A 55,759-nucleotide genomic window follows, 5' to 3' on the forward strand; every position below is an offset into this window, starting at 1 on the left:
ATATCGCGAGAACGCTGGGCGAGGCCGCCCGCGCGGTACGCGGCGACGTGACCTCGGCGGCCGACATGCAGGCGGCGGTGGACGCCGCCGTCGCCCTGGGGGGCGATGCGGGTCTGGCCGGGGTGGTGCACTGCGCCGGGGTGGTCAGCGTGGCCAAGCTGGTCGACCGCGAAGGCAACCCGGCCGACCTCGACGCCTACGCGCGCACGGTGCAGATCAACCTGGTTGGCACCTTCAACGTCATGCGTCTGGCCGCCGCCGCCATGGCGAAAAATGCACCGAGCGAGGACGGCGAGCGCGGGGTGATCGTCAACACGGCCTCCATCGCCGCCTTCGACGGCCAGGTGGGGCAGTGCGCCTACAGCGCCTCCAAGGCCGGGGTGGTGGGCATGAGCCTGCCGGCGGCACGCGAGCTGTCGCGTCATGGCATCCGCGTGATGGCCATTGCCCCCGGGGTGTTCCAGACGCCGATGATGAGCGAGATTCCCGACGAGGCCGCCAAGGCGCTGGCCGCCTCGGTGCCGTTCCCCAAGCGCCTGGGCCATCCCGACGAGTTCGCCCGCCTGGCCGAGCAGATCATCACCAACGCCATGCTCAACGGGGAAGTGATCCGTCTCGACGGCGGCATTCGCATGCAGTGAGCGTTGGTAGCGTTGCCTTGGCAGGCCACTTGCCGGCGCGTTAGCGTAGGTGCACGACAAGCCGTAACAGGAACGCCTGCCATGCCCAGCCAGGAGATCGGCACTGACCTCGAACTCGAGAGTCAGCTCTGTTTCACGCTGTACTCCACTTCGCTGTTGATGACCAAGTTCTACAAGCCTCTGCTCAAGGGGCTTGGCCTCACCTATCCGCAATATCTCGTTCTCCTCACCCTGTGGCAGCAGGATGGCCAGAGCGCCGGAGCCATAAGCCGGCGCCTGATGACCGATACCGGATCGCTGACCCCCGTGTTCAAGCGGCTTGAAGCCGAGGGCCTGCTGCGGCGGGTGCGCAACCGGCGCGATGAACGGGTCGTCGAACTGTTTCTCACCGAGCGGGGCAGGGCGTTACAGGCGCAGGCGCAGGAGATCCCCGGCTGCGTGGTCATGGCCAGCGGTCAGCCCCAGGAAGAGCTGGAGGAGCTGAAGGCACGGCTCGAGGCGCTGCGAGACAGGCTTTACGACGCCATGCCATGAGCCGGGCCTGAATGCCGGCCAAGGTAGAGCGGTCCCCATTCTTGGGGAATTCCTGCCTTTTGTATGGCGCACAAGATATTGGTGCCAATTATTTTTGTGCAATTATTGATGGCGTGGTTGTGAAAGCCCTGAGCTCGTCGCCTGCCACCGTGTCATGCGCCTGGTGCGAGCCGCTGGGAGCCCCATACGCCGCTCATCCCGCGTCATGTCTGAGCGAGTAATAAGAGTGGGAAGAGAAATGGAAGAAAAGATTAAAACGAGCGCTTGACTCGTCGTCTAGAGCGAGCTAGTTTCAAACACATGTTTGAAAGCGGTCGATGCCGTTTTCCCACGCCCGGCTTCAGGCGACCTTTCGTCGACCTTTCTGGAGAGTAGAGATGCCCGATTATCAGGCCCCCCTGCGTGACCTTCGTTTCGTGATGGACGAAATGCTGGACTATCCCGCTCATTACGCTCGTCTGCCGGGCGGTGAAGAGGCCACGCCTGATGTCGTGGCCGCCATTCTCGAAGAGGGCGCTCGCTTCGCCCGCGAGGTGCTGCTGCCGCTGAACCAGAGCGGTGATCAGGAGGGCTGTCTGCTCGAGGGCGGTGAGGTCAAGGCGCCGAAGGGCTTCAAGGAGGCCTATCAGCAGTATGTCGAAGGCGGCTGGCCGAGCCTGGCGGCGGAGCCCGCCCATGGCGGCCAGGGCTTGCCGCACTCGCTGGCCATGGTGCTCTCCGAGATGATCTGCGCCACCAACCTGGCCTGGGGCATGTATCCCGGCCTGTCTCACGGTGCTGCCGACGCGCTGCGCCATCATGGTACCGAGGAGCAGCAGGCCACCTACCTCACCAAGCTGGTGGAGGGCGTGTGGACCGGCACCATGTGTCTGACCGAGCCGCACTGCGGCACCGACCTGGGCCTGATCAAGACCCGCGCCGTGCCCACTGCCGACGGCGCCTACGAGATCACCGGTACCAAGATCTTCATCTCCGCCGGTGAGCACGACCTGGCCGAGAATATCGTCCATCTGGTGCTGGCCAAGCTGCCGGATGCCCCCGAGGGCTCCAAGGGCATCTCGCTGTTCGTGGTGCCCAAGTTCATGCCCGACGCCGGAGGCAATCCCGGCGAGCGCAACGGCGTGGCCTGTGGCTCGCTGGAGCACAAGATGGGTATCCACGGCAACGCCACCTGCGTGATGAACTTCGACGCCGCTCGTGGCTTCCTCGTCGGCCCGCCCAACAAGGGGCTGGCCTGCATGTTCACCATGATGAACGCTGCCCGCCTGGGCGTGGGCATCCAGGGCCTGGGCCTGACCGAGGCGAGCTTCCAGAACGCGCTGGCCTATGCCCGCGACCGTTTGCAGATGCGCGCACTCTCCGGTCCGCAGGCGCCCGAGAAGCCCGCCGACCCGATCATCGTGCATCCCGACGTGCGGCGCATGCTGCTGACTCAGAAGGCCTTCGCCGAAGGCGGCCGGATGCTGGTGCTCTACACCGCGCAGATGCTGGATGTCGTCGAGCACGGCCAGGACGCCGCCGAGCGCGAGCGCGCCGAGACCCTGCTCAGCCTGCTGACGCCGATCGTCAAGGCGTTCCTCACCGAGGTGGGCTTCGAAGCCACCAACGAGGGCGTGCAGGTCTTCGGCGGTCACGGTTTCATCCAGGAGTGGGGCATGGAGCAGCTGGTGCGCGACTCCCGCATCACGCGCCTCTATGAAGGCACCACCGGCATCCAGGCCCTCGACCTACTGGGTCGCAAGGTGCTGATGAGCCAGGGCGAGAGCCTCAAGGTCTTCACCAAGGAGATTCACAAGTTCTGCAAAGGCGAAGAGGGCAACGCCGACATGGCCGAGTTCGTCGCGCCGCTGGCCAAGCTCAACGCCGAGTGGGGCGAGCTGACCATGGGCATCGGCATGAAAGCGATGAACGACCGTGAGGAAGTCGGTGCGGCCAGCGTCGACTACCTGATGTACTCCGGCTACGTGACGCTTGCCTACCTCTTCGCCCGTGCCGCCAAGCAGGCTCAGCAAGCCATGGCGGGAGGCAGCGACGAAGCGGCCTTCTACCAGGCCAAGGTCAAGACCGCGCGCTTCTACTTCCAGCGCCTGTTGCCGCGCACCCGCGCCCACGCCCAGTGCATTCAGGCCGGCGCCGAGCCGCTGATGGCACTGTCGGCGGAGGAGTTCGGTCTCGGCTTCGAGATCTGATCGTTACCAGGCATCTCTCTCGGTCAGTGCGACTGATCGGTGTTTCGCGGCGGGCCTTGCCCGCCGCTTTTTTATTGTCGGCCCGACAAACTATCGATCGCACAGCGTGGCCAGCGGTATCTCGCGAGCGACTTCGAGCCCCGAGGGAAGCTCGGCGGTGGGGTCATGAAGCCAGGCTGCGATATCTCGCTCGGTGCGCTGGCGCTGGCTGTAACGGGTGAGCATATGGTAGCCACCGGGATAGAACGCCAGGCGTATCGCCTCATCCTGCGGCAAGCGCTCCAGCAGGGCGCAGTAGGCTTCGGTAGGAATAACCTGATCCTCGTCGCCGTAGAGGATCAGAGCCGGTGAGGGCAGCTTGCTCGACGCTTCGAGAGCCAGCCCCATGGTATTGGTCAGGCCTGCCAGGGTGTCGACTCGTGCGCTGCGCAGAATCAAGGGGTCGCCGGCGAGCTGGCGCTTGATCTCGTCGTCGTCGGTGGGCTCGATGCCCAGGCGCCGGGTGGTGCGGATCGAAAAAGTGGTTTGGGGCATCAGACGCACGCCGAGCCAGAGCCCGGCGCGCTGGTACCAGGGCATGGTTTCCGTACCCCACACGGCGGGGGCGATCAGTACGCTGCCGTCCACGGGCGGCGGTGTATCGGCGGTCATGGCAAGCAACGTGATTGCGGCCCCCATGCTCTTGCCGATCACATAGAGCGGGGTTTCGGGATGGCGCTCACGTAGCAGCTTCGTCAGCATGATGACGTCGTCGCGCAGGCGCTCGTGACCGGCCCAAATGCGGCGCTGATCGGTAGTGCCGAAGCCACGCTGGTCGTGGGCATAGACCTCGATGCCGTGCGGGGCCAGAGCCTGAGCCATGACGTCGAAGCTGCCGGCGTGATCGTTGAAACCGTGTACTGCCAGCACGACCACCTCGGTTTCGTCCTCGGCCGGCCAGTGGCGCAGCGGCAAGCGGTAGCCGTCGTCGGCAGTCACCTGGTAGGAGGTCAATTGGGGCACGCTGGCGGCCGGTCCCGGTGTTTGCAGTACCGGCCCGGCGCAGCCGGCCAGCAGGGCGATCAGAGCCAGCAATCCACCGATATTCCAGCCGTGCCTGTTCATGTCGGCTCAGGCCCGTGACATTTCGGGATAGCTCAGGGTGGTACGCAGCCGCTCGGCGTTGTTCCTCACCCAGGCTGGGTCGATAGGTCCCCAGTCGACGATTTCGTAGCCACCGCTATTGTGACGTTCGCCCGGTGTCGGCCGGAATTCGCAGCGGATGTCCAGCTCCTCCAGGGCCTTGAGGGTGTCTTGGGCGGTGCGGCGGGGCATGCCGGTGGCATTGACGATGGCCGGTATGCTGCTGATGCCGCACTCGATCAAGTGGGCCAGGTACAGGCGGCGATAGAAGCTGGATTGGGTCTTGCTGAGGGTCATGGTTACCTGCGGATGAAGAGGTGGGTCTGGCAATATCTACTCGCCCTAGCATAGCGCCGGGACACGAGATTCCACCAGCCGGCTGCGGGATGTCATCCTCTGCTTCATCTCCTACATTGAAAGGCATGAAATGCTTTCGCCGCAGCTTGGAGCGGCGTATGACCAGGGAGGAACGTGATGACAGTCCAACAGGTAAGCGAGGCGGAGCTGTTGTCCCAGGTGGGACGCTGCATGTTCGGTGAACGAGTGGTAGTCGAGCGCGAGGGCAAACGTTTTTCAGCGCGGATTCAGCATGTGGGCGCCACCGGGGTCAAGGTGGTGCCTGAGACCACGCTGATGGAGCACGATGGGGCACCGGGTGACATCAACGGCGTTACCGTCGCCTATGCCGACATCCAGGAGGTCGAAGTCGACGGCATTACCTATCGATTGTCATGAAGAAGCTGTCGCTAGGGCGACTCGTCACCGTGCTTGGCATGGGAGGCGAGTCGCTCGAGGGCTCGCTTGAGGCGCGGGTCCTCCACGTCGGCAGCGCAGGCGGAGATCTCGTCGGCAGCCGGGGCGGGCAGCTGCCTGACCTGGCGCGGCGGTACCTTGAGCGGCCTTACGGGGCGTACCTTGAGACTGAAGCCCGTGACGGCGGCAAACTCCGGCAAGCGGTGCAGCAGCTCGAGCAGGCGTGCTTGTTCGTAGCGCAGCCAGGTCAGCCATACGGCGCGGTCGGTCAGTAGCGTGAGCTTGCCGTCGCGATAGCCGCCGACGAAGACGTGCTCGCGCACCTCTTCCGGCAAGTTTTCACGTAGGTGCTGCTGGGCCTTGCCGATTAGGCGTGCCGTGCGCATCAGCGGTGCCAACTCGCCGTTACCACCGAGCAGGCGCGACATGGGCTGTGCTCGTGAGCGCTTAACCTTTATACTCATGTGCTTGTTTCTCATCGTACCAACACGGCAAGCCTAGCACGCTCGGAGATCAGCGACAGCATGACCGCCGCCCAGCCACAGGATCGTAGCGTCGCCAGCCTATCGGCTGCGACGACACGCTGTCGACAGCGTTCGCGCTGGTGGCTTGCCGGCCTGCTGGTCAGCTGTCTGTTGCCGGCCGGCTTGACCCAGGCGGAAACCCTGCGCCTGGCCGAGCGGGTCGTGCAGACCTGCATTCTCGCACCGACGCTGATGCGCGCCCGCTGCCGCTATGTGGCGCGTCGGCGTGCGCTGCCGCACTGGCCGCGGCGCCGGCCGGTGGTGCAGGTCAGGAAGGCCGTCGCACCACCAAGGGCGCTGCCGCAGCGCCGCTGGGCGGCCGACCACGACGTGCTCACGCGGCGTGGCCCACCTCTTGCGTATCGCATTCACCAAGCCAACTCTTCCTGCCGCTGACCGCAGTCCCTCGATGGGTGCTCGGGTCATCGGCTGAACGCGACACGCAGATTGGACATTCCATGATCAATACTCTTTTACGCAAGGTCGTCGGCTCCAAGAACGACCGTGAAGTCAAGCGCATGCAGCGCCAGGTCCAGCAGGTCAACGCCCTGGAGCCGCAGTACGAAGCCCTCGACGATGCCGCGCTCCAGGCGCGTACCGAGGAGTTCCGCGCCCGCCTGGCCAACGGCGAGAGCCTCGACACCCTGCTGCCTGAAGCCTTCGCCACCGTACGCGAGGCCAGTAAGCGGGTGATGAACATGCGTCACTTCGACGTGCAGATGGTCGGCGGCATGACCCTGCACCGCGGCCGCATCGCCGAGATGAAGACCGGCGAGGGCAAGACGCTGGTGGCCACCCTGGCGGTCTATCTCAACGCCCTGCCGGGCGAGGGCGTGCACGTGGTGACCGTCAACGACTACCTGGCGCGTCGCGACGCCGAGTGGATGCGCCCGCTGTACGAATTCCTGGGCCTCTCGGTGGGCATCATCTTCGCCGGACAGACCTCCGAGGAGAAGCGCGCCGCCTACGCCTGCGACATCACCTACGGCACCAACAACGAGTACGGCTTCGATTACCTGCGCGACAACATGGCCTTCTCGCTGGAGGACAAGGTCCAGCGCGGGCTGAGCTTCGCCATCATCGACGAGGTCGACTCCATCCTCATCGACGAGGCGCGTACGCCGCTGATCATCTCCGGCGCCGTGGACGAGAACACCGAGCTCTACAAGGTGGTCGACCGCCTGGCGGCCCAGTTGGAGAGGGGCGAGGTCTCCGAAGATGCCGACGCCCCCATCGAAGGCGACTTCGTGCTCGAGGAGAAGCAGAAGCAGGTCGAGATCACCGAGGCGGGGCACAACAAGGTGGAAGAGCTGATGCGCGCCGAGGGGCTGCTGGGCGCCGACGATTCGCTCTACGCCGCCCAGAACCTCAACCTGCTGCATCACATGCATTCGGCGCTGCGTGCGCGCCATCTCTATCACCGTGACGTCGACTACATCGTCGCCAACAACCAGGTGGTGATCGTCGACGAGCACACCGGCCGTACCATGCCCGGTCGCCGCTGGTCCGAGGGTCTGCATCAGGCGGTGGAGGCCAAGGAAGGGGTGCCGGTGCAGCGCGAGAGCCAGACCCTGGCCTCGACCACCTTCCAGAACTACTTCCGCCTTTACGACAAACTGGCCGGCATGACCGGTACCGCCGATACCGAGGCCTTCGAGTTCCGCCAGATCTACGGCCTGGACGTCATCGTGATCCCGACCAACCGCCCGCTGGTGCGTCGCGATCTCAACGATCTCGTCTACCTCACGGGTGAAGAGAAGTACGAGGCGATCATCAACGACGTCAAGGCCGAGACCGAGGCCGGGCGCCCGGTGCTGGTGGGTACCGCCTCCATCGAGACCTCCGAGTACCTCGCCGGGCTGATGAAACAGGCCGGACTCAACTTCAACGTGCTCAACGCCAAGCAGCACCAGAGCGAAGCCGAGATCATCGCCCAGGCGGGGCGTCCGGGTGCCATTACCATCGCCACCAACATGGCCGGTCGCGGTACCGATATCGTGCTGGGCGGTAACTGGGAGGCCGAGGCAGCCAAGCTCGAGAATCCCAGCGAGGAGCAGATCGCGCAGCTGCGCGAGGAGTGGCGGGTGCGCCACCAGGCGGTGCTGGAGGCCGGCGGCCTGCACGTGATCGGCTCCGAGCGTCACGAGTCGCGGCGTATCGACAACCAGCTGCGCGGCCGTGCCGGCCGTCAGGGCGACCCAGGTTCGACGCGTTTCTTCCTCTCCATGGAAGACAGCCTGATGCGTCTGTTCGGCTCCGACCGCGTACAGCGCATGATGAAGGCGCTGGGGCTGGAGCGCGGCGAGGCCATCGAGCACAAGATGGTCACCAACGCCGTGGAGCGGGCCCAGAAGAAGGTCGAGAGCCGCAACTTCGACATCCGCAAGCAACTGCTCGAGTACGACGACGTGGCCAACGATCAGCGCCGCGTGATCTACGAGCAGCGCAACGAGATCCTGGCCGCCGAGGATGTCTCTCAGAACGTGCTGGGCATCCGTGACGAAGTGCTGGATCTGGCCGTCAGCGAGTTCGTGCCGCCCCAGAGCCTGCCGGAGCAGTGGGACCTGGCCGGGCTCCAAGAGCATCTGAAGACCGAGTTCAATCTCGAGGCACCGGTGGTCGAGTGGTCCGCAGCCGATGAGCGCTTCCACGAGGAGCAGCTGCGCGAGCGTCTGCACGAGATGCACCGCAAGGCCTATCAGGAGAAGATCGACATCGCCGGCGAGGAGCTCATCCGTCGCTTCGAGAAGCAGATCATGCTGCAGGTGCTCGACACGCGCTGGAAGGAACATCTGCAGTCGATGGACCATCTGCGTCGCGGTATCCATCTGCGCGGCTATGCTCAGAAGAATCCCAAGCAGGAGTACAAGCGCGAGTCGTTCGAGCTGTTCCAGACCCTGCTGACCAACATCAAGTCTGATATCACACGTATCACCAGCCACGTGCAGGTGCGCCGGCCGGAAGAAGTCGACGAACTCGAGCGTCAGCGGCGTGAGGCGCTGGAGCGGGAGAAGGCCGCTGCTGCCAGCCGTCACGATGCCCCCGAACTCGACGGCGAGGAGCAGGCGGGTGCCGCGACCGCTCCGGCGGGCGATGGACGTCCGGTACGCCGCGAGGGGCCCAAGGTGGGGCGTAACGACCCCTGTCCCTGTGGCTCGGGCAAGAAGTACAAGCAGTGCTGCGGCCAGTTGAGCTGATTGCGGAGCCCGCGCGCGCAGCGTATGCCGTAACTGCTCCAACCAACTGAGGAGTCACCATTTCATGGCAGTGGGTGAGACACGTTTTCCGGCCATGCCGGTCATTGAAGGGCTGCGCCTGGGTACCGCCATGGCTGGTATCAAGAAGCCTGGGCGGCGTGACCTGGTGGTGATCGAGATTCCCGAGGGCGCCAAGGTGGCGGGCAGTTTCACCCTCAATGCCTTCTGTGCCGCCCCGGTGACGGTGGCCAAGCAGCACCTGGCCGAGTGCCAGGCCCGCGGCGAGGGGGCACGTCTGCTGGTGATCAATACCGGCAATGCCAATGCCGGTACCGGCGAGACCGGCTTGCGCGATGCCAGGACGACCTGCGCCGAGCTCGCCCGGCTCGCCGGGGTGCCGGCCGAGAGCGTGCTGCCGTTCTCCACCGGGGTGATCGGCGAGCCGCTGCCCATGGAGCGGCTGCTGGCCGGCTTGCCCCAGGCGCTGGAGTCGCTGAGTGCGGATGCCGGGGCCTGGCAGCAGGCCGGTGAAGGTATCCTGACCACCGATACGCGAGCCAAGGGCGCCAGCGTGACCCTGGAGATGGGCGAGCGCACGGTCACCATCAACGGCATCAGCAAGGGCTCGGGCATGATCAAGCCCAACATGGCGACCATGCTGGCCTTCGTGGCGACCGATGCGAACATCGAGCAGCCCCTGCTCGATACGCTGCTGCGCGAGACGGTGGACCGCTCGTTCAACTGCATCAGCGTGGATGGCGATACCTCCACCAACGATGCCTGCATGCTGATCGCCACAGGGCGCGGCGCCGCGGTGGCCAGCGACGAACAGGTAGCGATCTTCCGCAACGGCCTGCAGCGGGTCATGACCGAGTTGGCACAGGCCATCGTCCGCGATGGCGAGGGCGCGACCAAGTTCGTCACCCTGCAGGTGCAGGAGGCGGCTACGCGTGAAGAGGCGCTGGACGTGGCCTTCACCGTGGCGCACTCGCCGCTGGTGAAGACGGCACTGTTCGCCTCGGACGCCAACTGGGGGCGTATCCTGGCGGCAGTGGGGCGGGCGCCGCTGCACGATTTCGACGTCGGCCGGGTGACCATCGACCTCGGCGACGTGCGCCTGGTGGAGCAGGGCGGGCGTGCCGCCGGCTACACCGAGGAGGACGGCAGCCGGGTGATGGGCGAAGAGGAAATCGTGATTCGCATTGCGTTGGGGCGGGGCGATGAGGGAGCCACCGTGTGGACCACCGACCTGTCTCACGACTACGTCAGTATCAACGCCGACTATCGCAGCTAGACCAGTCTGTGGCGAGGCAAGAACGATACCCGCGCCGAACGTTCGGTGCGGGACAAGCGGGTAGGAGTCAATGAACGTAATGGTGAAGAGAAGGGTGCACGTGGCGGCTGCCGCCATCATCAGCAGCGATGGTGAGAAGGCGCTCATCGCTCGTCGCCCCTCCAACGTCGATCACGGCGGGTTGTGGGAATTCCCTGGGGGCAAGCTGGCGCCTTACGAGACCGGCCTGGAGGGGCTCAAACGCGAACTCCACGAGGAGCTCGGGGTGGAAATCAAGCGTGCCCAGCCGCTGATTCGCATCCACCACGAGTATCCGGACAAGCACATCCTGCTCGACGTCTGGCAGGTACACGAGTTCAGCGGTGAGCCGTTCGGTCGTGAAGGCCAGGCGATACGCTGGGTGCCGCTCGATGAGCTGGTCAACTATCCGTTTCCGGCGGCCAACCTGCCGATCCTGCAGGCGGTGATGCTGCCCACCGAGTACCTGATCACCGCCGAGGAGGCCGATGAGACGCTCTTCGATGCCTGTCTCGAGCGTGCCTTGGTGGAGGATGGCGTACGGTTGGTGCAACTGCGCGCCAAGACGCTGGACGAAGCGGCTTATCTGGCTCGCGCCGAGCGTGCCCTGGCGCTGTGCCGTCGCCACGGCGCTCGCCTGCTGCTCAATGCCGATCCGGCTCTGCTGGACAGGGTGGAAGCCGACGGCGTGCATCTCACCAGCGAGCGGCTGATGAATCTCGAGCGTCGTCCCATCGCCGAGGACAAGTGGCTGGCGGCCTCTACCCACGATCGCAAGCAGCTCGGCCAGGCGGCCCGTATCGGCTGCGACTTCGTCACGCTTTCGCCGCTGCGTACCACGCCGTCGCATCCTGAGGTGGCGCCGATGGGCTGGCACGACTTCCAGCAGATGGTGGAGCGTGCCGCCATGCCGGTGTTCGCTCTGGGCGGGATGACCCGCTTCGATGCCAACCACGCCCGCGCCGTGGGTGCCCAGGGCATCGCCTCGATCCGCGACTTCTGGAAAGCGCCGGACGCCTGAACCCGGCGGTAAACGAAAAACCCACCGCATGCTTTGGCAGCGGTGGGTTTTTCTTTATCAGTCGTACCTGATAAGCCTCTGTGGGCTTTACTCGCGGCTGATCTGGGGGCAAGCAACACACCTCTTCTCCGGCTTACCCCCAGAGCCGCTTATGCTGGTACGTGGCTCACGGCTCCCTTCAATCCCGGTAGCGCCGAGTCAGGTCGCCATAGGCGTCGATGCGGCGGTCGCGCAGGTAGGGCCAGATGCGCCGCACGTCCTCTCCGCGGCTCATGTCGAGCGTGACCAGCATACGCTCGGCCTTGGTGCCGGCGTGGGCCAGCAGCTCGCCCTGAGGGCCGGCGACGAAGCTGCCGCCCCAGAAGTCGATGCCTTCGCCCACGCCGGAGTGGTCCGGTTCGTGGCCGACGCGGTTGGCGACCACCACCGGCAAACCGTTGGCCACCGCGTGGCTACGCTGGATCAGCGTCCAGGCCTCCTTCTGGCGTGCCTTCTCGCCGTCGTCGTCGGAGGGGCTCCAGCCGATCGCGGTGGGGTAGAGCAGCACTTCCGCGCCGGCCAGGGCCATCAGGCGCGCCGCCTCCGGGTACCACTGATCCCAGCACACCAGCAAGCCCAGGCGGCCCACCGAGGTGTCGATGGGCTGGAAGCCCTGCTTGCGGCTGTCGTCCTGATCGCCCGGGGCGAAGTAGAACTTCTCGTAGAAGCCCGGATCGTCGGGGATATGCATCTTGCGGTACACGCCGACTCGACCGCGGTCGCCGTCGTAGACCACGGCGGTGTTGTGGTAGAGGCCCGGGGCGCGACGCTCGAACAGCGAGCCCACCAGCACGATGCCGAGCTCTGCCGCCAGTGCTGCCAGGCGCTGGCCGGTGGGGCCGTCCAGCGGCTCGGCCAGGTCGAACAGCTCGGTGGCCTCATACTGGCAGAAATAGTGTGTGGCATGCAGCTCCTGCAGCAGCACCAGCTCGGCGCCAGCGGCAGCCAGCTCGCGCACGCCGGCCTCGCTCTCGGCCAGGCTCTTGCTCTTGTCGGACCAGGCGGGTTGCTGGACCAGGCCGACCTTGAGGGTGCGGGTCATGATGTCTCTCCTTGCTGAGTTGCGACGTTCAGGCTGCCCCGGGGGAGCTGCATGGTCAGGCAGTGCAGGCTGCCGTGCTGACGGATCACGCTCAGGCAGTCGATCGGCACGATGTCGCGGTCGGGGAAGGCGGAGGCCAGGGCGACGAGCGCCCGGCTGTCGGCGGCGTCACCATAGACAGGTACCAGTACCGCGGAGTTCACGATCAGGAAGTTGGCGTAGGTGGCCGGTAGCCGGTGGCCGTCCACCGGGTCGAAGCAGGGGCGTGGCCACGGCAGCGGCACCAGGCGATAGGGCTCGCCATCGCTGCGGCGCAGCGCCTGAAGCTCGGCTTCCATGGCGGCCAGGGCCGGGTAGTGCGGATCGGACTCGTCGTCGCAGCGGACGTAGGCGATGGTGGCCGGGTCGCAGAAACGCGCCAGGGTGTCCACGTGGCTGTCGGTGTCGTCGCCTTCCAGGTGGCCATGCGCCAGCCACAGCACGCGCTCGACGCCGAAATCTGCCATGAGCAGGGCTTCCACCGCCTCGCGGTCGAGCTGCGGATTGCGGTTGGGGTTGAGCAGGCAGGCCTCGGTGGTGAGCAGGGTGCCTTCGCCGTCGGTTTCGATGGCACCGCCTTCGAGCACCACGTCACGGCTTTCCACCGAGCAGGCGTAAGCGCCGAGCTCGGCCAGTTTCCTGGTCAATTGATTGTCGCGTCCGGCCTCGAACTTGCCGCCCCAGCCGGTGAAGACGTAGTCGAGCAATACCGTGCTGCCGTCGCGCTCAATGGCGATGGGGCCGTGGTCCCGCGCCCAGGTGTCGTCGGCCTCGGCCACCGCAAGGTGCAGGCGCGTGGCGTCGACTCCCAGATGGGTGAAGCGCTGGGTCAGGTGAGCGCGGGTGGCGGCATCGGGTACCGCGATCAGCGCGTGCTGATAACGCGTGATAGCGACCACCATGGCTTCCATGGTGGCCTCGATGCGCTCGAGCAGGGGCGCCCAGTCGCTGGTCGGAGTGGGCCAGGTGAGCTGAACGGCATCCTGGGGGTGCCATTCGGGGAGCAGGTGATTGGCCATGAACGAAGCCTCTTGAGTCGCGTCTTAGGGAAGCGCTGCACAAATGCCTACGCGAGCGAATCACTGCGTTGCGCGGTGCGCGGAATCCTCACATATACCCCATATGCTCCGGTTCCTGTGCTCCGTGCGCCTTGTGCTTCATCTCGCTCGTCGATTTGTTCAGTGCTTCCTTAGAACGGGGCCGGATAGCGAGTCGGCGCAATGTAGGCCGGCACCGCCAATGATGCAAGCTTCGGGGAATGATTGCGCAGCCGATGCAGCGCGGCGCAAAAAACCGTACCATGGCCACCTCTGACAAGGAACGCGATGATGCTCGACCGCCTGCCACTGCTGATCGGGTTGCGATATGTGCGCGCCAAGCGCCGCAACCACTTCATATCCTTCATTTCCCTTACCTCCATGCTGGGCCTGATGCTGGGCGTGGCGGTATTGATCCTGGTGCTCTCGGTGATGAACGGCTTCGATCACGAGCTGCGCACCCGTATTCTCGGCATGGTGCCGCACACCAAGATCGAGTCGCGCAGCGGCCTGGTCGAGTGGGAAGCCATGGCCGAACGGCTGATGCAGCGCGAGCGGGTGATCGGTGCCGCACCCTACGTGCAGCAGCAGGGCATGTTCTCGGTGAGTGGGCGCAACGAGGGGGCCATGGTCAACGGTATCCATCCCGAGTGGGAGGATCGCGTCTCGATCATCGGCCGCCACATGCAACGAGGCAGTCTCGACGACCTGCAGCCGGGTGAGTGGAACATCGTGCTCGGCTCATTGCTGGCGCGACACCTCGGTGTCGGCGTGGGCGACCGGGTCACGCTGCTGGTACCGGAGGCCTCGATCACCCCGGCCGGGGTCTTCCCCCGCCTCAAGCGCTTCACCGTGAGCGGAATCTTCAGTGTGGGTGCCGATCTCGACGCCAACCTGGCCTATGCCAACATCGAGGACATGCAGACCCTGGCGCGTCTCGGCGACGCCGTGGGCGGGTTGCGTCTGGAATTGGACGACCTGTTCGTCGCCGCCAGCGAGACCCGTGCCATCATCAATGAGCTGGGCACCGGCTACCGCGGCATCGACTGGACCTTCTCCCACGGCAACCTGTTCCAGGCCATCCAGATGGAGAAGCGCATGATCGCGCTGCTGCTGACAGTGATCATCGCGGTGGCCGCCTTCAACATCGTCTCGACCCTGGTCATGGTGGTGACCGACAAGCACGCGGACATTGCCATCCTGCGTACCATCGGCGCCACGCCACGCTCGATCATGGGGATCTTCGTGGTGCAGGGCATGGCCATCGGCGTGATCGGCATCGCCATCGGCGTGGCGCTCGGGATCCTGCTGGCGCTGACCATCTCCGACCTGATCGGCTGGGTGGAGTCGGCGCTCGGCATCCAGTTCCTCGATGCCGGGGTCTACTTCATCAGCGATCTACCGTCACGTCTGCACTGGGACGACGTACGCAATATCGTGGCCGCCGCCTTCGGCTTGACCTTCCTGTCCACGCTCTATCCGGCATGGCGCGCGTCGCGCGTGCAACCCGCGGAGGTACTGCGCTATGAGTGATTCAGCCATCGTGAACAAAGACGAACTGATCCAGCGCACGGCCAGCGGCAAGGTGATGCTGGCCTGCCGCGACCTGACCCGGATCTACCACGAGGGGCCGCAGGACGTCACCGTGCTCGACTCCCTGTCGCTGGAAGTGCGCGCAGGGGAGCGTGTCGCCGTGGTGGGTAGCTCCGGCTCGGGCAAGACCACGTTGCTCAACCTGTTGGGTGGGCTCGACCGTCCCACCCGCGGCGAGGTGGCCATTGCCGGTGAGTCGCTGCTGGACCTGGGCGAAGCGGCGCTGGGCAAGTTCCGCAATCGCCACATCGGTTTCGTCTACCAGTTCCACCATCTGCTGGCCGAGTTCACTGCCCTGGAAAACGCCGCGCTGCCGCTGATCGTGCGGGGTATGCGCAAGAAGGCGGCCGAGGCACAGGCCCGTGAGCTGCTGGTCAAGGTTGGCATCGAGCACCGTGCCGATCACAAGCCGGGCGAGCTCTCCGGGGGCGAACGTCAGCGGGTGGCCATTGCCCGGGCGCTGGTCACCGACCCAAGCCTGGTGTTGATGGACGAGCCCACCGGCAACCTGGATCAGGCCACGGCGGCCAGCATCCTGGCGTTGATGGACGAGCTGGCGCGGACCACCGAATGCGCTTTCGTCGTGGTGACCCACGATACGTCGCTTGCTGCCCATCAGGACCGCGTCATGAAGCTCGACGGCGGGCGTCTGACCGAGCAGCACTGAGCGCTACCGATTCTGCCGGCAGCCCTTTCGAGCCCCCGTTCAACGGGGGCTCAGTCCTCCATTTCCATACGCCGCAGGCGGCGACGCATGGCACGCTGCTTCCAACTGCGCGAGATGTGCCAGCGCCAAACCAGGCGCACCAGCAGGTTACCCAGAATCGCGAACACGATGGCCGATACCACCGAGCCGAGCGCCAGGGCGGGCAGGATGTCGGCCATGCGTGAGGCGATCCAGTGGGTCGACAGGCGGGCAGGGGCTTCGCGCACGGGGGTATCCATCAGCCAGGCGCCGATACGGTAGTTGCCGTAGAAGATCAGCGGCATGGTCAGGGGGTTGGTGATCCAGACCAGGCCGACCGAGAGAGGCAGATTGCAGCGCAGCACCCAGGCGCCGAAGGCGGCCACCACCATCTGGAAGGGGATCGGCAGCATGGCGCTGAACAGCCCGACCGAGAAGGCATTGGCCACGGTACGGCGCGACAGCACCCAAAGCCCGGGGTCGCCGATCATGCGGCTCATGAAGCGCAGCGAGCGCTGGCGCCTGAGCGTGTCGGGGTTGGGCATGTAGCGCTGCAGGAATCGGCGCGGCATGTCGGGTTGGCTCGCTGCTTCGGGACCCGGGTATTATCCATGGATGGGGCGTGGCCCGCCATGCTGGGCGCAACAATAAGATGATGCCGGGCGATGAGCCGGGTCAGGGATCGGGGGAGACAAGGAGCGTGCGAATTGGCATGGCGATGCCGCTGGCGCTGGCGGCACTGGTGGGGGTCGGTCTGGGAAACCTGGCGCCGCCCGGGCTGTTCGAGGCCTGGGCGTTGTGCCTGCTGTGGCTGGCGGGGCGTGGACACTGGCGCACCGTGATGCTGGGCGGGCTCGTTGCCGTCACGGCCAGTCAGATTCTGCTGGCCAGGGGCGCCGTGCTGCCGGATGGATTGCTGCGTGAAGACCTGCTGGTGGAAGGGCGCATCGAGGCGGTGGAGGATGAAGGTCGACTCAGCCGTTTGATGGTGCGTGTCGACGCCTGCCGCCCGTTGGACCCCGCCCGGCTGCCTTGCGATGCGCTGAAGCGGATACGACTCAGCTTCTATGGAGCGCCGGAAATACACGCCGGGGAGCGTTGGGCGCTGACGGTGCGCCTGAGGCCGCCGGCCGGTTTCGCCAATCCCGGCACCTTCGATTACGGCGCCTGGCTATGGCGTGAGGGCATTCAGGCGACCGGCTATGTGCGCAGCGAGCCTGCCGCTCAGCGTTTGAGGCCGGCACCTGCCTCGCTGCGAGCGCGCGCGCTCGACCATCTCGACGCCCAGGATCTGTCGCCTCAGGCCCGCCGCTGGCTGGCCGCGCTGACGCTGGGAGCCGGCGAGCGGCTCGAGCGTGACGATTGGGATCTGCTCAATGCCAGTGGCACGACCCACCTGGTGGTCATCTCCGGTCTGCATGTGGGATTAGTGGCCGCTTTCGTGCTGCTGGTCGGACGTGGTGTGGCGCGCGTGGTGACGCCCCGCCTTTGGCGCATGGCGGTGTGGCCGTGGTGGCTGGCCGGGGCGGCGGCGGTTGGCTATGCCTGGCTGGCGGGCCTGCAGCCCCCTGCCATGCGCGCCATGATCATGACTCTGCTTGGACTGTGGGTGGCCAGTGGGCGTCATGCGCCGGGGCCCTGGCAGGCCTGGTGGCTGGCATTGGGTGTGATCGTCATGCTGGACCCATTGTCGGTGTGGCGACCGGGGCTGTGGCTCTCCTTCGTTGCCGTGGCGCTGCTGATCCTGATCTGGCAAGGCCGACCGCGACTGCGCGGAATTCGCGGCTGGAGCTGGGCACTGGTACGCACGCAGATGCTCTTGGCGCCGTTGATGGCGGCTGCCGTGCTGATGGCCTTCGCGCGCCTGGCGCCGGCGGCTCCGCTGATCAATCTGGTGGCGGTGCCACTGGTCAGTACGGTGCTGGTGCCGCTAGGACTGTTGGGCTGGCTGCTCGCTCCGGTGCCGCTGCTCGCTACACTGTGCTGGCGTCTTTTCGAATTCACCACGCAAGTGCTGGTGCATGTACTCGAACTGTCGGTGGCGGTGCTTCCACTGTGGTGGCCGCTGGCGGAGTTCGTCTGGCCGCTGGCGCTGATGCTTGGACTGGTGGCACTGCTGTGGGCACTTCCGGGGTTGGCTAACGCGCTGCGTCTGGGGGCGACGCTACTGCTGGTGCCGGCCATGCTGGGGCTCGAGGCGTCAGGGCCCGAGCCCGGCACGCTGCGGGTGAGGGTGCAGGATGTCGGCCAGGGCCAACTGGTCGAACTGCGCAGCGCCAATTACCGTCTGCTGTATGATACCGGGCCGCGCTTCGCTTCGGGCTTCGCACCGCTGAGCGCGCTATGGCCGGCGGGGCAGCGTTTCGACGAGGTAATGGTCAGTCATGACGACCTCGACCATGCCGGTGGCGTTACGGTACTGGCCGAGCAGCATACGGTGGGACGCTTTCTGGCGCCGCCCGGCGAATCGATAGGCGTGCCTTTCGACAGCTGCCTGCGCGGGCAGGCGTGGCAGAGAGACGGCGTCTCCTATCGCGTGCTGTGGCCGCCCGAAGAGACCGCCGAGCTGTCGAGCAACGACCGCTCCTGCGTGCTCGAGGTGACGGCCGGCGAGGACCGTCTGTTGATCACCGGCGATGTGGGCCGCGACGTCGAGCGTCGCTTCCTGCTCGATGTCACGCTTCCGGTCACCCTGCTGGTGGCGGGGCATCATGGCAGTCGCACCAGCTCGGGGCCGCAGTTGGTACAGATGCTCGAACCCGACCACGTCGTCTACAGTGCCGGGCGTCGCAATGCCTTCGGTCACCCCCACGATGAGGTGGTGCGCCGCTTTCGTCGCGCCGGCAGCTGTCAGTGGAGCACGGCACTGGATGGGGCCGTGACCTTCTGGTTGGGCCAACAGCAGGCAGCATCGCCCATCGCCGCCCGTCCATCGCCCTGGCGCCGTGGCGGTGTCGAAGGCAAGTGCCATGCGGTAGAATCGCGCCAATGATCGCGACGCTGGTTGCGTGAAGAGGGGATAACCATGGACATGATGGATGCGCTCATCGCCGGCGGCTGGTTGATGATTCCCCTGCTGGGGTGCTCGCTGCTGGCGACGGTGATCATCATCGAGCGGCTGTGGACACTGCGGGCCAAGCGCATCGCGCCCTATGGCCTGGGCCAGGAGGTCTGCTCGCTGGTGGCACGCGGGCAGGTCAACCTGTACTGGCTGGAAGGCCACTCCCCCCTGGGTGGCGTGCTGGCCGCCGGGCTGCGCAATGCCCGGCTGGGCCACGAGCAGGTCAGGGCGCGGCTGCAGGAAGCGGCAACGGCCGTGATCCATGACATGGAGCGCTTTCTCAGCCCACTGGGTACCATTGCCGCCATCACGCCGCTGATCGGGCTGCTGGGCACCGTGGTGGGCATGATCGAGGTCTTTGCCGTGATCGTCTCTGCCGACGGCGTGGGGCGTACCGCCGAGCTTGCCGGCGGCATCTCGCGGGCCCTGGTAACCACGGCCGCCGGGCTCACCGTGGCGATCCCGGCGCTGATGTTCCACCGCTACTTCCAGCGCCGGGTCGAGGAGATCACCGTACGCATGGAGGAGCAGGCCAGCCAGGTGGTCGAGTTTCTCGCTCACTATCGCGGCGAGATCGGCTTCAACGAGCAGCGTGAAGGCGAGCGCCCTGGCGCGGAGGCTCGGCCCTCGTGAAGTTCGCTCGCAGGCGCCATGATCCGGTGGAGGTCAACCTCACGCCGCTCATCGACGTGGTCTTCCTGCTGCTGATCTTCTTCATGGTGTCGACCACCTTCGAGACGCGTCAGGCCCTCGAACTCACCCTGCCGGAAAGCGTTTCCGGGGTGGATCTCGAGGTATCGCCGGTCACCCTGGTGGTGACCGAACAGGGGCGCTATCGTCTGGGCGAGCGAGAGCTCGACGCCGCTGAACTGAGCCGGGCGCTGGCTGACGAGGCCGAGCAGGCCAGGCAGCATGGGCTGGTGGTCGAAGCCGACGCCAGAGCGGTACATGCCGATGTGGTGCGCGCCCTGGATCAGGCCGGCGTGCACGGCATTCGCCAGGTGCGCATCGCCACGCGCGAAACACAGGCAACATCCACGCAAGCGGAGACACCGTGAATCAAGACCGGACCCAACACTCGGGCTGGGCCCTCTACAAGCAGCTGCTGGCTTATGTGAAGCCTCACTGGATCTCCTTTTCCCTGGCGATCGTCGGCTATGCCATCTATGCGGCCTCCAGCACGGCCCTGGCCGAGATGATGAAGCGCCTGATCGACGGCATCCAGAACCCGGATGCCGCCTTTCGCCTGTTCCTGCCGCTGTTCGTGGTGCTGATGTTCGCCGCCAGGGGGCTGGGCACCTTCCTCGGCACCTACTTCATGAGCAACGTGGCACGCAACGTGGTCCATGCGCTGCGCTGCAACGTGTTCAACCACATGCTGCACCTGCCCGGTCGCTTCTTCGATTCGCACTCCAGCGGTCATCTGATCTCGCGGGTTACCTACCATGTCGAGCAGGTCACCGGGGCGGCGACCAACGCCATCACCATACTGCTGCGCGAGGGGCTGTTCGTGGTGGGTCTGCTGTCCTACCTGCTCTGGACCAACTGGATGCTGACCCTGCTGTTCGTGGCGGTGACCCCGCTGATCGGCGGTGTGGTGAGCTATGCCAGCAAGCGCTTTCGGCGTATCTCTCTGCGCATTCAGGACTCCATGGGTGACGTGACCCATGTCGCTTCCGAGGCGCTGACGGGGTACCGGGTGGTGCGTACCCATGGTGCCGAAGCGTACGAGAAGGAGCGCTTTGCCCGGGCCAGCGACTACAACCGTCAGCAGAAGATGAAGGAAGCCCTGACCAAGGCCATCAGCACGCCGGTGATCCAGCTGCTGATTGCCGTGTCGCTGGCCGTGCTGGTATGGCTGGCCATGTCGCCGGCGCTGCTGGCCGACATGACGCCTGGCGAGTTCGTTGCCTTCATCACCGCCGCCTCGCTGATGGCCAAGCCTGTGCGTCAGTTAACCGAGATCAACAGCGAGATCCAGAAGGGCATTGCCGCCGCCAGCGAGCTGTTCGGCCTGATGCAGGTGCCGCTCGAGCCCGATGAGGGCTCTCGCGAGCCCGAGCGCTTGCGGGGCCGGGTCGAACTGCGTGGGGTCCACTTCCGCTATGGCGACGATCAGCCCGACGTGCTCAAGGGCATCGATGTGGTGATCGAACCTGGCGAGATGGTCGCGATCGTCGGACGCTCGGGCAGTGGCAAGTCGACCCTGGCCGGGCTGCTGCCGCGCTTCTACCGTCCTACCGCCGGGGAAGTGCTGATCGATGACGTGCCCATCGATGAGTATCGCCTGGCACCGCTGCGCCGACAGATCGCCCTGGTGTCGCAGCAGGTCACGCTGTTCAACGCCAGCGTGGCCGACAATATCGCCTACGGCATGCCGGAAGCGGATCGGCGCGCCATCGAGAGCGCCGCGAAGGCGGCCTATGCTCATGAGTTCATCGAGCGCCTGCCCGGTGGTTACGACACTATCGTCGGTGACAACGGCGTCATGCTCTCCGGCGGCCAGCGCCAACGGCTCGCCATCGCCCGGGCGATCTTCAAGGATTCTCCGCTGCTGGTGCTCGACGAAGCGACATCGGCGCTGGACACCGAGTCGGAGCGTTACATCCAGCAGGCGCTGGAGGTGGTGTGTCGTGGCCGTACTACCCTGGTGATTGCACACCGGCTCTCCACCATCGAGCGGGCCGACCGCATTCTGGTGATGGAGCAGGGACGGATCGTCGAGCAGGGCAGTCACGCCGAACTGCTGGCACGCGAAGGCGCCTATGCGGCGTTGCATCGATTACAGTTCCAGGAAACCTCGGTGTCATGAGCCTGGGGGAGCGCTGGTTGCAGGCCGCCTATCAGGGCAGTGCCTGGCTCAGGCTGCTCAAGCCGCTCGAGGCACTGTATCGCCTGGTGGTGGCGCGGCGTGCCGACGCCTACCGCGACGGCCGGCGTGACGTGTGGCGTGCCGAGGTGCCGGTGATCGTGGTGGGTAACGTGACCCTGGGTGGCACCGGCAAGTCTCCTCTGGTGGCCTGGCTGGCGCGCCATCTCAGCGAACGGGGCTGGCGACCGGGGATCGTCTCGCGGGGATATGGAGGCAAGGCGGCGCGTGAAACGGATCATCCGCTGCGTGTCACGCTGCAAACCCCCATCGAGCAGAGTGGAGACGAGCCGCGCATGCTGGCGCGCCAGACCGGCGTGCCGGTGGTGGTGGACCCCGACCGGCCGCGTGGCGCCAAGGCCCTGTGCGAGCTGGGCTGCGATATCCTGCTCAGCGATGACGGCCTGCAGCACTTGGCGCTGGGACGCGATATCGAGCTGGTGGTCGTCGACGGCCGTCGCGGCTTCGGCAACGGACACTGTCTTCCGGCCGGCCCGCTGCGCGAGCCACTGTCGCGCCTGGACGAGGTTGATGCGGTGCTGATCAACGGCGAGCCGGCCTTCACCCCACCTCAGGGCGCCTGGATTTTCCGCCTGGTGCCGGCGCGCTGGCGTTCGCTGAGCGATGGCGTGGCAAGGCCCCTGACACCGCTGCCTTTCGGCGGGCCGGTTCACGGCGTGGCGGGTATCGGCAATCCACAGCGCTTCTTCGCCACGCTGGAGGCGCTGGGCGTACGGGCCGTGCCACATGCCTTTCCCGATCACCATCGGTTCACGGCCCAGGATCTGACCTTCGGCGACGGCCTGCCGGTGGTGATGACGGCCAAGGATGCCGAGAAGTGCGACTTGCTGGCGCTCGGGGAGGTCTGGGTGCTGGAGGTCGAAGCCGAACCTTCGCTGGACTTCGTGGCCTGGCTGGACAGACGCCTTGCAAGCCTGCGATAACCGAATGGCCAGGTGAGCGAGAGCATGATACTCGTGGATATAGAGGTGAAACGATGGACAAGGAACTGCTGGCCATGTTGGTCTGCCCGCTGTGCAAGGGCAAGCTAAAGTACGACCGCGAGGCTCAGGAATTGGTATGCCTTTACGATGGCCTGGCCTATCCGATACGTGACGGTATCCCGGTGATGCTGCCTGAAGAAGCGCGGCAACTGGACGTGGACGAGAAGCTGCCGGCTTCGCCCGGACGCACCGGGGAAGCATGATGGCGCAGGATCGAACCTTCATTGCGGTGGTTCCGGCGCGCTTCGGCTCATCGCGCCTGCCGGGCAAGCCGCTGCTTGATATTGGCGGCGAGCCCATGGTGGCCCATGTCTGGCGACGGGCCTCGGCGAGTTCCGCCAGTCGAGTCGTCGTCGCCACCGACGATGATCGCATCCGCGACGCCCTGACCCCGCTGGGTGCCGAGGTGGTCATGACCCGCGCCGACCATCCGTCCGGTACCGACCGGCTGGCCGAGGTCGCTGAGCTGCTGGCGCTCGATGACGACGCCGTGCTGGTCAACGTACAGGGAGACGAGCCGCTGATTCCGCCGCGGCTGATCGATCAGGTGGCCATGCGCCTGCACGACGATGCCGAGGCATCCATCGCCACCCTCGCCGAATCCATCGCCGACGTCGAGTCGCTGTTCAATCCCAACGTGGTCAAGGTGGTACGCTCGCTTTCCGGGCGGGCGCTCTATTTTTCCCGCGCCCCCATTCCTTGGGATCGCGAGGCCTTTGCCGCGCGCCCCGAATGGCTCGAAACCGATGCGTGGCTGCGCCATATCGGCATCTATGCCTATCGCGCCGGCTTCCTCGCGGCCTATCGCGACTGGACCCCTTCGGCACTCGAACGGCTGGAGCAACTGGAGCAGCTGCGCGCGCTGCACTACGGGCATGTCATCCAGGTGGCGCTGGCCGCCGAGCCCAATCCACCCGGCGTCGACACGCCCGAAGATCTGGAGCGCGTCAGGGCACTGCTGAGCGCGAACCGATAAGGAGTAGAGCATGCGCGTTCTTTTCGTCTGCCTCGGCAACATCTGTCGCTCGCCCACCGCCGAGGGCGTCTTCCGGCGCGAGCTGGAGAAGGCGGGGTTGGCACATCGGGTGGAAGTCGACTCCTGCGGCATTGCCCACTGGCACGTGGGCAAGGGGCCCGACCCGCGCACTACGGCGGCGGCGCGCCAGCGTGGCGTCGACCTGAGCGAACTGCGTGCGCGCCAGCTGGCAGCCGAGGACTTCTCGCGCTTCGATTACCTGCTGGCGATGGACCACGACAACCTGGCGGCCATCCGTGCGCAGTGCCCCGAGGGGTGTGGCGCCCATATCGGCCTGTTTCTCGACTTCGCCGGTCACGTCGACCGCCCGGTGCCCGATCCCTACTACGGCGGTGAGCAGGGCTTCGAAGAGGTGCTGGACCTGGTCGAAGCCGCCTCGCGCGGCCTGCTCGAGGAGATCGCCCGTCGGCTCGAAGGGCACCGGGTTTGAACGATATCGTCCGTCACGATCATGATCTGACGCGGAGCAACACGCTGGGCTTGCCATGCCGGGCCGAGCGTTTTGCCGCTCCGGAAACGGTGGATCAGCTGCGCCGGCTGCTGCAACGGGCTGCCGCACAGGGCTGGCCTGTTACCCTGCTTGGCGGTGGCAGCAACCTGATCCTGCCGCAGCGTCTGAGTGGCCTGGTGGTCAGGCCGGCGCTGAATCATTGGTGGCTGGAGCGGCAGGGCAGCGCCGTGAAGCTACATGTCGGTGCCGGCGTCGAGTGGCATCCGCTGGTCATGACATTGGCGGCGCGTGGCCTGTGGGGCACGGAAAACCTGGCCCTGATACCCGGCCACTGCGGCGCCGCACCGATCCAGAACATCGGTGCCTACGGGGTCGAGCTGTGCGAGCTGGTCGAGGCGGTGCAGGTCGTATTCATGGAAGATGGGCGAAGCGCCGTGCTTACGGTGGAGGAGTGCGCCTTCGGCTACCGAGACAGCATCTTCAAGGGCGAGCTCGAGGGCAGGGTGGTCATTACCGGCATGACGCTTCGGCTTGACCGTGAGGCCGCGCCTCGCCTGACCTACGGCGATCTGGCCCAGCGGGTAGGTCCTGGGCCGACTCCGCTCGAGGTGGCCGAGGCGGTATGCGCCATTCGCCGCGAGAAACTTCCCGATCCGGCTGAGCTGGGCAATGCCGGCAGCTTCTTCAAGAATCCCATCGTGGAGCGGGAGGTAGCCGAGCTCTTGCTGGCGACATGGCCCGACATGCCGCGCTTCGAGCTGGCCGATGGGCGGGTGAAGCTGGCTGCCGGCTGGCTGATCGACCGCTGCGGCCTCAAGGGGTGGCGCAGCGGGCACTTCGGCGTGCACGAACGTCAGGCCCTGGTGCTGGTGCACTTCGGCGGCGGCAATGCCGAAGAGCTGCTGGCCGTCGCCGACGCCGTGGCTGAACGGGTCCGAGAGCGTTTTGGCGTGGTACTGGAGCGGGAGCCCCGGCTGGCCTGAGCCTTGTTCTGAATCCTGTCCGGCCTAAACCCTGCTCGTACCGAGAGCTGACCAACGAAAATGGCCCGCACATAGTGTGCGGGCCATTTCATTGCGGTGCGAGCCGTTCAGCCCTGGCTGCCTTTCTGCCCCTCTTGCTCGCGTTTGCGGATCTCACGCGGGTCGTTGTGGGCGCGGCGACGGCGGCGCTGAGCGGCCTGAGGCTGCTCGCTTTCGGCCTGCTGCGGAGCGTCTGCTTTCGGCTCCTCGGCTTTGGCTTCCGGCTTTGGCTCCTGTGCTTCTGGCGCTTTGGCTTCAGGTGCTGTGGCCTTCACCGGTTCGGCAGGTTTCTCCGCCGGCTTGTCGGTCGTCTTGGGTGCCTTGGCTTCAGATGCCTGGGCCTTCACCGCCTCGGCGGGCTTCTCCGCTGGCTGGTCGGTCGGCTTGGGCGCATCCGCCTGGGGCGCTTCTGCCTTGGGCGCCTGGGCTTTCTGCTCCTGGGTGTCAGGGGCTTTGGCTTCAGGCGCCTGGGCCTTCACCGCCTCGGCGGGTTTCTCCGCCGGCTGGTCGCTCGGCTTGGGCGCATCCGCCTTGGGGGCTTCTGCCTTGGGCGCCTGGGCTTTCTGCTCCTGGATTTCAGGTGCCTTGGCTTCAGGCGCCTGGGCCTTCACCGCCTCGGCGGGTTTCTCCGCCGGCTGGTCGCTCGGCTTGGGTGCATCCGCCTTGGGGGCTTCTGCCTTGGTCGCCTGGGCTTTCTGCTCCTGGATTTCAGGTGCTTTGGCGTCAGGCGCTTTGGTTTCAGATGCCTGGGCCTTCACCGCCTCGGCGGGTTTCTCCGCCGGCTTGTCGCTCGGCTTGGGCGCCTGGGCTTTCTGCTCCTGGGTGTCAGGTGCCTTGGCTTCAGGCGCCTGGGCCTTCACCGCCTCGGCGGGTTTCTCCGCCGGCTGCTCGCTCGGCTTGGGCACATCCGCCTTGGGTGCTTCTGCCTTGGGGGCCTGGGCTTTCTGCTCCTGGGTATCAGGTGCCTTGGTTTCAGGGGCCTTGGTTTCAGGGGCCTGGGCCTTCACCGTCTCGGTGGGCTTCTCCGCCGGCTTGGGCGCATCCGCCTTGGCCTGCTCCGCACCGGCTTCATCCTTCTGCTCGGGCGCTTCGGCCTGCAGACGCTTCTGCTCGGCTTCGGCCTGAGGATTGATGGCGTGCTGGCGCGAGCGGTTGCGCGGATTGTTGCGCGTGCGCTTGGGCTTGCCGTCGTCGACCGGCTCTGCAGCCTGCTCGGCCGGCTTCTCCTGGGGCTCCCCCTTTTCTGCCTTCTGCCTCCGGGTGGCGTCGTCACGACCGCGCGGTTTGCCTTGGCGTGCTTCGTCGGTCTGCGGCTTGTCGCTGCGCGCCTGTCCGCGGCCGCGTCCGCCACGGCCTTCTCCACGACCTTCGCCTCGGCCTTCTCCACGACCGGCAGCGCTGTCCTGGCGAGCTTCCTGACGGCCCTCGGAGCGGGCGCTCTCACCACCGCCGGCCTGCTGGCGGGACTGCCCGCGCTGGCCGCGAGGCTCATCCTGTCCTTCACTGCGTGAACGGCGACGCTGACGACCATTGCGCTCGCCACGCTCGTCATCGCCGCTGCGGGCAGGGGCCGGCGGCGGTGTGGCCGGCTTGCGCGACTCGGTTGCTGTGGTGGTGTCGCTCTCGGCTCCGCCGAGCAGCTTGGTCACACCCTTGAGCAGGCGGCCGAGCACACCGGCAGCGGGAGCGGCAGCAGGGGCGACAGACGGCTTCGCAGCCGGCTCCTGCTGCAGCGAAGCCGGCGCCGGCTCGTTGTGGATCACCGTCTTGACGGCCGCCTCGGAGCGGGCAACCGGCTTGGCGATGCTCATGTCCGGCTCCTTGCCGATGTCCGTCTCGACGGACAGCTCGAAGCTGGACTTGTCGTGATCGCCTTCCTCTTCGACATGGTCGTCACGCAGACGCTGCACGTCGTAGTGCGGGGTGTCCATATCGGGGTTGGGCAGTACCAGCACACGGACGCCTTGGCGCTTCTCGATGTCCGAGAGGACTGCACGCTTCTCGTTGAGCAGATAGGTGGCGACCGGTACCGGCAGAATGGCGCGAATCTGGGCGCTGCGCTCCTTCATCGCTTCTTCCTCGATCAGGCGCATGATCGAGAGCGACAGTGAGCGCACGTCGCGAATGGTGCCCTGGCCGTTGCAGCGTGGGCAGACTACGCCGCTGGTTTCGCCCAGCGAAGGCCGCAGGCGCTGGCGTGACATCTCCATCAGGCCGAAGCGCGAGATGCGACCGATCTGCACCCGGGCACGGTCGAGCTTGAGCGCGTCGCGCATGCGGTTCTCGACCTCGCGCTGGTTGCGCGCCGGGCTCATGTCGATGAAGTCGATGACCACCAGGCCGCCGATATCGCGCAGGCGCAGCTGGCGGGCGATCTCGTCGGCCGCTTCCAGGTTGGTCTGCAGCGCGGTTTCCTCGATGTCGCTGCCACGGGTGGCGCGCGCCGAGTTGATGTCGATGGAGACCAGCGCTTCGGTATGGTCAATGACGATGGAGCCACCGGAGGGCAGCTTCACTTCGCGCTCGTAGGCGGTCTCGATCTGCGATTCGATCTGAAAGCGCGAGAACAGCGGCACTTCATCGGCGTAGAGCTTGATCTTCTGCTGGTAGGAAGGCATGACCTGACGGATGAAGGTCAGCGCCTCCTGATGCACTTCGGGACTGTCGATCAGCACCTCGCCGATGTCCTGGCGCAGGTAGTCGCGCATGGCGCGGATGATGACGTTCGACTCGCGGTAGATCAGGAAGGGGGCGGGGCGTTTGCCGGCCTCCTCGGTGATCGACTCCCACACCTGGACCAGATAGTCGAGATCCCACTGCAGCTCCTCGGAGCTGCGGCCGATGCCGGCGGTGCGCACGATCACGCCCATCTTTTCCGGCACGGTGAGCAGGCCCATGGCCTCCTTGAGCTGGGTGCGCTCGTCGCCTTCGATGCGACGCGAAATGCCGCCGGCGCGGGGGTTGTTGGGCATCAGAACGAGGAAGCGGCCGGCGAGGCTGATGAAGGTGGTCAGCGCCGCCCCCTTGTTGCCGCGCTCCTCCTTGTCGACCTGGACGATGACTTCCTGGCCTTCCTTGAGAACTTCCTTGATGCTGGGGCGCCCCGAGGCTTCCTTCAGGAAGTACTCGCGGGAAATTTCCTTGAGAGGGAGAAAACCGTGGCGATCGGCGCCGAAGTCGACGAAGGCGGCTTCGAGGGAGGGTTCTACGCGGGTGATCTTGCCGCGGTAGATGTTGGCTTTCTTTTGCTCCCGGGCACCGGACTCGATGTCCAGGTCGTACAGGCGTTGTCCATCGACCAGCGCAACACGCAGCTCTTCCGGCTGGGTTGCATTGATGAGCATCCGTTTCATGTTGTCTCGCAATCTGGACGCGCCGGGGGGCATCGAAGAAGGCGAACCTCTGGGTGCTGCGTGCTTGTGCTCAGCGCATGTCGCGGATGCACAGTGGCGCCCGATCGTACCGGCACCGTGAGGGCCCAGCACGACATGATCATGTTGAGTACGCGGCGGAGGCAGGACATGTCTCGGTGGGTCTTCTCCCATCCGGCCCTGCGGTCACCGCCAGACACCTGGCATTCATCGATTCGCCAACGCCGGCCACCGGCACGATGTTGAACGATTCCCGTGGCCACCGCTCGCCTGTGACTGATGCGAGCCGGGATCCGGGCGTGGCGTCATTACTTGTATTGCTGCAAATTCATGCGTCTATCACTCGTCGGCGGCGGGATCCATGTACAGGGATCGTCGCGGCCCGATTTCGTCGCTCCGGCCTGCGTGTCTGTCGTGCAGGCGCCATGGGACCGAAGGGATCCATCCGAGCGAGCTGGCAATATAGCAGTAATGGCAATTCGCAGCAATTGGCGCAGCGCATCGCCGAGTACGTTAGAATGCTGGCTCACAACGGATTTTCAGCAGGAGTGTCATGACCGAAGGTCGCGACGTACAGTGGGTGGAAGTGGGCGAAGGGCAGTCGGGCCAGCGGGTCGACAACTTTCTGATAACGCGCCTGAAAGGCGTGCCGCGAACCTTGGTCTACCGCATCGTGCGCAAGGGCGAGGTGCGGGTCAACAAGAAGCGGGTCAAGGCCGATTACCGCCTGCAGCCTGGCGACGTGGTGCGTATCCCGCCGCTGAAGCTGGCCCCGCGCGAGGCGGTCAAGCAGGTCAGCGAAGGGTTGCGCAACCTGCTGGCCGGCAGCGTGCTGGTGGAAGGTCCGGGCTGGCTGGTACTCAACAAGCCGGCCGGTTTGCCCGTGCACGGCGGCAGCGGCGTCAAGATCGGCCTGATCGAGGCCCTGCGCCAGGTGCGCGAGGATCTCGACTTTCTCGAGCTGGTGCACCGGCTCGATCGCGACACCTCCGGCTGCTTGCTGTTGGCCAAGTCGCGTCCGGCGCTGCTCGCCCTCAACGAGGCGCTCAAGGGTCACAAGATGGACAAGCGCTACCTGGCGCTGGTGGCGGGTCGCTGGCCCGCCCGGCGCGAGTTCGTCAGCGCCCGGCTCGACCGCTACGATGCCGGCAACGGCGAGCGCCGAGTACGGGTGGATGCGGCGGGCAAGGTCGCGCGCACCCGCTTTGCCGTGCGCGAGACGTTTCCCAAGGCGACCCTGATCGAAGCCGAGCCGGTCACCGGGCGTACCCATCAGATTCGCGTGCATGCCGCGCATGCAGGCTTTCCGCTGCTGGGTGACGACAAGTACGGCTCGCGTGAGGGTGCGGTGCTGGCGCGGCAGTTGGGCCTGTCGCGCCTGTTTCTGCATGCCGAGTCGCTGACCTTCCCCGAGCCGAGCAGTGGACGACCGGTGCAGATTCGTGCACCCCTGCCGGAAGAGCTCGAGGCGGTGCTGTCGCGCGCTCGCGAGTCCCATTGAGCACTGCCTCATCGATATCTGACGCGGAGTTGTCATGCGCTACCGACTGGTGATCTTCGACTGGGATGGAACCCTGATGGATTCCGCTGCCCGAATCGTTTCCAGCATGCAGGCGGCGGCGCGCGATGCCGGCTGGGGCCATCTCGAGGCGGCGGCGGTTCGCGACATCATCGGTCTGGGGCTTCCCGAGGCCATCGATCGCCTGTGCCCGGGGATCGATGCCGAGCGCTTCGAGCTGCTGCGTAGCCGTTATGTGCACTATTTCGTCGAGGCCGATGGCACGCCGATGACCTTCTTCGACGGCGTCGAATCCGGCATTGCCACGCTGCGCGAGCGGCACGAACGGCGGCTGGCCGTGGCCACCGGCAAGAGCCGGCGAGGGCTCGACCGGGTCTTTCGCGAAAGCGACAGCGGTCGTTGGTTCCACGCCAGTCGCACGGCGGACGAAACCCGCTCCAAGCCACACCCACAGATGCTCGAGGAGCTGCTGGTGGAGCTGGGCACGCCGGTGGAGGAGGCGGTGATGGTTGGGGACACCGAGTATGACCTGGAGATGGCGCGCGCCCTGGGCATGGATCGGGTCGCCGTCACCTGGGGGGTGCATGAGCCGGGACGGCTGGCGGCGAGTCGCCCTGTCTATACTGCCGGGACGGTAGGCGAACTGTTCGAATGGCTGAATCGCGAGTGATGAAAAGGAAGACGAGTCAATGAGCGACGACAAGCGGCAAGACGACGACAAGCGCCCGGAGCGCGAAGATCGCTGGACCGATGGGCCGCAGCTGACCCCCGAGCAGGCGCGCGAGGTGCGTCAGGCCAAGATCGAGAAGCCGGCGCCGCCTGCCGAAAGTGCCGAGGTGCTGCGTGAGCGGCAGCGTCTGGCGCAGCAGGAGATGCTCGATCGCTGGATCGGCGGCGTGCTGACGGAGCAGCGTCGTTCGCGGCGCTGGAAACTGTTCTTTCGCTTCTTCTTCGCCGCGCTGATCCTGGCCTCGTTGGCCACCAGCTTCTATAGCCTGTTCGGCGATGGTGCCCGCGAGCCCGAGCGACAGCATCTGGGCGTGGTAACCGTGCGTGGTGTGATCGATGGCGAATCCCCGGCCAGCGCCGAGCGCATCATCGAAGGGCTCAACCGTGCCTGGGATGCCGACAATGCCGCTGCCGTGGTGCTGCACATCGACAGTCCGGGAGGCAGTCCGGTGCAGTCCCAGCGGGTCTACCAGGAGATCATGCGGCTGCGTGAAGAGGGCGGCAAGCCGATCATCGCGGTAATCGAGGACGTCGGCGCCAGCGGTGCCTACTACATGGCGGCGGCCGCCGATGAGATCATCGCCGCGCCGGCAAGTCTGGTGGGGTCGATCGGGGTCATCTTCGCCAGCTTCGGCTTCGAGGAGGCGATCGACAATCTCGGGATCGAGCGGCGTATTTATGTCAGCGGCGAGAACAAGGGCTTCCTCGATCCATTCTCGCCGGTGCGGCCGGAGGAGCGCGAGTTCTGGCAGACGGTGATGGATACCACCCATGGCCAGTTCATCGAGGCGGTGCGGCTGGGCCGGGGCGATCGTCTGGTGGAGGATGAGCGCCTCTTCAGCGGTCTGATCTGGAGCGGTCAGCAGGCGTATGAGCTGGGTCTCATCGATGGGATCGGCAGCCTCGACGCCCTGAGTCGCGAGCTGTTTGGCGAGGTGCGCCTGCACGACTACACGCCGCGGCTGGATCCCTTCGAGCGGCTGACCCGTCAGTTTGGCCGGGTCGCCGCCGAGTGGATGGGCGTGCCCTCCAGTCGTTCGCCGGTGCGCTACCAGCTGCCCTGATCGCCCAGTGGGTCGAGGCCCGCTTCGCGCAGCAGGGCGCACAGGCGAATCAGTGGCAGACCGATGAGAGTGTTGGGGTCGTCGCCCTCGAGTTTTTCGAACAGGGCGACGCCCAGCCCTTCCATGCGAAAGCTGCCGGCGCTGTCCAGCGGTCGCTCGCGCTCCACGTAGCGAGCGATCTCGTCATCACTGAGGCGCCTGAACACCACGTCGTAACGCTCGTGACAGACCCGGTGGCTCGCCTGGCGGGTGTCGACCAGGGCCAGGCCGGTGAGAAAGGTGACCCGCTGACCGGAAAAGCGTGCGAGCTGAGCGCGGGCCGTGGCTTCGTCGCCAGGCTTGCCGAGAATCTCGCCGCCGAACACGGCGACCTGGTCAGAGCCGATGATGAGATGGTCGGGATACTGCTCGGCCACACGGCTGGCCTTGGCCAGAGCCAGGCGGTGCACCAGTGCTTGCGGCGTTTCGCCGGGACGTGGTGTTTCGTCGATATCGGGGCTGAGCCAGGCGTAGGGCAGGCCCAGGCGGTCGAGGAGTTGGCGGCGCCAGGGGGAGCCTGAGGCGAGAACGAGTCGTGGCATGGTGTGCTCCTGTGCTGGGTGATGCGAGCCGTTGGCGGGTTCGAAGAGAGAGGTATTGTAACTTGCTGACATGGCGTCTTTGACAGGGGCATGGGGAGTGCCTATCATTGCGCGCCTATGTTGACCTCACGACTTCCCAACAAGGTCGAGCCCTATCGGCTCGCCGCTCGTGCCGAAAGCCTCTCGGGGCTGATGGCGCTCGACCAGTTCGAGCGCCTTGCCGCCCAGGTGGGCGAGCAGACGGGCGACTGCCAGGTGTGGCTCGACTTCGGCATCGATGCCCAGGGGCGCCGTGAGATTCGCGGCCGTCTCGAGGCCGAGCTGCAGCTGCCCTGTCGGCGCTGCCTCGAGCCGCTGTCTCAGCGCGTCGAGAGCGAGTTCCTGCTGGGAATGGTCTCGAGCGATGCGCTGGCGGCGGAGCTGCCGAGCACCCACGAGCCGGTGCTGGTGGAAAACGAACAGCTGAACCTGCTGGAGGTGGTGGAGGATGAATTGATCCTCAGTCTGCCCCAGGTGGTTTACCACGACGAGGCGCATTGCCGTGTCTCGCGCGACCAGCTGAGCAGCGGCGAGGAGTTCGTGGAGAACGAGCCTGCTCCCGCGAGTCCTTTCGAGGTGCTGCGCCGCCTCAAGGACAAATCCTGATTGTTTATCGTCTCACTTCGGAGTGACACCCATGGCAGTTCAACAGAATCGTAAGACTCGTTCCAAGCGCGGCATGCGTCGTAGCCATGACGCCCTGAGCGCGCCGACCCTGTCTCAGGACAAGGAAACCGGCACCACTCACCTGCGTCACCACGTCTCCCCCGACGGTTTCTACCGCGGTCGCAAGGTCGTCGACGTCTAAGTCGACCCGCCTCGATGACCATCGGCACCTGAACGTGCGGATTGCCATCGATACGATGGGCGGAGATGCAGGCCCTGCCGCTGCCGTACAGGGGGCGGCTGCTGCCGTGCTGGCAAGGCCTGAATTGCAGGCCGATCTGTTCGGACCGGGCGATCGACTGTCAGACGAGCTCAAGAACCTGCCGCGGCACCTTGCCGCGGCCGGTTCGCATCTGTCCGTTCATCATGCACCGAGCCTGATTCGACAGGACCAGCGTCCCACCGACGCGCTTCGGCGCGGCGGCGATACGAGCATGGCGATGATGCTGAAGCATGTGGCCACTCAGGGCGCCGTTGCCGGTGTCAGTGCCGGTAACACCGGTGCGCTGATGGCGCTGGCCAGGCGCGAGCTGGGCACCGTGGCGGACATTCCACGTCCGGCCATCTGCACTGCCATACCCACTCGCGGCGATGGGCGCTGCTATCTGCTGGACCTGGGAGCCAACGTCGACGTCTCTGCGGAGCGGCTGGTTGACTTCGCACGCATGGGCGAAGTGATGGCGCGTCACGTGGACGGTATCGCCGCCCCGCGGGTGGCGCTACTCAACGTCGGCAGCGAGGGGACCAAGGGTAGCAACGCGGTGCGCGAAGCGGATGCGCTGCTGGCCGAAGTCGGTGCGTTGAACTATATCGGCTTTGTCGAGGGCGACGGTATCTTCGCCGGCTCGGCCGATGTGGTGGTATGCGATGGTTTCGTCGGCAATGCGGTGCTCAAGGCCAGCGAAGGCCTGGCGCGCATGCTGATCGAACGAGTACAGGCGACCTTCGACTCGCACTGGAGCAGTCGCCTGGTCGGAATGTTGGCGAGGCCGGCGTTGCGTCGGCTGAAGAGCGAGCTGGATCCGGTGCGTTACAATGGCGCCAGCCTGCTGGGCCTCGATGGCATTGTGATCAAGAGCCATGGCAGTGCCGATGCCACCGGCTTTTCCTATGCTGTGCTGCGGGCCGCGCAGGAGGTCAGTCGAGACCTGCCCGCCCGACTCGCTCTCGAGTTGGGCGGTCGCAACTGACAGCACTCAACAAATGGTGAACGACATGACTCAACCCCTTGCCCTCGTCTTTCCCGGGCAAGGCTCCCAGCAGGTAGGCATGCTGCGGGAGCTGGCCGAACGCTACAGCGTGGTGCGGACGACCTTCGAGGAGGCCGCCGATGCGCTGGGCTATGACCTGTGGAAGGTGGTCCAGGAGGGACCGGATGAGGCGCTCAATACCACCGCCTGCACCCAGCCCGCACTGCTGACGGCCAGCGTTGCCATCTGGCGTGTCTGGCAGGAGCTCGAGGGGCCTCGGCCCGGTGCCATGGCCGGCCATAGTCTGGGTGAGTACAGTGCCATGGTCTGCGCCGGCGTGATGAGCTTCGCCGACGGTGTGCGTCTGGTACGTCTGCGCGGCGAAGCGATGCAGGAGGCGGTGCCGGCCGGGAGGGGGGCGATGGCCGCCATTCTCGGCCTCGACGATGCCATCGTTGAAACCGCCTGTGCCGAAGCGGCGCAAAATGAGGTGGTGGCGGCCGTGAACTACAATTCCCCGGGGCAGGTGGTGATCGCCGGTGACAAGGCGGCCGTCGAACGTGCCATCGCCCTGTGTCAGGAGGCGGGCGCCAAGCGTGCCATGCCGCTGCCGGTTTCCGTACCTTCGCACTGCGATCTTATGCGCCCGGCGGCGGACCGCCTCAAGGCGGCCATGGCCGACCTCGACATGCGTGCGCCGCGCTACACCGTGTATCAGAACGTCGATGCCCAGGCGCATGCCGATGTCGAGACCCTGCGCACGCGTCTTGTCGAGCAGCTCTATCAGCCGGTGCGCTGGACGTCCTGCGTCGAGGCAATGGTGGCGGGTGGAGCCGAGGTCTTCATCGAGTGCGGTCCGGGCAAGGTGCTGACCGGGTTGGGCAAGCGTATCGCCAAGAGCAGCAAGGGCCTGGCGGTTAACGACCCCGACAGCCTCGAGGCGGCACTCGGCTTGGCGCGCGAGACGCTCGGGCAGTAAAGGCTGCGCGAACCGAAGGCCGGCGCAGAAGCGGCCTGAACGACAAGCAGGGGCAGGAGCCCCAGGATCCAACAGCATTCGGAGCGGGAACAGGTTATGACCAGCGAACGCAGAATCGCCCTGGTGACCGGCGCCAGTCGTGGCATCGGTCGGGCCATTGCCCATGAGCTCGGCCGTCAGGGGCGCGTGGTGATCGGAACGGCAACCACCGAGTCCGGCGCTGCCAAGATCGACGAAGATCTGCGCGCCCATGGTATCGAGGGGGCCGGCAGAGCCCTGGACGTCACCGATCAGGCCAGTGTCGATGCGCTGGTGAAGGCGATTACCGAGGAGTTCGGTGCGCCCACCATTCTGATCAACAACGCCGGCATCACCCGCGACAATCTGCTGATGCGGATGAAGGAAGAGGAGTGGGATTCGGTTCTCGATACCAATCTCAAGTCGGTCTACCGCGTCACCAAGGCATGCCTGCGCGGCATGACCAAGGCCCGTTTCGGCCGTATCGTCAGCATCAGCTCGGTGGTGGCGACCATGGGCAATCTCGGCCAGACCAACTATGCTGCCGCCAAGGCGGGCATGGAGGGGTTCACCCGTGCGCTGGCGCGGGAAGTGGCGTCGCGGGCGATCACCGTCAATGCGGTGGCGCCGGGCTTCATCGCCACTGACATGACAAGCGCCCTGCCCGAAGAGCAGCATCAGGCGTTGATGACGCAGATCCCTCTGGCCCGCCTGGGCGAGCCCGAGGAAATTGCCGCTGCCGTCGGCTTTCTGACCAGCGAAGGCGCCGGCTACATTACCGGTGAAACGCTGCAGGTCAACGGCGGTATGAACATGCGTTGAAGCTCCTGCCTGTCGGCGGTTGCGCCGACAGGGGGGGGTCTATAAACTACCCGCAGCTTGAGTTTGCGGACCAATGGCTGGTCATCTGAACGGCTAACTTGAACGACTGGAGTACGTATAAAATGAGCACCATCGAAGAGCGCGTGAAGAAGGTTGTGGCCGAGCGCCTGAACGTCAAGGAAGAGGATATCCAGAACAGCTCCTCCTTCACCGAGGACCTTGGCGCTGATTCCCTGGATACCGTCGAGCTGGTCATGGCGCTCGAAGAGGAATTCGATACCGAAATTCCCGATGAGGAAGCCGAGAAGATCACCACCGTTCAGGAAGCCATCGATTACGTCAACGCCCATCAGTAAGAGGGCGCTAGTCGCCGCTTGCTGAGGTGTAGGGCCCCGTTCGCAAGGCCCTGAAAAGCCGTCCTGAGTCCCAGGACGGCTTTTTGCTTTACGTAAAGGCCGCGCTGCCCAAGCAGGGAGCATGTCCGGTATAATGCGCGCAAAGACGACCTGGGGAAGGGTCGTGTCATCAAGGTTGTCTGGAGGAATACTGATGGCTCGTAGAGTTGTGGTGACCGGGCTGGGGCTGGTCACGCCGGTGGGCAATACGGTCAAGGAGAGCTGGGAAAACATCCTGGCCAGCAAGAGCGGCATCGCTCCCATCCAGCATTTCGATGCTACCGGCTTCAACACCCGCTTCGGTGGCTCGGTCAAGAACTTCGACATCAGCCCGTACCTGAATCCCAAGGATGCGCGCAAGATGGACCTGTTCATCCAGTACGGGGTGGCGGCGGGCGCTCAGGCCATCAGCGATGCCGGCATCGAGTGCACCGAGGAGAACGCCGAGCGTATCGGCGTGGCCATCGGCTCCGGCATCGGGGGGCTGCCGATGATCGAGCAGAACCACAATGCGCTCAACAAGGGTGGTGCGCGTCGCGTTTCGCCGTTTTTCGTGCCCGGCTCTATCATCAACATGATTTCCGGCAACCTGGCCATCCAGCATGGTTTCAAGGGGCCGAACATCGCCATCACCACGGCCTGTACCACCGGTACCCACAATATCGGCTATAGCGCGCGCACCATTGCCTATGGCGATGCCGACGTGATGATCTGCGGCGGCGCCGAGATGGCCACCACCCCGCTGGGTCTGGGCGGGTTCTCCGCGGCTCGTGCCCTGTCGACGCGCAACGACGACCCGCAGGCCGCCAGCCGTCCTTGGGACCGCGATCGCGACGGCTTCGTGCTCTCCGACGGGGCCGGCATCCTGGTGCTCGAGGAGTATGAGCATGCCAAGGCGCGTGGCGCCCGCATCTACGCCGAGCTGACCGGTTTCGGCATGAGCGACGACGCTTTCCACATGACGGCACCGCCGGAGGACGGTAGCGGGGCTGCGCTCTCCATGCGCAACGCCATTCGCGACGCCGGTATCGACCCTTCGGCGGTCGACTACATCAATGCGCACGGTACCTCGACACCGGCAGGAGATCTGGCCGAGAGTCGTGCCATCAGGAAAGTGATGGGGGCGGCGGCCGATGGTGTCGCGGTAAGTTCCACCAAGTCGATGATCGGCCATTTGCTGGGTGCGGCCGGTGCCGTCGAGGCGGTGTTCTGCATCCTGGCCATCCGCGATCAGGTGGCTCCGCCGACGATCAATCTGGACAATCCCCAGGAAGGCTGCGACCTGGATTACGTGCCGCATACGGCCCGCGAGCGGAAGATCGACGTAGCGCTGTCGAATTCGTTCGGCTTCGGTGGCACCAACGGCACCCTGGTCTTCTCTCGGCTGCGCTGAGCCGGGGCGTCTCGAGCGAGTGACATGACCCGGCCGCAAACAGAGGCGTGGGTGCCGTCCGACGACCGCGGCCTAGCCTATGGCGACGGGTTGTTCGAGACGGTGCTGGTACGCGATGGGGCCCCGCTGCTGTGGCCGCAACATATGCAGCGGCTCGCCGAGGGCTGTCGCCGGCTCGGCATTCCCATGCCCGCGGCCGGCACGCTCGACGTGCTACCGGCCCAGGCCGGGCCGGCACTGAAGGTGCTCAAGCTGATAGTGACCCGAGGCGGGGGCGGGCGTGGCTACCAGACGCCCGCTGCGCCGGAGCCGCGCTTGCTGTGGCAGGCTACTGATTTCACGCCTCAGCCGCGACGCTGGTGGGAAGGCGTGAGGATTCGCCACTGTCGGCTGCAGTTGGGCATGCAGCCGCTGCTTGCCGGAATCAAGCATCTCAATCGGCTCGAGAACGTGATGGCCCGCCGTGAGTGGGACGATGCCGATATTGCCGAGGGGCTGCTCTGTGACAGCCAGGGCCAGCTGGTCGAGGCCACCAGCATGAACCTGTTCTGGCTTCGCCAGGGGCGCCTGGAAACGCCGCGATTGGACGCCTGTGGCGTGGCGGGAACGCTGCGCGCGGCGCTGATGCAGCGGTTGTCCATTGTCGAGGTCTCAGTAGGGCCGCAGGCGCTGGCGGATGCCGAGGCGGTGTGGCTCGGCAATTCGGTCCAGGGGCTCTGGCCGGTAGTGCGCCTCGATACCGCCGACGGCACCCCGCTGTATCGTTGGTCGCTGAGCAGCGTTCAACGTGATTTACAGAGGGAGGCTCATGCGCTGCTGGGTTATCCCACCGCTCCCGCGGACTGATCGGGACAAGCCGGCGAGCGCAGTCAGCTTCATGCCGCGCTTGGGCCGTACTTCGTGTATCAGGGCCTGCATCTCGAGGTCTGCGTATCGAGATCTGTATATAAGACTGGTAGGTAGTGAGGAAAGCGCATGCTGCGTTTGCTGAAGTTTTTGCTGGTTCTGCTGGTGGTGGCGGCCGTAGGGGTCTTTGCCGGCTATCGCTATTGGGAAAGCCGTCTCGCGGCACCTATTGCGGTGGAAGAGGACACGCTCTATGAAGTGCCGCGAGGTGCGGGCTACAACCGGGTAGTGACGGACCTGGCGGCGCGTGGCGTGATCGAGGACGAATGGGCATTTCGTCTGTTGACCCGTCTCGAGCCGGAGGCGATCCCGCGGCTGCGCAGCGGCGAGTATCTGCTCGAACCGGGCATGAGCGGACGCGAGCTGATCGAGCTGCTCGGCAGCGACCGGGTCGTGACCTATCCGCTGACGGTCCCGGAAGGGTGGACCTTCCGTCAGATGCGCGCTCGCCTCGATGCCGCTCCCAAGCTCGAGAACCTCACCCAAGGCCTCAGCGACGAGGAGGTCATGGCACTGCTGGAACGCGAGGGTCGCCACCCCGAGGGTTGGTTCTTCCCTGACACCTATCGCTACCACAAGGGCATGAGCGATCTCGATATCCTGCGTCAGGCGCTTGCGCGCATGGAGCAGGTGCTGGAGGAGGTATGGGAAGGGCGCAATGACGACCTGACCATCGAGTCTCCCTATGAGGCACTGATCATGGCCTCGCTCATCGAGCGTGAAACCGGTGCCCCCGAGGAGCGTCGCGAGATCGCCGGGGTGTTCAAGCGTCGCATGCAAACCGGCATGCGCCTGCAGACCGATCCTACGGTGATCTACGGCATGGGCGAGCGCTATGAAGGACGCATCACCCGTGCGGACCTGCAGGAAGCCACGCCCTACAATACCTACGTGATCAATGGCCTGCCGCCGACGCCCATCGCCATGCCCGGCCGTGCTTCGCTGGAGGCCGCCGTCGACCCGCTTCCCGGCGACACCTACTATTTCGTTTCGCGTGGCGATGGCACACACCACTTTTCACGTACGTTGCGTGAACACAACAATGCCGTGAACCGCTATATCCGCAATCGTTGAGAGGCGATTGCGCTATGCAGGGCGGAGCGCGGCAGGCGGCACAGGAGCCCCCAATGCGACAGCGTGGACGTTTCATCACCCTGGAGGGCGGCGAGGGCGTCGGCAAGTCGACCAACCTCGAATGGGTGGCCCAGTGGCTGACGGCCCGTGGCGTCGAGGTCGTGCGCACTCGCGAACCGGGTGGCACGCCGCGAGCCGAGGCCATTCGTGAGCTGCTGCTCTCGGCGAAGGCCGACGAACCTCTCGATGCCGATGCCGAGCTGCTATTGGTGTTTGCCGCCCGGGCCCAGCATCTGGCCCAGCGCATACGTCCTGCACTCGAGCGTGGTGCCTGGGTGCTCTGCGACCGCTTCACCGATGCCACCTTTGCCTACCAGGGCGGCGGTCGCGGCATCGAGCCGGATCGTATCGCCGAGCTGGAGCGCTTCGTACAGCGCGGCCTCGAGCCCGATCTGACCCTGCTGCTCGACATGCCCGTCGCAGCCGCCCAGCGGCGCCTGCAAGGGCGCCTGGCGGCCAGCGGCGACAGCCGCGATCGCTTCGAACAGGAGCAGGCGACCTTCTTCGAAGCCGTGCGCCACGCCTATCTGGCGCGTGCCGCCGCGGCGCCCCAGCGCATGGCGGTGATCGATGCCGATGCGCCGCTGGCTACCGTGCAGGCGCGCCTCTCGGCCTGCCTGGAAGCGAGAGTGAGCGCATGGCTGTGAGCGATCCGGCGACATCGCTGCTGCCCTGGCATGCTCCGCTGTGGCAGCAGTTCCTTGCGCTGCATCGCAGTGGGCGGCTGCCCCACGCCATGCTGCTCTCGGGACCGCGCGGTGTCGGCAAGCAGCGCTTCGCCGAGGCGCTGCTCGGCTACCTGCTGTGTGCCTCGCCGGGCGAGACGGCCTGCGGCCAGTGTCATGGCTGTCATATGCTGGCTGCCGGCTATCATCCCGATCTGCTGCGCGTTTCACCGGAGGAGGGCAAGCGGCAGATCCGTATCGATCCGATCCGTGAGGTCAATGCCTTCGTCTCCCAGACGGCCCAGCAGGGCGGCCACCGGGTGATCGTGCTCTCACCGGCGGAGGCGATGAATGTGGCGGCGGCCAATGCGCTGCTCAAGAGCCTGGAGGAGCCGGGCGCGCGCACCCAGTTCCTGCTGCTGGCCGACGTCCCCTCGCGCATGCTGGCCACCATTCGCTCCCGCTGTCAGCACTGGAGTCTGCCGCTGCCCGAGCACGAGCAGAGCATCGAGTGGCTGGCCAAGTCGCTGGGGGGGCGTGATGAAGCGGAGTTCTGGCTGCAGGTTGCGGGTGGCTTGCCGCTGCTCGCCGCCGAGCTGGCCACTCCCGACTCTCGGGCGCTGCGCAAGCAGCTGCACGAAACCTTCGATGCCCTGGTGCGTGGCGCCGAGCCGGTGGCGGAGGCTGCCCGTCTCGACCGCCAGTCCCTGGAATCGATACTATGGTACGGTATTGCCTGGCTCGAAGACTTGATTCGACTGGGCCTGTCGGGGGAGTCGGCGACAGTGCGCAATCCCGACCTCCTTCCGCTCTACCGTCAAGCGGTCAAGAATGCCCGGGTGCAGGACTGGTTCCGGCTGCTGGACTTCGCCCGAGAGCAGCGCCGCCTGCTGGCGGCGGGTGGCAATCCCAATCCTCAGCTGGTCCTCGAGGCCTGGCTGGTACGCTGGTCGACCCTGCTGCGCTCGTGAAGTAGGGTAACCTCGTGAAGTAGGGCAACGGAGAGATTCATGGCACCGCAGAAGGCCCTGTCGCTGACCATTCAGGACGAGCAGACCCTGCTCTCCGCCTACATGCCGCTGCTCGAACGCGGCGGCATCTTCATTCCGACCCGTGAGCGCTACGAGCTGGGCCAGGAAGTCTACCTGCTGCTGACCCTGCCCGGCGAAAGCGAGCGGGTGCCGGTGACCGGTCAGGTAGTGTGGGTGTCGCCCGACGGCGTGGCGGGGCGGCGGGTGCCGGGAATCGGCATCCACTTCAGCCCCGAGGATCATGTCGTGCGCGACCGTATCGAGACGCTGCTGGCCGGGCAACTGGACAAGGGTACGTCGAGCTACACGCTTTAAGCCGACCGTCGGACACCACGGTCAAGTCCGACTGCCGCCTGGGCTTACCGCAAGCGCTACATCTGGCGCAATCGCCAATCGCTCCTGCCATTCACTGGATGAGTTTTACACTGCATGTTCGTCGATTCCCACTGCCACCTGGACCGCCTCGATCCCACCACCCACAGCGGCAACCTTGCCGACGCCCTGGCCGCCGCTCGGGCCCGTGACGTCGGCCAGTTCCTCGCCGTTGCCGTCACGCTGGATGACATGCCGACACTTGCCGCCATTGCCCGCGAGCATGATGACGTGGCGATCTCTGCCGGCGTGCATCCACTGCACCTGCTGGAGCGTGAGCCGGAGATCGAGGCCATCAAGGAAGCCGCGGAGCGCTTCGGCGCGGTCGCCATCGGCGAGTGCGGTCTGGACTATCATTATCTCGACAAGACCCCTGACCGGGTGCCGTCGCGGGAGGTGCAGCGCGAGCGTTTCCGGCGTCAGCTGGTGGCCGCCACCGAGCTCGAACTGCCGGTGATCGTGCATACCCGCGATGCCCGCGAGGAGACGCTTGAGCTGATACGCGAGCACAGCGATCCGGCCATCGGCGGGGTGCTGCACTGTTTTACCGAGGATCTCGAGATGGCGCGGGAGGCGGTGCGTCACGGCTTCTACATCTCGCTGTCGGGTATCGTCACCTTCCGCAACGCCGAATCGCTGCGTGAAGTGGCGCGCCGGGTGCCCCTCGACCGACTGCTGATCGAGACCGACAGCCCCTACCTGGCGCCGGTGCCGTATCGCGGCAAGCCCAATGAGCCGGCCTGGGTGGTGGAGGTCGCCGAATGCATCGCCGAGGAGCGGGGCATCAGCGTCGAGGAGGTTGCCATGCAGACCACGGCCAACTTCTACCGCCTGTTCCGTGGTGCGGCGCCCGAGCCCAGCGACGAGACGCGCGATATCCTGGCCCGAGCCGGTCTGGTGTAGCAGTAAGAGGGAGTTTCATGTCGAAGGGGGGCGTATGAACCTGGACCCACTGCTCAATCACGTCGAGCCCGATGGCGACATTCCCCCGCTGGACCGCTGGCAGCCGGGGCAGGCAGGCGCAATGGACCTGGAGATCGCCGCCGACGGGCGCTGGTTCCACGAAGGCAGTGAAATGACGCGGCCGCGCCTGGTTCGCCTGCTCTCGACGCTGCTGCGGCGTGAGGAGGATGGCGAATACTATCTGGTCACGCCGGTGGAGAAGCAGCGCATTCGCGTGGTCGACCGCCCCTTCGTGGTGGTGGACGCCGACTATGACGATGCTGCGGGCTGCTGGTGGCTGACCACTCATGCCGGTGATCGCCTGCGGTTGGACGAAACGCATCGGCTGCGGCTCAGTGCTACTCCCGAGGGCGCGCAGGTGCCCGAAGTGCCGGTGCGCTTCGGTCTCGCGGCGCGCCTCGGGCGCAACGTCTATTACCGACTGGTGGAGGCCGCCGAGCAGCGCCCCAGGGGCGACGGCACCGTCGAACTCGGCCTGACCAGTGCCGGTAGCTGGCAGCCACTGGGCGAACTGCCCGCCGAGGCCTCGTGAGGCTGACCGCGGAGCAGCGTGCCGTCGTCGAACACGGTGCCGGACACGCCAGGGTATCGGCGGTGGCGGGTGCCGGCAAGACGACCACGCTGGTCGCCCGCGTGCTGCACCTGCTGGCACGAGGCGTCCCGGCGCAGCGCATCCTGGTGCTGATGTTCAACCGCTCGGCCCGCGAGGACTTTCAGCGCAGGCTGTTCGAGATGGCGCCCGCCGGGCAGCGACTGCCCGACGTACGTACCTTCCACTCCCTCGGCCACCGCCTGACCCAGAGCCTGACCCGTTGGGGCGCGCTGGCCCCGCGCCGATTGATTTCCGCCGACTGGCAGGTGGAGCGTCTGCTGCGGCAGGCGACCCTGGAGGTGCTGGAGGATGGTGAGCGGCGCGACATGGCCCTCGAGGGCGATACCCTCGAGGCGCTGGCGCACTTCTGCGGCCTGGTGAAGGCCGAGATGCTGCCCGCCGCCACGCTGCTCGAGCGACTCGACCTCGACGAGGGCTGCGAGCACTTCGCCGCGGCCTTCGAGCGCCTCGAGGCGCTGCTCGCCGAGCATGGCCTGATGACCTACTCCGATCTGCTCTACCGTCCGCTGCGGGCGCTGGAAGCCGACTCTGCTCTGGTCGGAAGGGTGGAAGGTTATCTCGACCAGGCGATCATCGACGAATATCAGGACATCAACCAGGCCCAACTGCGCCTGTTGGCCATGCTGGCGGGGCGCAGCGCGGACGTCATGGCCGTGGGCGATGCCAACCAATGCATCTACGAATGGCGCGGCGCGCATCCCGACACCATGCGCGAGCACTTCAGCGCCACCTTCGGCGCAGCGACCGACTATCCGCTCTCGACCACCTTCCGCCATGGCCACTCGCTGGCACTGCTGGCCAATCATGCCATTGCCGCCAACCGGCGCCGGCCCGATCAGCTGTGCCTGGCCGCTTCCGGCAATCCGACCACCGAGGTTGCCGTCGAGCAGGGCAAGGCAGCGCTGCTGGCGACCCTGGAGCGCTGGCGGCATGGCGGCAGGGCGCTGAGTGAAGCGTGCCTGCTGGTGCGCAGCTGGGCGCTGTCGGTGCCCGTGCAACTGCAGCTGCTGCAGGCCGGTATTCCGTTCCGCCTGGCCCGCGAGGATCGCTTCGTCTTCCGTCTGCCGCTGGTGCAGGCGCTGGCAGGCTATCTGCGGCTCTCGCAAACGCCGGCGCTGCTGCACGACCCGGGTCACCTGTTGCGGCTGCTGGAGCAGCCGACCCCCTTCGTTGCCCGTGAGCGCCTGGCGGCATTGGCCCAGCGCCTGGCCCATACGCAGCAGTACCCCGAGCGGGACGATCCCCTGCTGGCTGGGCTCAAGCCGATGCAGCGCCGCAACCTGAAGCGGCGCTGGACGCTGCTGTGCGAGCTGCCACGTCTCGGCGCCTGGCACCCGGCCCGGCTGTTGGCGCACGTGGTCGATGCGCTGGATGCCGAAAAAGTGCTCAAGCGGGCCGCCGCAAGGCGTGAGAAGGGCGAAGAGGACGTGCGCCTGCTCGATGTGCTGGTGGAGCAGGCAGGGGAGACCTCGGATATCGAGGCCTTCATCGAACTGCTCGAGCGGCCGGTCGAGAATCGCGACGACGGCATCCTGATCACTACCGTGCACGGCGCCAAGGGGCTCGAGTGGCCGCTGGTCGTGGTGGCCGGCGTCAACGAGGAGGACTTTCCACACTACAGTCGCGACAACCCCCTGTCGGCGGAACGGCTGGAAGAGGAGCGGCGGCTGTTCTACGTGGCCGTGACCCGGGCGCGGGAGCAGCTGTTGCTGCTGCACGACAGCGGCGATCATCGCCCCAGCCGTTTCATCGGCGAGACCCAGTGGCTTGAGTGCCGGCAGATCGCCGCCCGGCTGTCGGCGGCGCAGGAAACGTCGTCTCAGCTCAGTGTGACGTCGCCTGCGCTGGTATCACGCTATCTCGCTGCCCTGGGCTGCGAAGGGATTGAGCTGGTGCCGCGAGAGCCCACGTTGGCTGAGCCCACCGCCGACTATGCCGTTCAGCATTATCGCCCCGGGCTGCGGCTACGCCACGCGGTGTTCGGCGAGGGCGAGGTGGTGGTGGTGGAGGGCAATCCCGACGATCCGGTAATCGAGGTAAACTTCATTCAGGCCGGCCGGCGCCGGCTGCTGGCGTGTCGTGCTCCCATCGAGATATTGGCCGCCGAGACCGCTACTTCCTAGTTGGCCCAGGGAGCGCTAGCTGGCCCAAGGAGAACATGCATGAAACAGGTACTCATCGCCGCCACCGAGCTGGCGCAAGCGCTGGAAAAGGATGGGGCGCCGCAGGTATTCGATTGTCGCGCCAGGTTGGGCGACCTCGATGCCGGTCGCCGCCTGTGTGAGGCGGGCCACGTGCCGGGCAGCCTGCATCTCGACCTCGATCGCGATCTGGCGGCCGAGCCCGGGGCAGGGGGGCGCCATCCCTTGCCGTCTGCCGATGACTTTGCCGCCACTCTGCGCCGCCTGGGTGTGACCCCGCAGCGCCCCGTCGTGGTACTGGACGACATGGGCGGTCAGCTGGCGGCGGCGCGGGCGTGGTGGATGCTGGCCATTTGGGCCGGACACCCCGACGTGCGTGTGCTCGACGGTGGGCTGAAGGCCTGGCAGGAAGCGGGCGGAGAGCTGGTGCTTGGCCAGGAGCCGCTTCCCGAGCCGAGCCAGTGGCAGCCAGCCTTCGATGACAGCGCGCGTATCGCCGCCGACGAGGTGTTCTCGGGGCGCGAGCTCAAGGTGGATGCCCGCAGCGAGGAGCGCTTTCGCGGCGAGGCAGAGCCCATCGACCCGGTTGCCGGACACATACCGGGGGCGGTGTGTCGTCCCAGTGCCACCAATCTCGCCGACACCGGCCGCTTCAAGGCGCCCGAGGCGCTGGAGGCCGAGCTGCCGCGGGCCGAGGCCATCGTGGCCTACTGTGGTTCCGGGGTCACGGCCTGCCACAATATCCTTGCCTATGCCATTGCCGGACGTAGCCTGCCACGACTCTATGCGGGCTCCTGGAGCGAGTGGGTTCGCGATCCGTCACGGCCTGTGGCCCGCTCAGGAAGAGGGAACGCTTGAATCCCCCCGCGGCTGGCGTGTAGCGTCGGCCGCTGGTTCAATGGAGATGACACAGAATGGAAATCTGGGGAGAGAACAATATGAACTTTGCGCTAATCGGCGCTGCAGGGTATATCGCGCCTCGCCACATGCAGGCGATCAAGGATACGGGACATGACCTTGTGGCAGCGTACGACATCAACGATTCGGTCGGCATCATCGACTCGATCTCGACCGACTGCTCGTTCTTTACCCAGTTCGAATATTTTCTCGAGCATGCCTGGCGGCTCAAACGGCAGCGCGAGAGGGCGGTCGACTACTGGGTAGTCTGCTCTCCCAATCACTTCCATAGCGCACATATCACGGCTGGGCTTCATCTCGGCTGTGACGTGATCTGCGAAAAGCCCCTGGTCTCGACCCCGGCCCAGCTCGATGAGCTGCGCTGCGTCGAACAGGAGACCGGGCGTCGCGTCTACAGCATCATGCAGCTGCGCCACCATCCGGCCATTCACGAACTCAGGGACAAGGTGATCGCCGAGCAGCGCGACGACCGGTATGAGGTCGAGCTGACCTACATCACTGCACGGGGCCCGTGGTATCTGGCCAGTTGGAAGGGCGATTCGCGCAAGTCGTTCGGTGTGATGGCGGAAATCGGCATTCACTTCTTCGACATGCTGCACGTGATCTTCGGCGAGCTGCAGCGCATGGTGCTGCACTACCATGACGAGCACAAGGCCGCCGGCTATCTCGAATACGAGAAGGCCAAGGTGCGCTGGTTCCTCTCCATCGACGCTGAGGATCTGCCCGAACGCGTGCGTGGCCAGCACTCCACCTACCGCAGCATCAGCTGCGACGGCGAAGAGTTCGAGTTCTCCAGTGGGTTCACCGACCTGCACACCGTGAGTTACCGCGAGATTCTCTCTGGGCGCGGCTTCGGCATCGAGACCGTACGGCACTGCCTGGAAACCGTCTATCAGTTGGGTCAGGCGACTCCGGAGGCGCCGAGCGAAGGCGAGGCCCATCCCCAGCTTTCCCGTATCGTCCCGGCCCGTGCGGCCGGTGCAACGGCACAGGGTTGAGGGGGCTGCCGGTGAACTTCATCGATCTTGCCGCGCAGCAGGCACGCATCAAACCGCAACTGGACGCCGCCATTCAGGGCGTGCTGGCGCATGGGCGTTACGTGATGGGACCCGAGGTGGCCGAGCTGGAGCGCCGCCTGGCCGACTATGTCGGCGTGGCCCACTGCATCGGCTGTGCCAACGGCACCGACGCGTTGCAGATCGCCCTGATGGCGCTCGATATCGGCCCGGGAGACGAAGTGATCGTGCCCGGCTTCACCTTCATCGCCAGCGCCGAGAGCGTAGTGCTGGCCGGTGCCAGGCCGGTCTTCGTCGATATCGATCCCCGCACCTATCTGATCGACCCCGAGAGTGTCGAGGCGGCGATTACGCCGCGCACCCGAGCCATCATGCCGGTGTCCATGTTCGGCCAGTGCGCCGACATGGAGGCCATCGGGGCGCTGGCGAGCAAGCACGACCTGGCGGTGGTGGAGGATGCTGCGCAGAGCTTCGGCGCCACGCGCCACGGACGACGCTCCTGCGGCCTGTCGCATGTCGCCTGCACCAGCTTCTTCCCCAGCAAGCCCCTCGGCGCCTACGGTGACGGTGGCGCGGTGTTCACCGACGACGCCGAGCTGGCCGAGCAGGTGCGTCTCGTCGCCCGTCATGGTGAGGCGCGCCGCTATCATCATACCCGGCTCGGTATGAACAGCCGCCTGGATACCCTCCAGGCCGCCGTTCTGCTGGCCAAGCTCGAGCTGTTCGACGAGGAGGTGGCGCTCCGGCAGCAGGTGGCCGAGCGCTACGCTGCGCTGCTGGTCGAGTCCGCCGTCGTCAACGCGCCTTGCTTGGCGCCCGGCAACACCAGCGTGCATGCGCAGTACAGCATTCGCGTACCGCGGCGTGACGACGTCCAGGCGAAGCTTGCTGACGCCGGGATCCCCACCGCGGTGCACTATCCTCTGCCGCTCAACCACCAGCCCGCCGTGGCCGATCCCGACTGCAGCTTGCCGGTCACCGAGACGGTGTGTCAGGAGGTTCTGAGCCTGCCGATGCATCCCTACCTCGAGGCGGAACAGCAGCAGCAGGTGGTCGAGGCGCTGGTAAAAGTGCTGGGTTGAAGAGATAGGACAGGAAAAGTCATGAAGAAAAGGGCGTGCCGTGTGGCACGCCCTTCTCGTCGGCTGCAGCTCAGTAGTAGAGCCGTCAGTTACATGTTGGGATAGTTGGGACCGCCGCCGCCCTCCGGCGCCACCCATCTGATGTTCTGCGCAGGATCCTTGATGTCGCAGGTCTTGCAGTGCACGCAGTTCTGGAAGTTGATCTGGAAACGCGGCTTGCCGTTGTCGTCCTCGACCACTTCGTAGACCCCGGCCGGGCAGTAGCGCTGAGCCGGCTCGGCATACTTCGGCAGGTTCTCGCGAATGGGAATCTCCGGGTCCAGCAGCTTCAGATGGCTTGGCTGATCCTCCTCGTGATTGGTGTTGGACAGGAACACCGAGGAGAGCTTGTCGAAGGAGAGCTTGCCGTCGGGCTTGGGGTAATCGATCTTCTCGAACTCGGCGGCCGGCTTCAGGGCGGCATGGTCCGCGGTGGTGTCGTGCAGGTTAGGCAGCTTGCCGCCCAACAGTTGATTGGCGAAGTTGTAAGCCCCGCCGCCCACGGTACCGTACTTGTGGATCGCCGGGCCGAAGCTGGCGGTTTCCTTGAGTTCGGCGTAGGCCCAGCTCGCTTCCCACTTCTCATTGAAGGCGGTCAGTTCCTGGCCGCCTTCATCGCCGGCGGCGATCGCTTCGAACACCGCTTCGGCGGCCACCAGGCCGGATTTCATCGCCGTGTGCAGGCCCTTGATCTTGGCGAAGTTGAGCGTGCCGGCGTCGCAGCCGATCAACAGTCCGCCGGGGAAGGTCATCTTCGGCAGACAGTTGAGGCCGCCCTTGGTGATGGCCCGCGCGCCGTAGGCCACGCGCTTGCCGCCCTCCAGGTGCTTGGCCAGTACCGGATGGTGCTTCATGCGCTGGAACTCGTCGAACGGCGAGAGCCAGGGGTTCCGGTAGGAGAGGTCCATGATCAGGCCGACTACTACCTGATTATTCTCGGCGTGATAGAGGAACCAGCCGCCGTGGGTGTCCTTGGCCAGCGGCCAGCCAGAACCATGCAGGACCAATCCCGGCTCGTGCTGCTCGGCGGGGATGTCCCACAGCTCCTTGAGACCGATGCCGTAATGCTGAGGGTCCTTGCCTGCGTCGAGCTTGAAGCGCGAGATCAGGCCCTTGCCCAGATGGCCGCGTGCGCCTTCGGCAAACAGGGTGTACTTGGCGCGCAGCTCCATTCCCGGTGTATAGCTATCCTTGGGGGTGCCGTCGGCGGCCACGCCCATGTCGCCGATGAGGATGCCGCGTACCGTGCCGTCCTCGTCGTGCAGTACTTCCTGGGCGGCGAAGCCCGGAAACACCTCGACACCCAGCCCTTCGGCCTGCTCGGCCAGCCAGCGGCACAGATTGCCGGCGCTGATCACGTAGCGCTTCATGTCGCCGCCGGTGTTGTGCATGCTCTTGGGTACCAGGGCATTGGGCAGCTTTTGCGCCTTCTCGGCATCCTTGAGCAGGTAGACCTCATCGCGGGTGGCGGGGGTAGTCAGCGGGGCGTCACGCTCTTCCCAGTCGGGGAACAGCTCGGCCAGCGCGCGGGGCTCGAACACGGCGCCCGAGAGAATGTGGGCGCCGACCTCGGAGCCCTTTTCCACCACGCAGACGGTCAGCTCCTGGCCGGCCTCGCCCGCCTGCTGCATCAGGCGGCAGGCGGCAGACAGCCCGGAAGGGCCGGCGCCGACGATCACCACGTCGAAATCCATCGAATCGCGTTCTACTTGCTCAGACATGCCAGTCGCTCCTCCCTCGGCTTCGGCGTCGGAGCGGATGTGCCACCAACGTCGAAGGAAAATAAAACGGTCGTTTGCTTCTCGATATTCTTCATGATAGGCATAATAAACGACTCAGGATACCCCTACGATGCCAATGTGCTACGTTCCACGCTTCGGTCTGTTGCAAGGGGATTGTTGCCAAAGCCCAAGCTATGGCACATTGGCAGGGTTTTTTGCTTCGGCGCCTATCAAACGCTTGCATGAAACGGCATGCTCTGGAGTGCGCGGAGGCATGCTGACAGAATCGCGGAGTCGTTGATCTTCCCGGCACGCCATGGGCGTCAGCGAGTCCCTAACGAAAAGGTTCACCCATCGAACCAAGCGAGGACACCATGAAAGTACTCGTCGCGGTCAAACGCGTCATCGACTACAACGTCAAGATCCGGGTCAAGGCGGATCACTCCGACGTCGACCTCACCAACGTCAAGATGGCCATGAACCCCTTCTGCGAGATCGCCGTGGAAGAGGCCGTGCGGCTGAAAGAGAAAGGCGTGGCCACCGAGGTCGTCGCGGTGACCATCGGCCCCAAGGCCGCCCAGGAGCAGCTGCGCACCGCGCTGGCGCTGGGCGCCGACCGGGCCATTCATGTCGAGACCGAAGAGCGCGTCGAGTCGCTGGCCGCGGCCAAGCTGCTGGCCAAGGTGGTGGAAGAGGAGCAGCCGGGGCTGGTCATTCTCGGCAAGCAGGCCATCGACACCGACAACAACCAGTGCGGCCAGATGCTGGCCGCACTGGCCGGCCTGCCTCAGGGCACCTTCGCCTCCGAGGTGGTGGTCGAAGGCGACAAGCTGCAGGTGACTCGCGAGATCGACGGCGGCCTGCAGACCGTTTCGCTTTCCCTGCCGGCCATCGTCACCACCGACCTGCGCTTGAACGAGCCGCGCTACGCCAAGCTGCCCGACATCATGAAGGCCAAGAAGAAGCCGCTAGACGTCAAGAGCCCGGCCGATTACGGCGTCGAGGTGGCCAGCAAGCTCACGCTGCTCAAGGTCGAATCGCCGGCCGAACGCAAGGGCGGCATCAAGGTGGGCTCCGTCGACGAGCTCGTGGACAAGTTGAAGAACGAAGCCAAAGTGATTTGAAGGAGCTGATCGCATGAGCATCCTGGTTTTAGCAGAACATCATGACGGCCAGCTCGCCGGTGCCACCGCCCACGTCGTTGCCGCAGCCAAGGCCATCGGTGGCGACATCGACGTGCTGGTCGCCGGCGAGAACGTCGGCGCCGTGGCCGAGGCCGCTGCCAAGCTCGACGGCGTGAGCAAGGTCCGCGTGGCCGACAACGCGGTTTACGCCCACCAGTTGGCCGAGCCCATGGGCGCGCTGCTGGCCGAGCTGGCCGGTGGCTACAGCCACGTGCTGGCCGCTGCCACCACCACCGGCAAGAACGTGCTGCCGCGGGTTGCCGCGCTAAAGGACGTCAGCCAGATCTCCGAGATCGTCGAAGTGGTCGACGCCGACACCTTCAAGCGTCCGATCTACGCCGGCAACGCCATCGCCACGGTGAAGAGTGCCGACAGCCTCAAGGTGATCACCGTGCGCAGCACCGGCTTCGATGCCGTCGGCGAAGGCGGTAGCGCAGCTGTCGAGAATGTCGATATCGTTGCCGACAATAGCCAGTCCAGCTTCGTCAAGCAGGAGCTGGCCCAGAGCGACCGTCCCGAACTGGCGGCGGCCAAGGTGGTCATCTCCGGCGGGCGCGGCATGGGCAGCGGCGAGAACTTCAAGCTGCTCGACGGCATCGCCGACAAGCTGGGCGCCGCCATTGGCGCCTCCCGCGCTGCGGTAGACGCCGGCTTCGTGCCCAACGACATGCAGGTGGGGCAGACCGGCAAGATCGTCGCGCCGGAGCTCTACATTGCCGTGGGCATCAGCGGTGCGATTCAGCACCTGGCCGGCATGAAGGACTCCAAGGTGATCGTGGCGATCAACAAGGACGAGGAAGCGCCGATCTTCCAGGTGGCGGATTACGGTCTCGTCGGCGACCTGTTCCAGATCCTGCCGGAGCTCGAGAGCAAGCTCTGAGCTCTCTCCGTCATGTCCACAGAAGCCGGTTCCGCAATGAGCCGGCTTCTTGCCGATTGGCCTTTACGTTCTGGGCGAGGGCACTCTGTCTGGTGTAGGGTGTTCGTGCCTTGAGAAAAAGGAGCTCGGGACGGTTGAAATCGCCGCTCGGCGACCGCACCTCATTTGATTGCAGCACAACCACTGACACCAAAGGAGATGACCAACATGGCACACACCCTCCCTGACCTGCCGTACGCCTACGATGCGCTCGAGCCGCACATCGATGCCATGACCATGGAGATCCACCACTCGCGTCACCACCAGACCTATGTCAACAACCTGAATGCTGCCCTCGAGGGAACGGGTCTGGAGGACATGCCGGTCGACGAGCTGCTCGCCAACCTCGATCGCGTGCCGGCCGACAAGCGCCAGGCGGTGATCAACAACGGCGGTGGTCACTCCAACCACACCATGTTCTGGCAGATGATGTCGCCCAACGGCGGTGGCCAGCCCAAGGGCAAGGTGGCCGCAGCCATCGACAGTGAGCTGGGTGGCTTCGAGGCCTTCAAGGATGCCTTCACCAAAGCGGCCCTGGGTCGCTTCGGCAGCGGTTGGGCCTGGCTCAGCGTTACCCCGGAGAAGAAGCTGGTGGTGGAGAACAGCCTCAACCAGGACAGCCCCATCTCCAACGGCAACACCCCGGTGCTGGGTCTGGACGTGTGGGAGCACGCCTACTACCTGAAGTTCCAGAACAAGCGCCCGGACTACATCGCCGAGTTCTTCAACGTGATCGACTGGGAAGAGGTGGAGCGCCGCTATCAGCAGGCCACTGCCTGATGGCATGACGTCCTGACCCAGGCTCCACGAAAGCCGCAACCCTCGGGGTTGCGGCTTTTTCACTTCAAGCGGCCTCAATGCCTGTTGTGACAGTAAGATAAGAATATTTATAGTAATGATTATCATTTGACATTGTTGGCGTGGCTCATCAAGATGTCCATCTCGTTGTTCGTATAGGCAGGAGGCCTGGCGGTGGACGCGTGCAAATGGAGAGCGGAGATCGAAGATATCTTCGTCAATCACCGGGCGCGACTCTGTTGCGTGGCGATGAGGATTCTGGGTAGCGCCGATCAGGCAGACGATATTGTGCAGGATGCCTACCTGAAGATATCGGAAGCGCAGGCCGTCTTCAGCATCAGGCAGCCTATTGCCTATGCTTCTCGCGTGGTGCGCAATCTCGCGATCGACCGACAGCGGCGGTGCCTGTTCGAGTCGGCTCTGTTCAAGGAGGAGGAGCAGGGCGAGCTGGTGGCTGTGCCGAGCGGCTCTCCCGAGGCCATCGAGATCGATCGCCAGGCGTTGGAGCGGGTCGTGCGGGCCTTGGACGAATTGCCCGACCGCACGCGCCGGGCCTTCGAGCTGTATCGCATGGGCGGGCATACCCAGCGTGAGGTGGCCGAGCAGCTAGGTGTTTCGACCACGCTGGTCAACTTCATGATTCGCGATGCACTCAGCCATTGCCGAGGTTGTCTCTTCGCCGATTGACTGCTGTCATCTCTTCGCTGTTGCTATCTTGTTACAATGGTTGCAATTGGCCTTGTCTCCATGGCCAACAACCCGACAAGAGGCAATGTGGAAATGGGCAATGGTAGCGATGCTGTATGGCAGGCAGCCCTCGACTGGTTGATGCTTATGCACGATGGTGAGCTTGATGATGCCGGGCACCGGGAGCTACATGCCTGGTTGGCGGCGTCGCCGACACACCGTGAAGCCTTCCGCGAGGCCGAGCGCCTCTGGACGATAACCGGGCTGGTACCCCCCAAAGACAAGTAACGTTCTCTTCTCTCTTCTCTCTTCTCTCTCCTCTCTATTCCCTCCTTTCGCTTATGAGCCTGTGCTTGGCTTAAATTCTTTCGCCCCTCGTTCGTCATGGTAAATGAGAAGCAATAGCATGCTTCGAAAAAACCATGCACCGACGAGGTAAGCGTCATGACGAGTTGTTTCGATCGCGAAGACGGGATGTTCCGCGTCCTGGTCAACCACGAAGAGCAGTACTCCCTGTGGCCCGAGTGGAAGGCGATTCCCGCCGGCTGGAAAGATACCGGCGTACTCGGCGACAAGCAGACCTGCCTCGACTACGTGGAAAAGACCTGGACCGACATGCGGCCGCTCTCGCTACGCAAGTGGATGGAAGAGCAGCAAGCCACGGCGGAAGCGGAGTAGGCAGATGCATCCCCAACGGATGAAGCTGCTCTGTCTGCCCTGCGCGGGGGCCAGCGCCACCATGTACCTGCGCTGGAAGCGCCGCTTGCCGGCATGGGTCGAGGTTCACCCCATTGAGCTACCGGGGCGGGGCGAGCGCCTGGGCGAGCCGTTCATCAAGGATTTCGAGACCCTGGTGGTGCGCCTGTGCGAGGAGCAGGCGACGCGCATGCGCGGCGACTTTGCCCTGTTCGGGCACAGCATGGGCGCGCTGCTGGCCCACGGTATGGCGTTGCGCCTGCACGATGTGGGGCGCCCCCAGCCGCGCATGCTGTTCGCCTCGGGGAGCCCGGCGCCCTCAATGCGCGATCCGCAGCGCTTCGCCGGGCTCGACAACGACGAGGCCCTGGTCGCCGACCTGCGTCAGCAGGGCGGCACCCCCGAGGAGGTATTCGCAAGTCCCGAGCTGCTGCGCCTCACCCTCGACGTGCTGGCGGCGGACTACCGCCTGTGCCGCGGTTTCCGCTATCGCGGCAGGCCACCGCTCGACTATCCGCTGCAGGTCTTCGCCGGACGTGATGACGACATCGAAAGCGAACGCCTGGAGGCATGGCGACGTGAGGCGGGCGGGGCTTTCTCTCTGGAGTGGTTCGAGGGCGGGCACTTCTTCATTCGCCAGCAGGAGGCGCAAGTACTGGCGGCCATCGAACATTCGCTGAGTTCACGGCTAGCGGAGGTGCCCCATGCAGCGCCTGCCGTTGGCTGAATCGGTACCCACGGAGCTGGAGGTCTGGCAGTTGCTGCTGGATACCGGCAGGGAGCCGACACCAGACGCCTGGCGACTGCTCAGCCACACAGAGCAGGCGAGGGCCCGGCGCTTTCACCACCTGGCGGATCGTGTACGAGCCGTTGCCACCCGTGCAGCACTGCGTCGGCTGCTGTCGGAGCGAGTCGGGGTGGCGGCCGATGCGCTGAC

The 55,759-nt window shown here is 65.5% G+C and carries 56 protein-coding genes and 1 pseudogene (1 of these 57 cut by a window edge); 48 read left to right on the forward strand and 9 right to left on the reverse strand.

The annotated features are described in order from the left end of the window. From B8115_RS11385 to B8115_RS11395, 3 genes are all read left to right on the forward strand, one after another. The coding region (locus B8115_RS11385; protein WP_010627923.1) for an SDR family NAD(P)-dependent oxidoreductase at positions 1-641 on the forward strand (641 nt) is incomplete at its 5' end. A gap of 81 nt (positions 642-722) precedes the next feature. After that, the gene (locus tag B8115_RS11390; protein ID WP_010627924.1) at positions 723-1,175 is read left to right on the forward strand and encodes a MarR family winged helix-turn-helix transcriptional regulator; all 453 of its coding nucleotides are present in this window, start codon (positions 723-725) and stop codon (positions 1,173-1,175) included. Positions 1,176-1,552: 377 nt separating this feature from the next. Beyond that, positions 1,553-3,364 (forward strand): acyl-CoA dehydrogenase C-terminal domain-containing protein, encoded by a 1,812-nt coding sequence (locus B8115_RS11395; protein ID WP_010627925.1) that lies wholly within the window; start codon positions 1,553-1,555, stop codon positions 3,362-3,364. Between the two features lie 90 nt (positions 3,365-3,454). Here B8115_RS11395 and B8115_RS11400 read toward each other — a convergent pair whose 3' ends face one another. Next, entirely contained in the window at positions 3,455-4,468 is a 1,014-nt protein-coding gene (locus tag B8115_RS11400) for an alpha/beta fold hydrolase (RefSeq protein WP_026038059.1), read from the reverse strand. Positions 4,469-4,474: 6 nt separating this feature from the next. Then, positions 4,475-4,783: a helix-turn-helix domain-containing protein gene (locus B8115_RS11405; protein WP_010627927.1), complete on the reverse strand. Its 309-nt coding sequence runs from the start codon at positions 4,781-4,783 to the stop codon at positions 4,475-4,477. Between the two features lie 177 nt (positions 4,784-4,960). Here B8115_RS11405 and B8115_RS11410 point away from each other — a divergent pair, with 177 nt between their 5' ends. Beyond that, the gene (locus tag B8115_RS11410; RefSeq protein ID WP_010627928.1) at positions 4,961-5,221 is read left to right on the forward strand and encodes a hypothetical protein; all 261 of its coding nucleotides are present in this window, start codon (positions 4,961-4,963) and stop codon (positions 5,219-5,221) included. Between the two features lie 11 nt (positions 5,222-5,232). On the opposite strand, the gene B8115_RS11415 is transcribed toward B8115_RS11410, so the two are convergent. Next, positions 5,233-5,667, reverse strand: a complete 435-nt coding sequence (locus B8115_RS11415) for a DUF721 domain-containing protein (RefSeq protein WP_010627929.1) — start codon at positions 5,665-5,667, stop codon at positions 5,233-5,235. A 96-nt stretch (positions 5,668-5,763) separates the two neighbouring features. Here B8115_RS11415 and B8115_RS11420 point away from each other — a divergent pair, with 96 nt between their 5' ends. The 4 genes from B8115_RS11420 (at position 5,764) to B8115_RS11435 (ending at position 11,293) form a co-directional block, all read left to right on the forward strand. Beyond that, on the forward strand, positions 5,764-6,159 hold the full coding sequence (locus B8115_RS11420) for a hypothetical protein (RefSeq protein WP_010627930.1): 396 nt from the start codon (positions 5,764-5,766) through the stop codon (positions 6,157-6,159). Positions 6,160-6,221: 62 nt separating this feature from the next. After that, entirely contained in the window at positions 6,222-8,960 is a 2,739-nt protein-coding gene (gene secA / locus B8115_RS11425; protein WP_010627931.1) for a preprotein translocase subunit SecA, read from the forward strand. A gap of 64 nt (positions 8,961-9,024) precedes the next feature. Continuing rightward, positions 9,025-10,254 carry a bifunctional glutamate N-acetyltransferase/amino-acid acetyltransferase ArgJ gene (gene argJ, locus B8115_RS11430; protein ID WP_010627932.1) on the forward strand — a complete coding sequence of 410 codons (1,230 nt, stop codon included), beginning with the start codon at positions 9,025-9,027 and terminating at the stop codon, positions 10,252-10,254. Positions 10,255-10,333: 79 nt separating this feature from the next. Beyond that, positions 10,334-11,293, forward strand: a complete 960-nt coding sequence (locus tag B8115_RS11435) for a Nudix family hydrolase (protein ID WP_010627933.1) — start codon at positions 10,334-10,336, stop codon at positions 11,291-11,293. A gap of 178 nt (positions 11,294-11,471) precedes the next feature. On the opposite strand, the gene B8115_RS11440 is transcribed toward B8115_RS11435, so the two are convergent. Together B8115_RS11440 and B8115_RS11445 are read right to left on the reverse strand one after the other, a co-directional pair. Beyond that, entirely contained in the window at positions 11,472-12,374 is a 903-nt protein-coding gene (locus tag B8115_RS11440) for a carbon-nitrogen hydrolase (protein WP_010627934.1), read from the reverse strand. After that, positions 12,371-13,432: an agmatine/peptidylarginine deiminase gene (locus B8115_RS11445; RefSeq protein ID WP_010627935.1), complete on the reverse strand. Its 1,062-nt coding sequence runs from the start codon at positions 13,430-13,432 to the stop codon at positions 12,371-12,373. The genes B8115_RS11440 and B8115_RS11445 overlap by 4 nt, the downstream gene beginning before the upstream one ends. 309 nt (positions 13,433-13,741) lie before the next feature. Between B8115_RS11445 and B8115_RS11450 the strand changes: the two genes are divergently transcribed. Both B8115_RS11450 and B8115_RS11455 read left to right on the forward strand, forming a co-directional pair. Continuing rightward, a complete protein-coding gene (locus B8115_RS11450) occupies positions 13,742-14,983 on the forward strand; it encodes a lipoprotein-releasing ABC transporter permease subunit (RefSeq protein WP_026038060.1) in 1,242 nt (413 codons plus the stop codon). Next, positions 14,976-15,710 carry an ABC transporter ATP-binding protein gene (locus B8115_RS11455; RefSeq protein WP_010627937.1) on the forward strand — a complete coding sequence of 245 codons (735 nt, stop codon included), beginning with the start codon at positions 14,976-14,978 and terminating at the stop codon, positions 15,708-15,710. The genes B8115_RS11450 and B8115_RS11455 overlap by 8 nt, the downstream gene beginning before the upstream one ends. Before the next feature lie 50 nt (positions 15,711-15,760). On the opposite strand, the gene B8115_RS11460 is transcribed toward B8115_RS11455, so the two are convergent. After that, positions 15,761-16,300: a DUF2062 domain-containing protein gene (locus tag B8115_RS11460; RefSeq protein WP_010627938.1), complete on the reverse strand. Its 540-nt coding sequence runs from the start codon at positions 16,298-16,300 to the stop codon at positions 15,761-15,763. Positions 16,301-16,440: 140 nt separating this feature from the next. Between B8115_RS11460 and B8115_RS11465 the strand changes: the two genes are divergently transcribed. From B8115_RS11465 to murB, 9 genes are read left to right on the forward strand one after another with little or no spacing between them, the layout of a single operon-like run. Next, on the forward strand, positions 16,441-18,720 hold the full coding sequence (locus tag B8115_RS11465; RefSeq protein ID WP_010627939.1) for a DNA internalization-related competence protein ComEC/Rec2: 2,280 nt from the start codon (positions 16,441-16,443) through the stop codon (positions 18,718-18,720). A gap of 33 nt (positions 18,721-18,753) precedes the next feature. After that, on the forward strand, positions 18,754-19,422 hold the full coding sequence (locus tag B8115_RS11470) for a MotA/TolQ/ExbB proton channel family protein (protein WP_010627940.1): 669 nt from the start codon (positions 18,754-18,756) through the stop codon (positions 19,420-19,422). Continuing rightward, the gene (locus B8115_RS11475) at positions 19,419-19,847 is read left to right on the forward strand and encodes a biopolymer transporter ExbD (RefSeq protein WP_010627941.1); all 429 of its coding nucleotides are present in this window, start codon (positions 19,419-19,421) and stop codon (positions 19,845-19,847) included. The genes B8115_RS11470 and B8115_RS11475 overlap by 4 nt, the downstream gene beginning before the upstream one ends. Beyond that, a complete protein-coding gene (gene msbA / locus B8115_RS11480; RefSeq protein ID WP_010627942.1) occupies positions 19,844-21,601 on the forward strand; it encodes a lipid A export permease/ATP-binding protein MsbA in 1,758 nt (585 codons plus the stop codon). The genes B8115_RS11475 and msbA overlap by 4 nt, the downstream gene beginning before the upstream one ends. Further along, the gene (gene lpxK / locus B8115_RS11485) at positions 21,598-22,602 is read left to right on the forward strand and encodes a tetraacyldisaccharide 4'-kinase (RefSeq protein ID WP_010627943.1); all 1,005 of its coding nucleotides are present in this window, start codon (positions 21,598-21,600) and stop codon (positions 22,600-22,602) included. The genes msbA and lpxK overlap by 4 nt, the downstream gene beginning before the upstream one ends. A 53-nt stretch (positions 22,603-22,655) precedes the next feature. Then, positions 22,656-22,865 (forward strand): Trm112 family protein, encoded by a 210-nt coding sequence (locus B8115_RS11490; RefSeq protein WP_010627944.1) that lies wholly within the window; start codon positions 22,656-22,658, stop codon positions 22,863-22,865. After that, on the forward strand, positions 22,862-23,638 hold the full coding sequence (kdsB, locus tag B8115_RS11495) for a 3-deoxy-manno-octulosonate cytidylyltransferase (RefSeq protein ID WP_010627945.1): 777 nt from the start codon (positions 22,862-22,864) through the stop codon (positions 23,636-23,638). Before B8115_RS11490 ends, kdsB begins: the two co-directional genes overlap by 4 nt. Before the next feature lie 10 nt (positions 23,639-23,648). Next, a complete protein-coding gene (locus B8115_RS11500; RefSeq protein ID WP_010627946.1) occupies positions 23,649-24,128 on the forward strand; it encodes a low molecular weight protein-tyrosine-phosphatase in 480 nt (159 codons plus the stop codon). Beyond that, on the forward strand, positions 24,125-25,132 hold the full coding sequence (gene murB / locus B8115_RS11505) for a UDP-N-acetylmuramate dehydrogenase (protein ID WP_010627947.1): 1,008 nt from the start codon (positions 24,125-24,127) through the stop codon (positions 25,130-25,132). The genes B8115_RS11500 and murB overlap by 4 nt, the downstream gene beginning before the upstream one ends. A 107-nt stretch (positions 25,133-25,239) precedes the next feature. Here murB and rne read toward each other — a convergent pair whose 3' ends face one another. Further along, positions 25,240-28,524, reverse strand: a complete 3,285-nt coding sequence (gene rne, locus B8115_RS11510) for a ribonuclease E (RefSeq protein ID WP_026038063.1) — start codon at positions 28,522-28,524, stop codon at positions 25,240-25,242. A 571-nt stretch (positions 28,525-29,095) separates the two neighbouring features. Between rne and B8115_RS11515 the strand changes: the two genes are divergently transcribed. From B8115_RS11515 to sppA, 3 genes are read left to right on the forward strand one after another with little or no spacing between them, the layout of a single operon-like run. Next, a complete protein-coding gene (locus B8115_RS11515; RefSeq protein ID WP_010627949.1) occupies positions 29,096-30,043 on the forward strand; it encodes an RluA family pseudouridine synthase in 948 nt (315 codons plus the stop codon). 34 nt (positions 30,044-30,077) lie between these two features. Continuing rightward, positions 30,078-30,731 (forward strand): HAD family hydrolase, encoded by a 654-nt coding sequence (locus tag B8115_RS11520; protein WP_010627950.1) that lies wholly within the window; start codon positions 30,078-30,080, stop codon positions 30,729-30,731. Positions 30,732-30,750: 19 nt separating this feature from the next. After that, the gene (gene sppA, locus B8115_RS11525) at positions 30,751-31,854 is read left to right on the forward strand and encodes a signal peptide peptidase SppA (protein WP_010627951.1); all 1,104 of its coding nucleotides are present in this window, start codon (positions 30,751-30,753) and stop codon (positions 31,852-31,854) included. Here the strand turns inward: sppA and B8115_RS11530 are convergent. After that, positions 31,839-32,435, reverse strand: coding sequence for a nucleoside triphosphate pyrophosphatase (locus B8115_RS11530; protein WP_010627952.1), 597 nt, complete (start codon positions 32,433-32,435; stop codon positions 31,839-31,841). The two genes, sppA and B8115_RS11530, sit on opposite strands and share 16 nt — an antisense overlap. Positions 32,436-32,552: 117 nt before the next feature. On the opposite strand from B8115_RS11530, the gene B8115_RS11535 reads away from it, so the two are divergent. From B8115_RS11535 to B8115_RS11620, 18 genes and pseudogenes are all read left to right on the forward strand, one after another. Next, positions 32,553-33,080, forward strand: coding sequence for a YceD family protein (locus B8115_RS11535; protein ID WP_010627953.1), 528 nt, complete (start codon positions 32,553-32,555; stop codon positions 33,078-33,080). Positions 33,081-33,111: 31 nt separating this feature from the next. Next, on the forward strand, positions 33,112-33,282 hold the full coding sequence (gene rpmF, locus B8115_RS11540; protein ID WP_010627954.1) for a 50S ribosomal protein L32: 171 nt from the start codon (positions 33,112-33,114) through the stop codon (positions 33,280-33,282). A gap of 34 nt (positions 33,283-33,316) precedes the next feature. Continuing rightward, a complete protein-coding gene (plsX, locus tag B8115_RS11545; RefSeq protein WP_026038064.1) occupies positions 33,317-34,330 on the forward strand; it encodes a phosphate acyltransferase PlsX in 1,014 nt (337 codons plus the stop codon). Between the two features lie 25 nt (positions 34,331-34,355). Next, positions 34,356-35,309, forward strand: a complete 954-nt coding sequence (gene fabD / locus B8115_RS11550; protein WP_026038065.1) for an ACP S-malonyltransferase — start codon at positions 34,356-34,358, stop codon at positions 35,307-35,309. A 96-nt stretch (positions 35,310-35,405) separates the two neighbouring features. Continuing rightward, complete coding sequence (gene fabG, locus B8115_RS11555; RefSeq protein WP_010627957.1) at positions 35,406-36,149, forward strand: 3-oxoacyl-ACP reductase FabG; 744 nt, start codon at positions 35,406-35,408, stop codon at positions 36,147-36,149. Positions 36,150-36,271: 122 nt separating this feature from the next. Beyond that, positions 36,272-36,505 carry an acyl carrier protein gene (gene acpP / locus B8115_RS11560; RefSeq protein ID WP_008956801.1) on the forward strand — a complete coding sequence of 78 codons (234 nt, stop codon included), beginning with the start codon at positions 36,272-36,274 and terminating at the stop codon, positions 36,503-36,505. 190 nt (positions 36,506-36,695) lie between these two features. After that, positions 36,696-37,937, forward strand: a complete 1,242-nt coding sequence (fabF, locus tag B8115_RS11565) for a beta-ketoacyl-ACP synthase II (protein ID WP_234254295.1) — start codon at positions 36,696-36,698, stop codon at positions 37,935-37,937. 24 nt (positions 37,938-37,961) lie between these two features. Then, positions 37,962-38,783 (forward strand): aminodeoxychorismate lyase, encoded by an 822-nt coding sequence (pabC, locus tag B8115_RS11570; RefSeq protein ID WP_010627959.1) that lies wholly within the window; start codon positions 37,962-37,964, stop codon positions 38,781-38,783. A gap of 129 nt (positions 38,784-38,912) precedes the next feature. Beyond that, positions 38,913-39,917: an endolytic transglycosylase MltG gene (gene mltG, locus B8115_RS11575; protein ID WP_010627960.1), complete on the forward strand. Its 1,005-nt coding sequence runs from the start codon at positions 38,913-38,915 to the stop codon at positions 39,915-39,917. A 53-nt stretch (positions 39,918-39,970) separates the two neighbouring features. Continuing rightward, a complete protein-coding gene (gene tmk / locus B8115_RS11580; protein ID WP_010627961.1) occupies positions 39,971-40,624 on the forward strand; it encodes a dTMP kinase in 654 nt (217 codons plus the stop codon). Continuing rightward, on the forward strand, positions 40,615-41,613 hold the full coding sequence (locus B8115_RS11585; RefSeq protein WP_010627962.1) for a DNA polymerase III subunit delta': 999 nt from the start codon (positions 40,615-40,617) through the stop codon (positions 41,611-41,613). Before tmk ends, B8115_RS11585 begins: the two co-directional genes overlap by 10 nt. A gap of 24 nt (positions 41,614-41,637) precedes the next feature. Then, a pseudogene (locus B8115_RS11590) lies at positions 41,638-41,988 on the forward strand (PilZ domain-containing protein); the annotation flags it as partial. A 114-nt stretch (positions 41,989-42,102) separates the two neighbouring features. Then, entirely contained in the window at positions 42,103-42,948 is an 846-nt protein-coding gene (locus B8115_RS11595; RefSeq protein ID WP_010627964.1) for a TatD family hydrolase, read from the forward strand. Positions 42,949-42,982: 34 nt separating this feature from the next. Then, positions 42,983-43,540: a DUF1285 domain-containing protein gene (locus B8115_RS11600; protein ID WP_010627965.1), complete on the forward strand. Its 558-nt coding sequence runs from the start codon at positions 42,983-42,985 to the stop codon at positions 43,538-43,540. Beyond that, the gene (locus B8115_RS11605; protein WP_010627966.1) at positions 43,537-45,744 is read left to right on the forward strand and encodes an ATP-dependent helicase; all 2,208 of its coding nucleotides are present in this window, start codon (positions 43,537-43,539) and stop codon (positions 45,742-45,744) included. Before B8115_RS11600 ends, B8115_RS11605 begins: the two co-directional genes overlap by 4 nt. A 39-nt stretch (positions 45,745-45,783) precedes the next feature. Beyond that, positions 45,784-46,620, forward strand: a complete 837-nt coding sequence (locus B8115_RS11610; RefSeq protein ID WP_010627967.1) for a sulfurtransferase — start codon at positions 45,784-45,786, stop codon at positions 46,618-46,620. Positions 46,621-46,700: 80 nt separating this feature from the next. Further along, positions 46,701-47,678 (forward strand): Gfo/Idh/MocA family protein, encoded by a 978-nt coding sequence (locus B8115_RS11615; RefSeq protein WP_141638574.1) that lies wholly within the window; start codon positions 46,701-46,703, stop codon positions 47,676-47,678. Between the two features lie 11 nt (positions 47,679-47,689). After that, the gene (locus B8115_RS11620) at positions 47,690-48,778 is read left to right on the forward strand and encodes a DegT/DnrJ/EryC1/StrS aminotransferase family protein (protein WP_010627969.1); all 1,089 of its coding nucleotides are present in this window, start codon (positions 47,690-47,692) and stop codon (positions 48,776-48,778) included. A gap of 89 nt (positions 48,779-48,867) precedes the next feature. On the opposite strand, the gene B8115_RS11625 is transcribed toward B8115_RS11620, so the two are convergent. Beyond that, positions 48,868-50,538, reverse strand: a complete 1,671-nt coding sequence (locus tag B8115_RS11625; protein ID WP_010627970.1) for an electron transfer flavoprotein-ubiquinone oxidoreductase — start codon at positions 50,536-50,538, stop codon at positions 48,868-48,870. Between the two features lie 374 nt (positions 50,539-50,912). Between B8115_RS11625 and B8115_RS11630 the strand changes: the two genes are divergently transcribed. The 8 genes from B8115_RS11630 to B8115_RS11665 form a co-directional block, all read left to right on the forward strand. Continuing rightward, positions 50,913-51,662, forward strand: coding sequence for an electron transfer flavoprotein subunit beta/FixA family protein (locus B8115_RS11630; protein ID WP_010627971.1), 750 nt, complete (start codon positions 50,913-50,915; stop codon positions 51,660-51,662). 13 nt (positions 51,663-51,675) lie between these two features. Further along, complete coding sequence (locus B8115_RS11635; protein WP_010627972.1) at positions 51,676-52,602, forward strand: electron transfer flavoprotein subunit alpha/FixB family protein; 927 nt, start codon at positions 51,676-51,678, stop codon at positions 52,600-52,602. A gap of 207 nt (positions 52,603-52,809) precedes the next feature. Further along, positions 52,810-53,421, forward strand: coding sequence for a superoxide dismutase (locus B8115_RS11640; RefSeq protein ID WP_010627973.1), 612 nt, complete (start codon positions 52,810-52,812; stop codon positions 53,419-53,421). A gap of 192 nt (positions 53,422-53,613) precedes the next feature. Next, complete coding sequence (locus B8115_RS11645; RefSeq protein ID WP_010627974.1) at positions 53,614-54,126, forward strand: RNA polymerase factor sigma-70; 513 nt, start codon at positions 53,614-53,616, stop codon at positions 54,124-54,126. Between the two features lie 60 nt (positions 54,127-54,186). Then, positions 54,187-54,414 carry a FecR/PupR family sigma factor regulator gene (locus B8115_RS11650; protein WP_202949079.1) on the forward strand — a complete coding sequence of 76 codons (228 nt, stop codon included), beginning with the start codon at positions 54,187-54,189 and terminating at the stop codon, positions 54,412-54,414. 156 nt (positions 54,415-54,570) lie between these two features. Further along, the gene (locus tag B8115_RS11655; RefSeq protein WP_010627976.1) at positions 54,571-54,804 is read left to right on the forward strand and encodes an MbtH family NRPS accessory protein; all 234 of its coding nucleotides are present in this window, start codon (positions 54,571-54,573) and stop codon (positions 54,802-54,804) included. A 4-nt stretch (positions 54,805-54,808) separates the two neighbouring features. Beyond that, the gene (locus tag B8115_RS11660) at positions 54,809-55,549 is read left to right on the forward strand and encodes a thioesterase II family protein (RefSeq protein WP_010627977.1); all 741 of its coding nucleotides are present in this window, start codon (positions 54,809-54,811) and stop codon (positions 55,547-55,549) included. Then, positions 55,527-55,759 carry the 5' end (the start) of a 4'-phosphopantetheinyl transferase superfamily protein gene (locus B8115_RS11665; RefSeq protein WP_010627978.1) on the forward strand. Its footprint extends 505 nt past the window's final position, so the window shows 233 of its 738 coding nt (coding positions 1-233); the start codon lies at positions 55,527-55,529; the stop codon falls past the right edge of the window. The genes B8115_RS11660 and B8115_RS11665 overlap by 23 nt, the downstream gene beginning before the upstream one ends.

Origin of the sequence: Halomonas sp. KM-1, assembly GCF_000246875.1 — a bacterium.
GTDB lineage: Bacteria > Pseudomonadota > Gammaproteobacteria > Pseudomonadales > Halomonadaceae > Halomonas > Halomonas aerodenitrificans.

Bases quoted from the DNA above. Each gene is read 5' to 3' on its own strand.
- B8115_RS11630 (WP_010627971.1), top strand. From the start codon at position 50,913: ATGAAAGTACTCGTCGCGGTCAAACGCGTCATCGACTACAACGTCAAG.
- B8115_RS11435 (WP_010627933.1), top strand. From the start codon at position 10,334: ATGGTGAAGAGAAGGGTGCACGTGGCGGCTGCCGCCATCATCAGCAGC.
- B8115_RS11650 (WP_202949079.1), top strand. From the start codon at position 54,187: ATGGCCAACAACCCGACAAGAGGCAATGTGGAAATGGGCAATGGTAGC.
- fabG (WP_010627957.1), top strand. From the start codon at position 35,406: ATGACCAGCGAACGCAGAATCGCCCTGGTGACCGGCGCCAGTCGTGGC.
- pabC (WP_010627959.1), top strand. From the start codon at position 37,962: ATGACCCGGCCGCAAACAGAGGCGTGGGTGCCGTCCGACGACCGCGGC.
- B8115_RS11450 (WP_026038060.1), top strand. From the start codon at position 13,742: ATGCTCGACCGCCTGCCACTGCTGATCGGGTTGCGATATGTGCGCGCC.
- B8115_RS11515 (WP_010627949.1), top strand. From the start codon at position 29,096: ATGACCGAAGGTCGCGACGTACAGTGGGTGGAAGTGGGCGAAGGGCAG.
- B8115_RS11655 (WP_010627976.1), top strand. From the start codon at position 54,571: ATGACGAGTTGTTTCGATCGCGAAGACGGGATGTTCCGCGTCCTGGTC.
- B8115_RS11395 (WP_010627925.1), top strand. From the start codon at position 1,553: ATGCCCGATTATCAGGCCCCCCTGCGTGACCTTCGTTTCGTGATGGAC.
- B8115_RS11445 (WP_010627935.1), bottom strand. From the start codon at position 13,432: ATGGCCAATCACCTGCTCCCCGAATGGCACCCCCAGGATGCCGTTCAG.
- rpmF (WP_010627954.1), top strand. From the start codon at position 33,112: ATGGCAGTTCAACAGAATCGTAAGACTCGTTCCAAGCGCGGCATGCGT.
- B8115_RS11415 (WP_010627929.1), bottom strand. From the start codon at position 5,667: ATGTCGCGCCTGCTCGGTGGTAACGGCGAGTTGGCACCGCTGATGCGC.
- B8115_RS11635 (WP_010627972.1), top strand. From the start codon at position 51,676: ATGAGCATCCTGGTTTTAGCAGAACATCATGACGGCCAGCTCGCCGGT.
- B8115_RS11400 (WP_026038059.1), bottom strand. From the start codon at position 4,468: ATGAACAGGCACGGCTGGAATATCGGTGGATTGCTGGCTCTGATCGCC.
- B8115_RS11535 (WP_010627953.1), top strand. From the start codon at position 32,553: ATGTTGACCTCACGACTTCCCAACAAGGTCGAGCCCTATCGGCTCGCC.
- B8115_RS11660 (WP_010627977.1), top strand. From the start codon at position 54,809: ATGCATCCCCAACGGATGAAGCTGCTCTGTCTGCCCTGCGCGGGGGCC.
- B8115_RS11460 (WP_010627938.1), bottom strand. From the start codon at position 16,300: ATGCCGCGCCGATTCCTGCAGCGCTACATGCCCAACCCCGACACGCTC.
- B8115_RS11615 (WP_141638574.1), top strand. From the start codon at position 46,701: ATGAACTTTGCGCTAATCGGCGCTGCAGGGTATATCGCGCCTCGCCAC.
- B8115_RS11405 (WP_010627927.1), bottom strand. From the start codon at position 4,783: ATGACCCTCAGCAAGACCCAATCCAGCTTCTATCGCCGCCTGTACCTG.
- tmk (WP_010627961.1), top strand. From the start codon at position 39,971: ATGCGACAGCGTGGACGTTTCATCACCCTGGAGGGCGGCGAGGGCGTC.
- argJ (WP_010627932.1), top strand. From the start codon at position 9,025: ATGGCAGTGGGTGAGACACGTTTTCCGGCCATGCCGGTCATTGAAGGG.
- B8115_RS11520 (WP_010627950.1), top strand. From the start codon at position 30,078: ATGCGCTACCGACTGGTGATCTTCGACTGGGATGGAACCCTGATGGAT.
- B8115_RS11600 (WP_010627965.1), top strand. From the start codon at position 42,983: ATGAACCTGGACCCACTGCTCAATCACGTCGAGCCCGATGGCGACATT.
- B8115_RS11390 (WP_010627924.1), top strand. From the start codon at position 723: ATGCCCAGCCAGGAGATCGGCACTGACCTCGAACTCGAGAGTCAGCTC.
- B8115_RS11530 (WP_010627952.1), bottom strand. From the start codon at position 32,435: ATGCCACGACTCGTTCTCGCCTCAGGCTCCCCCTGGCGCCGCCAACTC.
- B8115_RS11455 (WP_010627937.1), top strand. From the start codon at position 14,976: ATGAGTGATTCAGCCATCGTGAACAAAGACGAACTGATCCAGCGCACG.
- B8115_RS11470 (WP_010627940.1), top strand. From the start codon at position 18,754: ATGGACATGATGGATGCGCTCATCGCCGGCGGCTGGTTGATGATTCCC.
- acpP (WP_008956801.1), top strand. From the start codon at position 36,272: ATGAGCACCATCGAAGAGCGCGTGAAGAAGGTTGTGGCCGAGCGCCTG.
- B8115_RS11465 (WP_010627939.1), top strand. From the start codon at position 16,441: ATGGCGATGCCGCTGGCGCTGGCGGCACTGGTGGGGGTCGGTCTGGGA.
- sppA (WP_010627951.1), top strand. From the start codon at position 30,751: ATGAGCGACGACAAGCGGCAAGACGACGACAAGCGCCCGGAGCGCGAA.
- B8115_RS11610 (WP_010627967.1), top strand. From the start codon at position 45,784: ATGAAACAGGTACTCATCGCCGCCACCGAGCTGGCGCAAGCGCTGGAA.
- B8115_RS11595 (WP_010627964.1), top strand. From the start codon at position 42,103: ATGTTCGTCGATTCCCACTGCCACCTGGACCGCCTCGATCCCACCACC.
- secA (WP_010627931.1), top strand. From the start codon at position 6,222: ATGATCAATACTCTTTTACGCAAGGTCGTCGGCTCCAAGAACGACCGT.
- fabD (WP_026038065.1), top strand. From the start codon at position 34,356: ATGACTCAACCCCTTGCCCTCGTCTTTCCCGGGCAAGGCTCCCAGCAG.
- B8115_RS11585 (WP_010627962.1), top strand. From the start codon at position 40,615: ATGGCTGTGAGCGATCCGGCGACATCGCTGCTGCCCTGGCATGCTCCG.
- B8115_RS11500 (WP_010627946.1), top strand. From the start codon at position 23,649: ATGCGCGTTCTTTTCGTCTGCCTCGGCAACATCTGTCGCTCGCCCACC.
- B8115_RS11490 (WP_010627944.1), top strand. From the start codon at position 22,656: ATGGACAAGGAACTGCTGGCCATGTTGGTCTGCCCGCTGTGCAAGGGC.
- B8115_RS11410 (WP_010627928.1), top strand. From the start codon at position 4,961: ATGACAGTCCAACAGGTAAGCGAGGCGGAGCTGTTGTCCCAGGTGGGA.
- B8115_RS11640 (WP_010627973.1), top strand. From the start codon at position 52,810: ATGGCACACACCCTCCCTGACCTGCCGTACGCCTACGATGCGCTCGAG.
- kdsB (WP_010627945.1), top strand. From the start codon at position 22,862: ATGATGGCGCAGGATCGAACCTTCATTGCGGTGGTTCCGGCGCGCTTC.
- B8115_RS11420 (WP_010627930.1), top strand. From the start codon at position 5,764: ATGACCGCCGCCCAGCCACAGGATCGTAGCGTCGCCAGCCTATCGGCT.
- B8115_RS11625 (WP_010627970.1), bottom strand. From the start codon at position 50,538: ATGTCTGAGCAAGTAGAACGCGATTCGATGGATTTCGACGTGGTGATC.
- lpxK (WP_010627943.1), top strand. From the start codon at position 21,598: ATGAGCCTGGGGGAGCGCTGGTTGCAGGCCGCCTATCAGGGCAGTGCC.
- rne (WP_026038063.1), bottom strand. From the start codon at position 28,524: ATGAAACGGATGCTCATCAATGCAACCCAGCCGGAAGAGCTGCGTGTT.
- B8115_RS11440 (WP_010627934.1), bottom strand. From the start codon at position 12,374: ATGACCCGCACCCTCAAGGTCGGCCTGGTCCAGCAACCCGCCTGGTCC.
- mltG (WP_010627960.1), top strand. From the start codon at position 38,913: ATGCTGCGTTTGCTGAAGTTTTTGCTGGTTCTGCTGGTGGTGGCGGCC.